We start from the raw sequence: 57671 nt of genomic DNA, 5'->3' as shown, positions 1-57671 counted from the left end.
GATCGTCGTCGTTTCCGTCGGCCCGACCACTGCCCAGGAGCAGTTGCGTACTGCCCTGGCCCTGGGCGCCGATCGTGCGATCCTGGTCGAAGCTGCTGACGAACTGAACTCCCTGGCCGTGGCCAAGGCGCTGAAGGCCGTTGTCGACAAGGAGCAGCCGCAGCTGGTCATCCTCGGCAAGCAGGCCATCGACAGTGACAACAACCAGACCGGCCAGATGCTGGCCGCGCTGACTGGCTTCGCCCAGGGCACCTTCGCTTCCAAGGTTGAAGTGGCTGGCGATACGCTCAACGTCACCCGCGAAATCGATGGTGGCCTGCAGACCGTTGCGCTCAACCTGCCGGCGATCGTCACCACCGACCTGCGTCTGAACGAGCCGCGCTATGCGTCGCTGCCGAACATCATGAAGGCCAAGAAGAAGCCGCTGGAGACTGTTACTCCGGATGCGCTGGGCATTTCCACCGCCTCCACCACCAAGACCCTGAAAGTCGAAGCGCCGGCTGCCCGCAGCGCGGGTATCAAGGTCAAGTCGGTGGCCGAACTGGTCGAGAAGCTGAAGAACGAAGCGAAGGTAATCTAAATGACTATCCTGGTTGTCGCTGACCTCCTACAAGGTCCTGAGAACGTTGCCGTAGCCCCGTCCACCCTGAACACTGTCGCCGCTGCCGCCAAGATCGGTGGTGATGTACACGTGCTGGTCGCTGGCCAGAACGTCAGTGGCGTTGCCGAATCCGCTGCCAAGATCGCTGGCGTTGCCAAGGTGCTGGTTGCCGATAACGCAGCCTATGCAAACGCTCTACCGGAAAACGTCGCGCCGCTGATCGTCGAGCTGGCTGCGGGTTATAGCCACGTGCTGGCCCCGGCCTCCACCAATGGCAAGAACATCCTGCCGCGCGTTGCCGCGCTGCTCGATGTCGACCAGATCTCCGAGATCATCGCGGTCGAGTCGGCCGACACCTTCAAGCGCCCGATCTACGCCGGTAACGCCATTGCCACCGTGCAATCGAGCGCTGCGGTCAAGGTCATCACCGTGCGTACCACCGGTTTCGACCCGGTTGCTGCTGAAGGCGGTTCGGCCTCGGTTGAAGCCGTTGGCGCGGCCCACGACGCAGGTAAATCGAAGTTCGTCGGCGAAGAACTGGCCAAGTCCGATCGTCCTGAGCTGACCGCTGCCAAGATTGTCGTTTCCGGCGGCCGCGGCATGGGCAACGGTGACAACTTCAAGCACCTGTACGCCCTGGCCGACAAGCTCGGCGCCGCTGTCGGTGCCTCGCGCGCCGCAGTCGACGCAGGCTTCGTGCCGAACGACATGCAGGTTGGCCAGACCGGCAAGATCGTCGCACCGCAGCTGTACATCGCGGTCGGCATCTCCGGTGCGATCCAGCACCTGGCCGGCATGAAAGACTCCAACGTGATCGTTGCGATCAACAAGGATGAAGAGGCGCCGATCTTCCAGGTGGCCGATTACGGCCTGGTGGCGGATCTGTTCGGCGCCGTGCCGGAACTTGCCAGCCATCTTTGATCAGACGAGGACACGCACAATGACCACACAAGACCTCAGCGCCTGGATCGGCCGCACCGAAACCAGCCACGACCGTATAACCCACAACCTGGTCAAGCGCATCGCCGCGACCCTGAGCGAGCCGGCACCTAGGCCAGGCGACGCCCTGCCCTTGCTCTGGCACTGGGCGTTCTTCCAGGACACCGTCGACGCTGTGGGCCTGGGCAGTGATGGCCACCCTGCCCGCGGCGGCTTCCTGCCACCCGCAGACAACCGCAACCGCATGTGGGCGGGCAGCCGGCTGGAGTTCATTTCGCCGTTGCTCGTGGAGGCCGAAGTGTCGCGCCGCTCGACCATTCTCAACGTACAAGAGAAACACGGCAGGACCGGTTCGTTGCTGTTCGTCACGGTCAAGCACGAGTTTGTTCAGGACGGCCGTAATGTGTTGGTGGAAGAGCAGGATATCGTTTACCGCGAGCCCTCCCCGCCCAAACTCGGCGGCACCGAGGCAGCCCCTGAAGGCGCCTGGCAGGAGACTGTCGAGCCCAATGCGACGTTGCTGTTCCGCTATTCGGCGGTCACCTTCAATGGCCACCGCATCCATTACGACTGGCCTTATGTCACCGAGACAGAAGGCTATCCGGGGTTGGTGGTGCATGGCCCGCTGATCGCTACCCTCAGCCTGCGGGCCTTCCAGCAGGCCAACCCGGATGCACGCGTACATCGCTTCAACTTCCGCGGCTTGCGCCCACTGATTTCACCTGACGCGTTCGAAGTCGGTGGACGTCTGCTGGAAACCGGCAAGGCGCAGGTGTGGGCGACCGCCGCGGCCGGTATGGCGCAATCCGGCGAAGTGGCGTTCAGCACAGGAGCCGCACAATGAGCCAGGCAGTCGTACGCAGTGCCCTGTTCGTCCCGGCGAGCCGGCCGGAACGCATCCTCAAAGCCTTGGCCAGTGGTGCCGATCGGGTGATCGTCGACCTCGAGGACGCCGTCGAAGAGGCCGCCAAGGAGCAGGCCCGGGACAACCTCGAGGCGTTTTTGCTAGCGCATCCTCAGGCCCAGGTACTGGTCCGGGTCAACGCCCCCGAGCACTGGTCGCATGAGGCAGACCTGGCCCTGTGCCAACGTCATGCGGGGGTGCGCGGCATGCTCTTGCCCAAGGCCGAGACCGTCGAACAAATCCGTTTGGCACACGCGACCGGCAAGCCCGTCTGGCCGATCATCGAAAGCGCACGCGGGCTGGTCGCATTGCCTCAACTGGCGGCGAGCGTCGGCGTCGAACGGCTGTCTTTCGGCAGCCTTGACCTTGGGCTGGACCTGAACCTGCGCAGCGGCAGCGAGGCCGCCGAGCAAGTCCTGGCGCACGCGCGTTACGCCATCTTGCTGCACAGCCGAGTGGCGAATCTTGCCGCACCGTTGGACGGTGTGTACCCGTCCATCCAGGACACCGAGGGCCTGCGCCGGCATACCGAGTTCGTGCGTGACATGGGCTTTGGCGGCGCGTTGTGTATTCATCCCAGCCAGGTCAAGGTCATTCATCAGGCGTTGCAACCATCGGAGGCCGAGGTGGACTGGGCGCGCCGAGTGGTGGCGGGCGCCGAAAGCGGCGCCGGGGTGTTCACCCTCGACGGGCAAATGGTCGATGCGCCAGTAATACTGCGTGCGCGTGCCACGCTCGAGCGCATCGCCCAAGACGACTGAGCAAAGCTGTTTACCCCAGGCAGGCTACTTCCGCGGTTCTGACGGACTCGGTTGCCTGCCTGGTTTTTTTGCCTGGAGGTAAAACAAATGAACAACAGCCCTTCACGTAACCGCTGCCGCCGCGCTGTCTGTCGGCTCCTGCGTGCCCTTTCCAGATTGCCAGCCTATGCCTGACGCCGCGGACACGCACGACTGCCCGGATTTTCTGTTGACTGCGGCGCGTGAACTGATCGCCGAGCACGGCTATGGCGCCATGAGCATGCGCCAGCTGGCCGCCCGCGTTGGGCTGCAACCCGGCAGCCTTTACCACCATATCGCGAGTAAACAGGACTTGCTCCTCGATGTCCTGTTGAACATCCTCGCGCAGCGGCTGGAAGCTTGGCAACGTGGCCCGTACACCCGCGATCTGCAGGGTTACCTGGGCTTTCTCCTGGCCCGCCAGCGCTCGCACCCCTGTGAAGAGCTGCTGCTGCGCCACGAGTCGCGGCATGTCAAAGCAAGCCAGCGAGTCTGGCTAGCGCAGGCGCTCGACAGGCTGCAGGCGCCGTTGCTTCAGGCAATAGAACACGGGCAGCGCTGCGGGCAGTTCATCGTGCAGGACATACCCAGCGCTATCGCGGCAATCTTTGCCCTGATTGAGACTGCCGATGGCATGCGCAACCGGCCAATCCCGGTCGATGAAGCCTGGATAGAGGCCTGGATTACGCGGATGAGCACCGCGCTGTTGTCATGCCCCACTTCTGCTGACCGGCACGAGCTGTAAAAAAGGCCTCGAGCCGGCGCCCCAATTGCCTTATGGCAACATGGACGCCGGTTCGAGGCCTTTAGGGATCTACTTCAATAGACGCTGTGATCCCCAGCCTGCAGTCGCTCAAGGAAGCGCGGAAACACCTGCGGATTGACCATCCGTGGCCCCGGGTGGCCGGCCATCACCTCGATGATCTGCTGCGCCGCCCACTGCCCCATGCGCTGCCTGGCTTCACGGGTGACACCCGCCGTGTGATAGAGCGCAACCACCGTTTCCAAGGCTAGCAAGGGATGCTCAAGCGGTGGCGGTTCCTGATCCCATACATCGATACCCGCGCCGCCCAGATGCCCGCTGGCCAACGCCTGGTGCAAGGCCATTTCATCGTGCAAGCCTCCGCGCGCGGTGTTGATGAAAATAGCGCCTTGGCGCATCTGCGCGAAGGTGGTGGTGTTCATCAGATTCAGCGTTTCTGCCAAGCGCGGGCAGTGCAGCGAAACCACATCGCTCTCGGCCAGCAGCGTAGTCAGGTCAACCGCCACAGCCCCTTTGTCACGTACCTGCTCACCCGTAAGCCCGGGGTCAAATGCCACTACCCGCATACCCAGCGCCTGAGCCACTCGCGCCACCCGGCCACCAATCTCGCCAATACCGACCAGCCCCAAGGTCTTTTCGTAGAGCTCTGAGCCCATCAGGTCTTCGCGCGAATACCCTCGCGACTGGCGCAGCCGGCGGTCGGACTCACTGATACGCCGCGAACAGTCGATCATCAGGCCGATCGCCGCCTCTGCCACAGATTGAGCATTGGCGCCGGACTGGTTGAGTACCAGCACCCCTGCCCTGTTGCAGGCTTCGAGGTCGACCGTGTCATATCCAGCGCCATTGGTGGAGATGCACAACAGCTGCGGCAACTGCGCCAGCAACTCGGCATCCGCCCGCCAGCCCGCGGGCAATTCGTCTCGAGCTGACGGAATCTGATAGACATGGCTGGCCCGTAGCGCCTGCAGGATGTGCGCTCTGGGAGCAGCGCGAGCTATCGTGTTCAGCTCGAATCCAGGCGTCTCGGTGAACACTTGGGCCATGACCGGGTGGTACCACACGTCGAAGCGAAATACCCTTTTGATTTGCACAGACATCATCGCTCTCTGGCCTTCAGGAATTGGAATTGAGGGACTGTACCCGGCGATTGAGCATTTTGCGCAGACCGGTGTTTTCCTCGACCTTGCCGTCACCGTCCAGGTAGCCATGCTTGCCCAGGTCAGGCATCAACAGGGCTGAAATCAGGGTTATCGCCCCGATCACAGAAACGTAGACGTAGAAATACTCTTCAATGCCCGACGCGCGGAACGTCAAGGCGACATACTCTGCTGAACCACCAAACATGGCCGCGCCTACCGCATAGGGCAGCCCTACCCCGAGTGCGCGCACCGTACCTGGATACAGGTCGGCCTTGAGCACGCCGGTCACCGGTGTGTAGAACGCGGCGATCAGCAACCCGGCGACCACCAGCGAGAACGCCACATAAGGGTCCTGCGTCGACTTGATGGCCGTGAGCAAGGGGATGACCAGGAAGGTCGCCAGCGTGCCGAAAATGATCATGTTGGTGCGCACGCCGATGCGGTCGGCGAGCAAGCCGAACAGCGGCTGTGCGATCATGAAGATCACCAGCGCACCGGCCATCAGCAGGCTCACGGTTGGCGCGGGAATACCGACACTGACCACCAGAAACTTCTGCATGTAGGCGGTGAACGTGTAGAAATACAGCGAGCAGCCGATGGTCAGCGTGAAGGTCAGGAGCACCGCGCGCTTGTGCTGCATCAGCGCCTTGATCGACCCGGATTCCTTGCGTTTCATGTCTTGCTCGGTTGCGGTTTCACGCATGGTGCGGCGCAGGTAAACCACTACCACCGATGCCAGCGCACCGATGAAGAACGGAATCCTCCAGCCCCAGGCCTTCAAATCCTGTTCGGAGAGTACTTGCTGCAGAACCGCAACGGTGAGCAGCGCCAGCAGTTGCCCGGCGATGATCGTCAGGTACTGGAACGAGCCGTAGAAAGAGCGGCGCCCAGCGCGTGAGACTTCACTGATGTAGGTAGCGCCGGTGCCATATTCGGCCCCTACCGACAAGCCCTGCATCAAGCGTGCGATCACCAGCAGGATCGGTGCCGCGACGCCGACCATTTCATAGGTCGGCATGACAGCGATCATCAGCGAGCCGCCGCACATCATGAACACCGAGATGATCATCGAGATCTTGCGCCCGCGCGTGTCGGCAATGTAGCCAAAGATCCAGCCGCCCAAGGGGCGCATGAAGAAGCCGACGGCGAAGATACCGGCGGTTGCCAGCAGCTGGCTGGTCTGATCGCCCTTGGGGAAGAACAGCGATGCGAAGTAGATGGAGGTGTAGGCGTAGATGAAGAAGTCGAACCATTCCACCAGGTTGCCTGAACAGACACCGACGATGGCGGTAGTGCGCTCTTTGCGAGTCAACGGCTGAGCCGTAGGGCTTTGTGCATGCATGTCAGTACCTTTTGTTGTTATTTTTTTAACAGTTGCGGTACTAGCGTTGCATAACATCAGAGGCGGCGGCAGGCGGCCTTACGGCCTAACAGATATGCTCGATGGATATGGCTGTTGCGCCGTCGAAGCGGCGCGTGGGTTGATCAGCTAGCGTGGTTCAAGTGCCGTGCCACGTGCTGCGCGACCTGCGCCAGGCAGCCCTTGAAGAAGTGATTACTAGCAGGGTACACCACCACCGGCCGACGCTCTGGCCGCGCCCAGTCGAGCAGGTTTGCCAAGGGCGCCATTTCGTCGTGCTCGCCATGCAGCAGCAGGCACTCGACAGGCAATGCCAGTGGCTCGTACAAGCGTCCTCCGGGCACTAAGCCCACCGGCAGCCCCAGGAGTGCCACCGCGTGCAGGGTGTCCTCGAGCGCGCACACGACCCGACCAAACACATGTGCGCCAAAGGAGAACCCGACCAGGGCGATCGGCAGGTCCGGGTACGAGCGCTGAAGGTGCTTGAGGACGATGATGCTGTCTTCGCTTTCACCGATGCCTCCGTCATGCACACCGGTCGATTTACCCACGCCACGAAAGCTCGGGCGGACCACTCGCCAGCCTTCTGCGCAAAGCTTGCGTGCCAGCGTCAGTGGCACCAGGTGATGCGGGCTACCGCCCAGCAGTGGCTGAGGGTGGCTCACGACCACCACGCCTCTAGGTGGGCCGCTCGGTTCATCGATGATCAGTTCAATCTGGCCTGCTGGCCCCTCTATCAGACGCTCGCTTCGTTTTTCATCGCTCATGCTGATGTTCCTCTACTGCTGCTCAGGCCGGCTGAGCGGGAGACCGTTGCAACGACGTTAATACCAGGCCAACCAGCACCACGTTGATCACGGCCAGGCTGCACAACGTGATGAGTACGCCGAGTGCCCCGAAGTGCTGCATCAAATAGCCACTGGCCAGGGGTGTCAGGGCCTGGCCGATCAGCGATGGGCGCGACATCCTGCCCATCAGCGCCACATACTGCGAGGCCGGCATCAACACCAGCGGCAGCAACCCACGGACGATCGCCCGTAAGCCGTTGCCAAGGCCGTACAGCAGCAAGCCGACTGCCGTGGCGCCTGGCGCGAAGGCCACCAGCAGCACCCCGACGGAGACCAGCACCGCCGACACCAGCGCCGTCCAGATCGGATGACGCTTGCCCGCGATCATTTGCAGAACCCGTGAGGCCACCTGGCTAGGGCCGAGCAGCGACGACAGCGCGATCGCCGCCGCCAGCGAGTAGCCCAGACCCTGGAGCACTGCCACCAGTTGTACCGAGATTGCCGTCATGATGATCGCGCCTAGCGCGAAGATCCAGATCAACAGCAGGTACAGACGCCGGTCAACCGGCGGGCTGCTTTGCTCGGTGCTGCCTTTGACCTGGCGCAGTTTGCCACCGCTTGGCAAGACCTTCAGATAGAGCGGGGTCGCCAGCACCAGCAGCAGCGCATAACCCACGCAGGTGGCACGCCAGCCCACGTGCTCGATGGCGAATGCAACCAGCGGCCAGGCCAGGGTCGTGGCGAAGCCTGAGATCAAGGTAATGCCGGTGATGGCTTTGCCAGCGCGCTCCGCATACAACGCGCCAAGTGTGGAAAACAGAGCTTCATAGAGCCCCGCCGCCATGCCGATACCTATCACGGCCCAGGCCAGCAGGAACACCGGCAGGGTTTCGCTGGCGGCAACGATCAACAACCCCAGCGCGACGATCAGGCCACTGCAGGCCAATTGCACGCGGCCGCCATAACGAGCCACCATACGGCTCGAGATGGGGGCCAGCAGCGCCGAGATCATCAGGCTCAACGACAATGCGCCATAGACCCACTGGCTGCCCCAGCCCGTGTCGCGCATGATCGGCTCGCCCATGACCGCCAGGAGAAAGAACGAACCGCCCCAGACCAGAATCTGCAGCATGCCCAGGCAAAAAATGCCGCGGGCCCCGGGAAGACGAACTTCAGCGTGCACGGTAAACCTTCAAGATATAGATCGATTCGCAGGAATGGCCAGCGAGGGAAACCTTAGCCGCATTGACCGCCGACAGGGTGTGTGGAGGGAAAGGCGCGTAGGACGCGCGCGCCTATAATAATAAAGGGGCTTGTGCATGGCTGCTAAACATTGTGGGCATAACAGCTATACCTCCTGCGCAGGGAGGCTTAGCACATTAACGCTGGTGTGGACGCAAAAAAGCGGCAAGTACTGCGTTCATTTCGCTGAACGCTTCACTTGCCGCTTTTTGCTTACCGTGGGTCAGTAGACCGACGCTCAGGACTTGCGTTGCAAGGTGTGATAACCCAGCTCTTCACGCGCTTGCTTGAGGGGGCGGCCCTGGCTGATCAATGCTCGGATATCCGCTTCGATCGCTTCGATCTGACGCGCCACCTGGGCAACTTCCTGCGCCCGAGCACGCGGCACCACGACGACTCCATTGGCGTCGGCGACGATGATGTCACGCGGGCACACGCGGGCCTGGCCGATGGACACCGGCTGGTTGACCGATTCGACCTGGACGCGGTCCTTGCCGGTGCGCATGAAACGCCCTTGGGTGAACAGCGGATACGCATCGCCCAGGGCCTTGTTGACATCGCGGCAGACACCGTCGATTACCGTGCCGGCGATGTTCCGAGTGCTCGCGTACTGGGTCATGATGTCGCCCCACACGGTGCAATCGGTGCGGCCATCGTTATCGATGACCACGATATCGCCCTCGGCGACGTCTTCGATGAAATCGCCAACCGTGCCCGGCGGCACGCTGGCCGACACGTACTTCACGGTGAAAGCAGGCCCCACGACGACCTGTTTGTAGTTGTCCAGCGGCATGACGCCAAAACAGTGGCCAGGCAGGCCGAGCTTGTCCAGGGCATCCGAAACGCCGGGGGTGTCCAGGCCTTCGAACAGTGCGACCAGCGCTTTATCTTCTGCGTGCATCGTTAACTCCTTTCAAACAGACTAATTGATCACAACGGGTGACGCCATACACCCTGCGGTCACGCCTTGTTGGCCTTCGGCACCGGCTCCAGAATCGTCAGCAACAGCACGAAGCTGGCGAACGAACCAATTGCAAGGTAGGTGAACACATAGTTCCAGCCGTAGCTGTCAAGCAATAGACCGGTCAGGAACGGCGTCGCGGCGGCCCCTAGCTGGCCGACCATGTTGACGATCGCGTTGGCCACAGGGAAGGTTTTCTTGGTCGCCAATGCCATTGGGTAGACCATGTATGACGAGAACCCGAAGCTCAGCACTACGCCCGTCGCCATCAGCAACAGACCGTAAGAGAGCGGGTCGGCAGGCGAATGGATCAACAGGTACATCATCACCGACGTACCCAGCGCCGAAAGCAGCATCCCCGGCTTGCGCCGGCCGCCCAACCAACGGTCCGAACAGTAGCCGCCCAACAGATTGCCCAGCACCGCCCCTACCCAAGGCGCTGCCGAGACCAGGCCCATGTTCATCAGCGAGAAGCCTTTGACGCTGATCAGGTAGGTGGGAATCCAGGATAACAGCACGCTCGAGACGCCCAACTGGAAGCAGTACGCCAGCGCGCTTCCCCAGATCAGCCAAGAGCCGAACACCTGGCGCTTGGTCTCCAACGCAGACACTTCGCGCCGACGGATAATGAAGTCCAGGCGCTTGAGGCCCAGTCCTGAAGTCTTGTGCTCGGCGGGTTTAGAGCTGGCGACCTTGTCGAGCGGCGTTTCGTCGGTAATGTAGTCAAGCTCGGCTTGATTCACGAAGCGGCTTTTCGACGGGTGATCGGCAATCATGAAATACCAGGCGATCGACAACAGGATGCCGGGTATCGCAAAGAAGTAGAACACCTCGCGCCAGCCCCAGACCGCGATGATCACGGCGCACAGCGGCGGCACGATGACCGGGCCGAACTTTACCGCAGACAGGAAGATGCCTGAAGCAATGCCCTTTTCCCTCGGCGGGAACCAGTTGTTGATAGTGGTAGTCATGCTGATCGGCAGCGGCCCTTCGGCCAGGCCCAGGCCAAACCGATAGACTTTCAACGCAAGCAGTGAGCCTGCAGTCCCCACCAAACCGGTGAGTACCGACGTCATGACCATGGCGGTCGGCAGGATCCGGCTCACGCCCAGTCGGCTGAAGGCCAAGCCCGCCGGGATTTGCGCCAACGCATAGGCGAGCAGGAACAGGCTCATCAGCCCACCCGCTTCTGCGTTGCTCATCTCGAACTCTTTACGGATGAACGGCAGTGCAACGCCGAGATTGGCCCGGTCGGCGGCAGCGATGGTATAGATCGAAAAGATCATGCCAGCCACTATCCACCGGTAAGTGCTGCGCCCTTTGGCCTGTGCAACTTCAACGGTCGACATACTTCATACCTTTGTTTTTGTATTTCGGCGGTAATCTAGGCGCGGCAAAGGTAGAAAAAAAGCGACAAATACTCACCACTTATCATCGCTTTTAGTGGACAATCGCCTCACCCCTAGCGCCTTGTAAATCTGGCCAAGGCGCTCTAATGGGGGGCTTCTTGACCAAAAGGCAAGCTATGATCACTTTGAAGCAAATCGAGGCTATCTACTGGATTGTCGAGTTGGGCAGCTTCGAAGCGGCGGCGGCCAAACTGAACATGTCCCAATCGGCGATCTCCAAGCGCGTGCAAGAGCTGGAGGACGCCTTTGGCGTCTCGATTTTCGATCGCTCCAAGCGCAGCGCCCGCCTCACCCAGAAAGGCCTGGAGCTGCATGGCTGCGCAGTCGAGATGTTGCGCCAGCGGGATACCCTGCTGGAGCGCGTCAGCTCGAAGGAAACGCTGGTCCGACGTTTCAGGCTCGGCGTCACCGAGCTCACGGCGCTCACCTGGCTACCTACCCTGGTCGAGCAGATCCACCAGACCTATCCCAAGGTCGACCTGGAACCCTCGATCGAGTTGAGCACCCACCTGTTGCGCCGGCTGGAGGCCGACGAACTCGACCTGATCATCGTGCCCGACATTGTCCGCGACCCCCGTTTCATCAGCACCCCACTGGGCGCTGTCGAAAACTCATGGATGTGCTCACCCTCCCTTTACCCAGGTAACGCGCCAATGAGCCTGCAGTCGCTGTCGTCGTTTACCGTCCTCACTCAAGGTGGCAGTTCAGGCACCGGACAAACCTACGAGCGTTGGCTGGCCGAACACGATGTGCGGTTGACCAAGACCCTCACCAGCAACTACCTGGTCGCCCAGGTTGGCTTGGCGATTTCCGGCGTAGGGCTCAGCTACCTGCCCAGGCACTGCATGAGTACGTTGATCGAGCAGGGCCGCTTGAAGGTCATTCAAACAGATTTGCCGCTGCCGCCAATCAGCTATGTCTGCGTGCATCGGGCTGACCGCTACCAGGGTCTCAGCGGTGAAGTCGCGCGTCTGGCGCAAGGCGCCTGCGATTTCACTCGCCTTATCATTACTTAAGGCGATTGTTTTTGATCAATAAATATCGCTAAAAGTAACTGCAGTTCTCTCCTACCATCGGCGCCTACCCCGCTGGTTCAAGTCATTCAGGAGATTGTCATGCTGTTACCCGGGTCTCGTATCCTGCCGTCGCCAACCCTCGCCCCTGCGCACATGGTCGAATCGTTCCAATCGGTCGTAACCCCGCACATCAGCGACAACCTCGGGCGACACATTGGCGCGCGTGGGCTTACCCGTTACAACACCTCGGGCAAAATTGTTGGTACCGCACTGACCGTGAAGACCCGCCCGGGCGACAACCTGTTCATCTACAAGGCGCTGACGCTGATCGAGCCGGGTCACGTACTGGTCATCGACGCCCAGGGTGACACCAACAACGCGGTCATCGGCGAATTGATCAAGCTCTATGCAGAGCAGCGCGGCTGCGTGGGTTTCATCGTCGACGGGGCGATTCGCGATGTCGACAGCTTCAAGTCCACCCCTTGCTATGCCCGGGCGGTGGTTCACTGCGGCCCGTACAAGAGCGGTCCGGGCGAAATCAACGTGCCGGTTTCGGTTGGCGGCATGATCGTTTCGCCCGGTGATATCATCGTGGCGGATGAAGACGGCATCGTTGCGTTCCCTCAGGAACTCGCCGAACAGGTGCTGGGCAAAGCACGCGAGCACGAGGCTCACGAAGAAGCGGTCAAGGCAGAGATCGCCACCGGTGCGCTGGACCAGTCGTGGCTCGACAAAGTCCTGGAAAAAGCAGGTCTCGCGAACTGAGGCGAACCTTCTGTCGTCTCAATAATCCTGATCGATCGTTGTTGAACGAGGGCAGATTTGGGCCGCGCACACTCTGCGCTCGGGTTTCGTCACCGAAGCCGGCCGTCAGGGTGTGCCACTCGGTGAAATCATGGCCATGACCGAACATCGCAGTGTCAGTACGGTGATGGGCTACTTACAGGCAGGATCGTTGCTAAGTAGTCGTGCCACCCAGCTATTCACAGCTCAATCTTCGCTAGAGGGCGACGCTGACGACGCCCAGAACAGCATAACAAACGCACCTGTTCTCTGACCGACTCCGGTTAGACTATCCCGCGTCACCACAACTCAGGTAGCCAGTCCGCGCACCGCAAAAGCCGCTACACCTCATGAACGACTCTGTATGGGATCAGTCGAGGCCGACGTCATTCAGGACACCGTCAGCCGTACTCAAGAGCACCTCTGTGCCGCAACGCATCAAGAGCTACAGGCAGCCTTGCCTTGCTAACAACAGCAGCTCTGCCTTTGCGCCCCACACCTCAACTAGCTTGGAGGCACGGGCCTGGATGAATTGTCTGCGCTTGACCGGTCGCATTGCCTGTCCCCCTCAGGGATGGGGCGCAACGGCAGACGAAACCGGGTCAAGGAAGATCAATTGCAAGGGCTCCGCCAACAGCTGGTCGGCCTGCTCGGCAAAACGCTGGAAGTGTGCGGTGGCCAAGTGCGTGTCCAGGGCCTGCTGGTGGTCGAACGCTTCGCGCATGTAGAACGTCCCGGGCTCGTCGCTGCGTTCGAACAGCATGTAGTCGCGGTTGCCGGGCTCCGCTCGGGTTGGCTCAATCAAGGCCAGCAAGGCCGCTTTCAGTGCCGGTGCCTGGCCTTGCCTGGCCTTGAGGATGGCAAGGGAAAATAGGGGTTGATCCTGTCGGTTCATATCGTACTCCTGCAAGTGCTCAATGGGTCGGTGCCGGCGCCGCATCAATCTTCAGACGCATCAAGGCATAGGGTTTCTGCCGCAGGTCCCGCCCACCCTGGAATAACGCCTGCCGGTGAAGTTGGTTGGCAATGAAATACAGGTAGCCGTCCGGCCCGATCGACAGGGTGTCGGGCCAGAGCAGTCGCGGATCATGTACCAAAGTCTGCCAGCGCCCGTCCGGCCAGCGCTTGCGGATGGCGTTATGCTCGTAATCGCCGGCATAGACAGCGCCCTCGGCGTCGGCCTCCATTCCGTCGGAGGCGCCCTTTTCACCGAGGTCCTTCACGGCTGCGGCGAGTTGTATCTCGCTGATGGCAGGATCGCGCAACAAGGCGGTGGAAATGGCATACAAGTGCCGGCTCGACAGCGGTGTGAAGTAGAGCGTCTGGCCATCGGCCGACAAGGCGATGCCATCGGACGCCACCGACAACGGTTTCGAGGTGCCATCTGGCTGGCCAGCCATCACTGGCGTTCCCTCGACCACTGGGATGAAGTCCGGGGCCACGGAGGTCGAGGTGGCGCCACTGAGGCGCCGCGTGGCGCGTCCGCTGGCGATGTCCATCACGATAATGGCACCTGGACCGCGGAGCGAAGAGTCAGTCACATAGACCGTTCCTTCGGCACCGTGGCGAAAGTCGAAGCGCATGTCATTGACGTAGGTACTTGGCAGCATCACGTTTTCCGGGAACACCAACCGCTTGACGATCCGGTTGTTTGCCAGATCGACGGCGATCAGCTTCGCGCCTCCTGGGCGCGGCGACTTGAACCCCGGTGCCGCAGTGTCCAGCAGCCAGACGCGGCCCCGGCCGTCGGCCACCACGCTCTGCACGCTTATCAGCCCCTTTCCGGGGTCCTTCGGGTCCTCTTGATTCACCGACAGGTCCGGAAATGGCCGGATCTCGCCGTCCCGAAGCTCGCCGACGGTGAAAGGCACCTTGTCACCCCATCGCGGATAGTTGACGAAGATGCGCCCGGTCTCGGTGACGGTAACGCCTGTCGGCATGGCGTCATAGAATGCATGGACCTGTTCGAGCGTACCGAATGCCCGCTCTGCAGGCGCATGCGGAGAAAGCGCGTCGGCATCGATAACCTGCGCAGAGGACATACCTGCCGTCAATGCTGCGCAGAGAAACACGGTTTGTTTAAGCATGCTTGCTCCTGGCGGAACGGATCGGCCGGTCCGCCGTTGTCTGTCAAATAGGCCTCAGAAGCCTTCCAAAACGATCTTGCCGCACGCCTTGCCACTCTCGATCAGCGCATGGGCACGGCGCATGTTGGCGGCATTGATGGCGCCGAAATGCTCGCCCAGGGTGGTGCGCAGGATGCCTTGGTCGATCAGCCCGGCGACGCGCTCGAGCAGTTCGTGCTGGCGCACCATGTCGTCGGTTTCGTAAAGCGAGCGGGTGAACATCAACTCCCAATGCAGCGACAGCGACTTGCGCTTGAGCGGCATGACGTCCAGGGTCTGCGGGTCGTCGATCACGCCCAGGCGACCTTGTGGTCGCAGCACTTCAACCAGTTGCGCAAAGTGCTGATCAGTATGGGTGAGGCTGGCGACATGGCTGACTGACTCGATCCCCAAGGCCTGCAGTTGCCCTTGCAGCGGCGCACGGTGATCGATGACGTGATGGGCGCCCAGTTCGCGCACCCAGTTGCCGGTCTCGGCGCGGGAGGCCGTGCCGATAACTGTCAGGCGGGTCAGTTGCCGGGCCAACTGCACCAGCATCGAACCGACGCCGCCGGCAGCGCCAACGATCAGCAGGGCATCGCCCTCCCCGCCGCCTTCCATGATGCCCAAGCGATCGAACAGCAGTTCCCAGGCGGTGATGGCCGTCAGCGGAAGCGCGGCTGCCTGTGCTGCACCCAGGCTACGTGGTTGATGCCCGACGATACGTTCGTCAACCAGGTGATATTCGCTATAGCTGCCGGGCCTGGCGATGGAACCTGCGTAGTAAACCTGGTCACCTGGCTTGAACAGGGTCACCTGCCGCCCGACCTCACGGACGATACCGGCCGCGTCCCAGCCAAGTATTTTTGGCTCACGCATGAAAGTGCCGGCGCGCACCTTGGTGTCAACGGGGTTTACCGACACGGCTTTGACCTCGACCAGAAGGTCCCTGGGCCCAGGGCTGGGTTTGGGCATGAAGATGTCTTGAAGAGACGCTGGGTGCTCAATAGGCAAGCCGTTGTGGATGAAACTGATCGCTTTCATAGGCACTCGCTACTGGATATGGTTTGATTCGTGAACCCAGTCTGGCGTGTCCGGCCCTTGGGAGAAACGGGCCCTACTCGTGAACACTTTCATTGCAGGAGTGATAATGATCCGTCTCGACGACCTGAGCATCTTCGTTCGCAGCGCCGCGCTGGGCAGCTTTACCGCGGCGGCCCACGAGGCCGACCTGCTGCCCGGCCAGGCGGCCGAGGCAGTCAAGCGCCTGGAGCGTGAGCTGGATGTGCGGTTGTTTGCCCGTACCACGCGCAGTTTGCGCCTGACAGCCGAAGGCGAGCAGTACCTGCCCTCGGCCCTGGTCGCCCTGGAAGCTCTCAGGCACGGGCGCGACAACCTGCGTCAGGAAAGCGCACAGCTCAGCGGAACGTTGCAGGTGGCCGCCCCCTCCGATCTGGGGCGCAACGTGCTGTTGCCCTGGCTCACGGCGTTTCGCCGAGAGCATCCACAATTGAACCTGCGCTTCTTTCTCTCCGACCAGATCGCCGATCTGTTCCGCGATCCGGTGGATGTCGCGATCCGCTACGGCCTGAACGCCGACGCCAACTATATAGCCCTACCACTGGCGCCTTGGAACCGTAAGGTGCTGGTGGCCTCGCCCGAATACCTGGCGCAGCAAGGCACCGTGCAAGCCCCCGAAGACCTACCCGAACACCAGTGCTTGCTGTACATGCAGCAGGGCCGGGTCTACGACAAATGGCAGCTGGGAGCGCAAACCGTCCAAGTGCGTGGCGCCCTGCTCTGCGATGACGCTGATATCGCCAGGCGCTGGGCGGTAGCCGGCGAAGGTATCACCTACAAATCCTGGCTGGATGTGAGCGACGACGTGCTGGCGGGACGACTCGTCGTACTGTTGCAGGATCACCCCGGGCCGACCATGCCGCTGAGCCTGGTGTGCCCGCACCGCAAGCAGTTGTCGCCTGCGGTGAGGCAGTTGCATGCCTGGTTGTCTTGCCGCTTCGCCGGGCTCGAGCGCGACTGATCAAATGGAAGTTGCTGAAGCGCCCCTCAGTGCGGCGCCTCGAGCAAGTCCGGTCGATATCCGCCGCTTCCGGGTGTACACCCACAAGACGGCAAAGGCGATGACCAACGAGCCCGGCAACCACGCGACCACTGGCAGTCGTCATGCCGGCGCCCCCCATCAAGTTGATCAGCAGTGCCCCGCCTCGGGGTAGCAAAGAGCAACCGTCTGACTACCCGACAATCAGATCCGACCGTGGGCGTTTGGCCGTTCAAACTGGCCACTACCACCTATACTGCCGAAGCACTGTCGGCGACGTGGCGACAAGTCGTTTCGCCCCGCCTCAGGCCTGCGCCCGCTGTCGTATGACCATGGCGCTTGTGCAGTACGTGCAACCACTCTCAAACGGAAGGAGAATGTCGCATGAATATGAACAAGTTTTTGCTGGGAGCTACCACGTTACTTGTTTGCCACCGTGGCCAGTGCTGATATTCCGCAGCTCAACTACGACTGCCCGACTAATATCGCCGTGCATGCGGATCAGGGCGGGCCGGTGTTCATCAATGGCAAGGAGGCCAAACTGAAAAAATTTAATGACAACGCCTATGAAGCTAAGGGCTCTGGCGTGGTGATTTCCCTCACGCGGAATCCAGATGAATCATGGGACTTATCCTATACCGGTAAAGGCGGGGCCAACGGGGTTTGCAAGCCAGCGACATCAGGTGCGGCGAGTGCCAGTAGCGCCAATGGCACATCTACCACCAGCAAGGCGAAGAAAGCCTGCCTGGCCGAGGTGGCGAAGATGACCGGCGTGGCCGTCAGCAAACTTTCGGTGACCGACGTCATGACCGCCGAAGCGGGAATTGGCGTGACGATCAACGTACCTGACGCGGACGCTCCTTGGTCGTGCCTGTCCGATGCCAGTGGCAAAGTCCAAGGTGCAAGTTATACCGGATCTGAAGGCAATCTCTGAATCGCACCCAACAGGGCGATCATGAAGAACGTCCAGTCATTGAGTATATGTTGGTGAAGGCAAAGTCCAAAATAGCTACCGGGTGATTGGCACACATTTCTACCAGACCCACCCCGATGGTCTCGACGAATTTACGGAGTTGACCACCCTCCTCACCTATTTCGCCCAGCTGTATAGCTTGGACAAAACATAATCCTGGGCAAGGTACTCTTGCTCCAAACGGATAATGCTTTGCGCAGATTTGATAAGCGACTCAAACAGCAGGCGCTCCTCCGACAGTAAACCCACATCAGGAAGGTTCGTTGAGCGCGGCTCCTCCACGGAAAAATCCATGTGCGCCATTAAGGTCTCGTGATCCATCATCAAGGCCGTAATCCCTGGCAGTGCCTGCCTGGCGTGAGCAAGAATAGTCAGCCCCCAGCTGTCGATGTCTCCCCAATACGCTACATCCCGCTCGGCGAGCCATGGAGCCATACGCCATTGGGTGTTCCGGCCACCGCCAAAGATGGCGACAGTGTCTGGAAGTTCGGGCAAGGCGTAGCCGGGCTTGGTGTTCTCCACGACCAACACCCTGCGACCAGGTAATGGTCGCGCCAAAAACTCTTCGAGGGGAATCTGGAATACTGAGAAGCCACCCATTTGCTGCCTAAGTTCTGGACACAAGGGTCGAATATAGAGCCAGTTGCTCGGGGTTTGCAGGCAGCCGAGCCAGGCCTCCAGCCCACCGGCTTCACACAGTGCCCCTTTGTGTATGACATCAAGCAAGGTGGTCAGCAGAGGTGTGTGCGTTTCCAGAAATTTGGTATCAACCCCTTGTACAGGCACCCCCCGCAGATAACACCCATCCCCCATACCCTGACGCAACTGTGGCAGAACATTCGCCATCTGCTGGGCAGCCCGATGGCTCATTTGCTCGACTACAAGAATCTGGCGAATGAGGGTGTCATACAGATTTCGATCCACTGCCAGAAGGGGCTCCATGAGTGCCGCCCAGATTTGAGAACGCTGGACGGCTGCCGGCCCGATGGCTTCAATCAACTCTTTAACATTCGAAAGATCAAGCCGCTCCGGTACCTCGACATCTCCCACCACTCGATACCTGCGGGTTACCCACTTAACCTGACTTGGCTTGCTCCATTGCCGCCAGGCATTGACCCAGTTGTGGAAGTGGTCAATGTCCATCAATGCATCGCCAGCCGCTGGTGGCTTAAGCGGCAAGCTGATCGGAAAGCGCCGCATGCCCTGCAGGCGCCCCCGTAGATTGGTTGCGTTATTCCACTCAAGGCGCTCGACCTCGCGCATGACCTCGGTTGGCAAACGCCCCCAACTGCGCATTAGCGTTGCTCCATCTGAATGCCCAGGCCTTCAGCGACCCCGGCCAATTGAGTTTGCTTGGCTTCCCGGCGTTCAGCGCTTTGCTGGTCGAGTTGCTCCCAAGTGATCTGGCTCAGGCGACTTTCATGGCCATCGATCTTACGCTCGGCAATGATCAGAGATCGGGCTGAATCACGAGCCAGGTTCAGGTTCTTGTAGGGTGTAATCAAGTTGACGTGAATTTTAAGCTCACGGAACACCCGCAGCACGCGGCGACTCACCTTATCGGCAGTGTTGGAGAAGGCTTCATCCAGGAAAACGGTACAGTACATCGGGTGCGGAGCACCATCCGGGGTCAACACATAGGCCAAGCTTGCCGCCACGATGATGCCGGCAAACGATTCCTTCTCCCCACCGGACTTGCCTGACGATGAGCGAAGTACATCACGCACGGCGCCGGTTTCCTTCACGATTTCGTTGGCATAGAACGTCATGCGGTAGCGCGAATCGAGGAGGCGTTGACTTTCCAGATTAATGGCGGTGGCTGAATTGGTCGCCTTTTCTAGCTTGCTGATCAGACTGCAAAGCTCTAGGAACCGAGCCTCGTGATCAACGCTTGAGGCATGTTTAAGCACCGAGCCCAACAGGGCTGTGAATTCTTTGACATGCGCGTAATGCTCATCCTCATGTTTCAGCAGCAGAAACGTGCCGTGGTTGAACTCAGTACGCTCCAGCACTTCGTTAATGGTGGCGATACGATCTTGAATGTCCTCACGCTCATCATCAATGGCCCGTTGCATGCGGCCCAGGGACTGGGTGGTATTGTTGTTTAACCGCTGCTGGAAGCGTTCAACCAGATCCGGCAGGCCCTCGTTATTAAGCTTGTCGAGGTAGTCGATGTAATCCTGGCGACCCTCGATAGTCGTCAACCAGTCATTGGCAACCAACGGCCACTTTGTCTTGAAGCTGTTGATAATCGCGATCATGCGACCGTTGTAGTGAGTCGCTCGTTTGCCAATCGAGTTCAATGCATCACTCAGGAACTCTCGCTGGGTTTTCTCCAGTTGATGGAGTTTATCCAGATGTTCCAGGGTAAGAATGCCAACACGCAGGGCCAGTGAGCTGCGCACCGTATCTACCAAACCTGCACTGGCAGCCTGGGCTGCAACTTGCCGACTTTTGTTGGCCTGCTGAATTTCCAACTCGAGCCCCCCTACCTCTCTGGCATTTTGGTTTTGCGCAGTGCGGATTTCCTGGAGCTCTTTTTTAGCCTGTTCAAGCAGCGCTTTGGCCTTACTCAGATCGCTGTCTGGAGCATTGAGGGCCGCAAGGTCGTTCTTGAGGGTGTCCAGGTGTTGCTCGGCCAAAGTAACGTCGATTTGATCCCACAGGGTTTGAGCCACACGCTTCCAGATGGCCTCAGAGGCCACCAAGTTGTCCATTTCCTGACGTCTCACAGCTTCGTCGGATCGGGCGGAATCGAGCCCATTCCGCAGGCGCTCCCCCTCTTCCTGCAATGCTGCCAGCCGGCTGAGGTTGTTGAATCCGAGGTACCAGTTCTTTTTATCGTCGACGCGTGTCCCGTCCTTCTTCTCAAAACGCCCCTTCTCCATCTGTACCAGGCCCTCGCGGGTCATTGAGTAAGGAGTATCATTGAGCACTTCTGCTGAATCCACACAGTGCAGGTCGACACGCGCCAGATGGCGCTTTAGCCATTCACGATACGGGTGTTCTTTCCATTCCAGTTTGCGCAGGAATCCGTCGCCGAGGAACTCCGGGTTACGCTCGGTTTTGCTGACAACCTGGACGCGAACATGCAGGCCGGTGTGCCGGCTGTTTACCCAGCCCGTCACCATGCGGAACTTGTCTTCGGGCACCAGCAACGTTGTCCGGTGGCCCCCAAGCGCCCGCTCAATTGCCCCGCGCCACGGGGCTTCGGTACTGCGCACATCGAGGAGCTCACCGATGAATACGACGCCATCCTTGTTGAGTTGCAGGCTCTCAACCATCTCGTCCCGCAGGCGCTGAAAGGCGGCGTCAATGTTGGAGTTGGGCCGCTTCTCAATTTCACTGATCTGGGCCTGCAGGCTCTTTATCTGTTGGGTAATGCCCGAGAGAATGCCACGCGACTCACCGAAAGCATTTTTCGCGTCGTCAATCTGAGCGGGTAAATCAACCAGGACAGCTTTGGCCGAAGCGATGTTGTCCCGCACGGCGCTCGCCGTAAGCGTTTCAGCAAGCGCAAGATCACGAGTGTCCTTCTGATAATCATGGGCCTTATTGATCGTGGTCTGATAGCCCTTCTCCGCATCCGCAACCTCACGCCGCAGGCTATCAAGGCGATCACCGCCCTGCTGTTGGTAGGCGTGTAAAAGTGAGGTTACACGCTCCTCAGTCTGCGACGCCGACACAGCCAAACGCTTACCGTCCGACGTCAGGTCATCCAGCGAGCGATCCAGATCTTCACAGCGCAGTTCCCAGAGTCGGTTGCCCTGCTCACCGAAGAATGCCGTCAACCCAGCGGCCTCTGAATTGACCTGCCCTTGCTCCTCCAACGAACGCTCATAGTTCCGGTTATGGTCTGGCAGGATGCTCAGCACCTCCTTTTGCTGCTTGGCTGTATCCAGCTCATTGTGGACGGCGATCAGATCGTCGAATTCCTTGACAACCCCAGTAGCCAGATCGCGAACTTTGCTGGGCTCCAGCACCAGTTCACGGATCAGCGCTGTGAGGTCATCAATCTTCTTCAGACCCAATGCACGCTGCAGCAGCGCCGGCGCATTGGAGTTTTCCATGCGTAGCAGCCGGGTGAAATACTCTTGGTAGGCAGAAAAACTGTTGTCAAAGTGCTTAAGCATTGGGTCGTCATCGACATACTGCTTGAGCTGGCGCACGTTGTTGGAACCAAACTGCTGCAGGAGCACTTCCAAACTGACATTCCGCTTACCCACCAGGTAGAAACGCTTGAGGTCAGTCATGGAGGCGCCGGCCTGGCGAATCCAGAACATGGACACCAACGTGATCAAGGAGCCGTCGTCGGCCCGGTACAGGGCACGCAACGCGGTCATGGTGGCGCCATCGCGCTTCATCAGGTTGAGGGTCTGGGAACCGTCGTGTGCTGTCCCGTAATTACCGCGAATATAGGACATTAGGTTGCGATCTGAACGATCACCTTGCGAGGCTGCGATGTTGAATGACGTTTGCCCAGGTCGATTGAGCAGCGCCATGTGCGCATCGATGAGCGTCGACTTACCCGCACCGTTATCACCGGTGATCAGGGTGCCTTCAGGGTCGATCACTGCCGTGTGCAACCCGTGGAAGGAACCCCAGTTGTAAACCGAGATCTCCGCTAGGCGGATTTGTCCTGTAGAGAATAGATCGCCGAAGCTGGTACTGGTCATGTCAGGCATCGTCTTCTACCTCCTGTTGATCCATCACACTCCCCTGGTCGGCCAGCCGCTGGTACTCGCTTAGGAGGGTATTCAGGAAGTCGGCATTGACCACGTACCGAATGACCGGGGTAATTTCCAATCGGTCACCGTCGCCGCGCACATTCGCCAGCAGGCGCTTATCGCGCAGCTTGGCTATAGAGCCATTGAGGGTCTTGCGCTCAAGAGCGCTGCTGTTGGTCAGCTTCAAGAAAGGGGTCATGAGTTCGGCGATGGTGTCGATATCGATCATCACCTTGTTCTCACCAATGACTTCCCGCTCTTGGTAGTACTTGCGCAACACCAGCAACACCAAGGTGTCGTAAAGCGGCATGGTGCGTTTTCCAACCAGGCTTGAGCCATCCTCGTCTGTCAGATCCCCGAACTCGGATTCACTCAAGTCCTGCTCGAGCAGGATAGCAATGCCTGCTTTCTGGTCTAACGTCATACGCAGCAACATGTTGGCCAGATGAGCGGCGATGAGTGCTTGGTGCTGGCACAGCGCTTCAAAAGCCAGGCGTTTCTTTTCCGCCCGCACAACACCCGTGTTCAACAGCAGCCTCAGGGCCCGGCGAGCCTCCGCCGGCATAATGCCTTGGACAACCTCTGATTCAGGTTGGCCGGCCACTTCGTCAAGTTCGCCGGGCTGCTCCTGCTCCGCCAGTCCATCTTCCGGGTGTTCTGTTGCGGCCAGTGTCGGTACTGCCACCTGGCGGTAAGTGTCGAAGAGCGACGGTGCCAAAGCATCGTTGTTTGGGGCTTCACGGTTCATAGGGGCAGGCTCTCTAAATTCTCCGGGAACAGGTCGGCGCTCAGGAGTAGCACCGGAATTTTGGCCCGTATGGTCTGGCCTTGTCGGTCAGCGACCACCAGATGCTCGACGCCCTCGAGGGAAACCGCTTCAATTGCTTTAGCGATGCGGACAAGGGCGACCAACTCCTCAAGCCCGCCCTGAATAGGACGCAACTCGGCGATCTGAGCCAGACTCATCGGCCCTTGGCTTTTGAGCAGTTCGCGCATGGCTTCGGCCACCTCCTGAATCTTCACCGCCTCCAGACACTCAAGAATGGTGTCACTCACAGTGGTCTGGTTACTTTGCGGAACCACCTTGCTGGTATCCAGGCTGGCTTGCGGTTGCATCAGTCGAATGCTCGATGGCGAGCTAACCGAGAATGGCCCGCTGGCGACATGTACCTTCAGTGAGGTGCGTGGGCCAATGTCTTGATCCTTAAAGGTGACGGCCAGTTTTTCCAGTTGGCGTAACACCTGCTCGACTGCCCTGCGTTCACTCTGAGCACCAGCCTCGACAAACGACCTGAGGCTTTCCTGGGTGCGGCGACGTACCGAAATTACCCGTTGACTTTCGCGACTCAGCTCACGCACCAGATGTGTGAGAAAACGGATTTCTTGTGTATTCAGGTGGGATCTGGCAATCGGACGATTCAAAATCGATCGGATTTGCTCGCGGAATTCTACGCTCCGGTTCTCGTCGCAGAGGAGTCTGAAGAAGCCGTCAAACGCCTGACCAGCGTCTGTCTGCAAAAGTGCCTCTTCATTGTCCAGAAGGTTCTGGATGACCAGGCCACGACCGCCTTCTGATTCGATCATCTGCACACGGATGCTCTGGTCAAGTTGACGGATGTCATCCTCAACACGGCGAAAATCACCGGTTAACTCGGAGGCCATCTGGTAGACACCGCGTACTCGCTCACGCTGTTCGGCACTGGGTAGCTCGCACACGATGCCTGCTTCCAGCCGCAAGACTTCTTCATTCAGTTCTGCCAACCGTTCACGCAGTACGAGCAAACGCTCTTCAGCACTCGGGTTGAGAGCGACTGCCAGGTCTCTTACAGCGTCTTGGACTCGGCGTAGGTGGGTGGCAGATGTCGTGGTATCCCTGCTCTCAAGACCCTCGACAAATCGCAGTGCCTGCTGAAAGGCGTCAGTGCGGGTCAGGTGGTCATCATGCTCACGCATCCAGCCGGCATGGATCCAGTTGCGCAGGTGCGAGTTGGCGTTGTCTTGCATGCCATACGCTTCCTGCCAGGTCGGCAATTCCGCCTCAAGGGCGGCTTTAGCCCGTGCGAACAACACCTCCTGTTCGTCAACAAACAGGCTGTCGATGAACGCCAGGATGATCGGTGCCGAATCTGCACGCAGCAAGCGCCAGGCGGACTGTTCACTCTGCAAACGACGATAACGCGCTTGCTTCTCGTACAAACTCATCGCACCTCTCTAGTCGGCAGTCTTGCAGCGAGTTTACAGGATTGATTTGGGTCGCATTTCACGGTTAGGCAGCCTACGCCATAGATCAGCCAGCAAGGTTGTCAGCATGAGCAACTGCAGATCACTGCGCCGGATCACGCCTTTGCTTCAGGGCTAACAAGCAGTGGCAGCAGCTCCGAAATTAACGCCTGCGCAGCCTGTTCGTACCCTTCGCGCCAACAATGCGGTCTGCGCCACGAAGCTCGACCAGCACATCAGATCCCGAGGCGCTTCCAGCGCCAGTACCATTCGTTCCGATACTGTCATCACGAACTTCCTCCACTGACTAAGAATAGACTGCTCGAGATTCTGCCAGAGAGCTGTCGACATGCACGTCGAATTACGCCCAACCTCTGTAAAAAGCCATCACGGCGCTACCTTTCATTTTCACCGCAGGCGACAAAGTCTTACTCCATTCAGGCTATTTCTTGACTGAATCGAAACGTCTAGCCTTAACCCACATTCAATCAGAGAGTCAAACCAATGAAGGCCGTCGTCTACACCCAACCCGGTTTGCCAATCCAAGACCCTCAATCGCTGTACGACACGCAACTGCCCACCCCAACACCCGGTGCCCGGGACCTCCTTGTCGAGGTCAAGGCTATCGCCGTCAACCCGGTTGATACGAAGATCCGTGCAAGCCGTGGCGGTGAGCAACCACAGGTGCTGGGCTGGGATGCCGTCGGCGTCGTCCGTGAGGTAGGTGCTGAAGTGACGTTGTTCCAACCGGGCGATGAGGTTTTCTACGCCGGTGCTATCGACCGCCCGGGCACCTACAGTGAGCTTCACGCAGTGGATGAACGCATCGTCGGGCACAAGCCTCGCAGCTTGGATAATGCGAGTGCCGCTGCCCTCCCCCTGACCTCGATTACCGCGTGGGAGCTGCTGTTTGACCGCTTGGGCGTTGTCGAAAATGCAGCTAAAGGCCAAAGCCTTCTGGTTATCGGCGCGGCTGGCGGGGTGGGTTCGATTTTGGTTCAGCTGGCCAGCAAGCTCACGCAGCTGACCGTCATCGGCACCGCCTCAAGGCCTGAGACCCAGGCGTGGGTCAAGGAACTGGGTGCCCATCATGTCATCGACCACTCCAAGCCGATCGCGCCTCAGTTGCAAGCGCTCGGGCTCGATACCGTCGATTATGTGATCAGCCTGACGCACACCGACACCTACCTTGCGCAGTTGGTGGAAGTGCTTCGTCCACAAGGCAAACTGGCGCTGATCGACGACCCCGCACAGCTGGATGTAGTGCCACTCAAACGCAAATCGCTGTCACTGCACTGGGAGCTGATGTTCACACGTTCGTTGTACAAAACCGAGGACATGATCAAGCAGCACCAATTGCTCGAACGTGTTTCAAAGCTGATCGATGACGGTGTACTCAAAACCACCGTGGGTGAGCACTTCGGCACGATCAACGCCGATAATCTCAAGCGCGCGCACGCCGTACTCGAAAGTGGTAAGGCACGCGGCAAGATTGTCCTGGAAGCCTTCTGATGGCTACACCGGCCTGCCCTCACGGCCATCACATTGTCCTGGACTGAGCCCCTCGTCCTTGGAGCACAAGGCCGATCAGGTTCAGGCGGAGTCTGCAGCCTCCGCCGCGCGATTGGTCGAAAAGCTTGAGTACAAGCGTCTGTGATCTGCCCGCAGACAAGCTGGCCATCACAACATGTAATAGACACTGCCTACATAGCGACATCACGACGAATCGGCCGTCACAGAACCGTAAAACACCAATTGACAACCACGAGAGAACCGAAGGATTATGCGCGCCGCCTTTATGCGAAGCATTATCATTAGCAATACGTTTCGTAATGGTAGCCTGCGTTCTATCGAACAGGAGTCAATGGATGTCCACTCGTTTTGCTTCAGCCACCAGCCTTCGCCAAGCCGCACTCGCGGTCAGCCTGTCTGGCACGCTGCTAACTACCGCCACTGTCTGGGCCGAACCTTTTGCTTACAGTATCCCGGCGGGCTCCCTCGCTAGCACCATAGATAAATTCGCGAAGGCCAGCGGAGTAGTTGTCAACTTCAGCAATGAAGCAGTTGCGGGGCTTAACAGTGAAGGGCTGCGAGGTAACTACGAGGTAGACCAGGGCTTGGCTCTACTGCTGCAAGGTACAGGCCTGCAGTTACAGCAAGCTGGAGAAAAGCGTTACGCGCTGGTTCGTCCCCGCCAGGACGGTTCGATGGAGCTTGCAGCCACCACCGTTTCCAGCGTGGGGCTCGGCGCCACCACCGAAGGCACTGGCAGCTACACCACGGGCTCGGCCAGCACCGCGACAGGCCTGCGCCTCTCGGCACGAGAGACACCGCAATCTATCAGCGTAGTGACCCGTCAGCAGATCGAAGATCAGAACCTGAACGAGGTTGCCCAGGTGCTTGAACAGACGCCTGGCGTGGTCGTGGACAGCATGGGGCCGGCTGGCAGCGACGCCAACCACGTTTACGTGCGGGGGTTCGAGGTCGGCAGCATTCAGGTCGACGGCATCAACCGACCGAATACCTATGGCTTCCGGGACGACCTTTCCGACATGGTGAGTTATGACCGGGTCGAAGTAGTGCGCGGCGCCACGGGGCTAATGTCCGGCACCGGCGATCCCGGCGCGACCGTGAACCTGATTCGCAAGAAGCCGACACTAGAAACACACCGTAAGTTGACCCTTAAAGCGGGCTCTTGGGACAACTACCGTCAGGAGTTTGATGTGTCCGGCACGTTGACGGAAAGTGGCAATGTGCGAGGTCGCTTCGTCGCATCGAACACCAACAGCCAGAGCCACATTGATCGCCAATCCCTGGAAAAGCAGGCAGCATATGGCGTATTGGAATGGGACGTCACCGACAGCACGATGCTGACAGTGGGCGCTGAATATCAAGAGATGGACAGCGACGGGGCAGGTAACCATGGTTTCCCGATGTTCAATTCAGATGGTAGTCACTTCAGCCCTTCCCGCTCATTCAACTCTGCTGCTGACTGGAGCTATCACAAGCGTCGAACTAGAACCGTATTCACCACCTTGGATCACGACCTCGCCAACGGCTGGCATCTGAAACTCAATGCCGAGCACAACCGCCGCAGCTACGATGACGCCTTTGCCACTGCGGCCAGTGGCACCGTCAACCCTGATGGCAGCGGCATCAATACTTGGACTGGCCGTTGGGCCGGCGAGCCTCGTCAAACCTCGTTCGATCTCTCGGCGTCGGGCCCATTTGAGCTTTTCTCCCGCGAGCACCAAGCTTACCTAGGCGCCAGTCACTACAAGGCCTACTACCGTAACGACGGTTATCCTCTGTGGTCGTTCCAGGACATTGACAATATCCATACCTGGGACGGGTCGCTGGCGATACCTGACGCCATCCACACCAAGTCCTCCGAAGATGCTCTAGATGAAACCCAGGATGGACTGGTGGCTTCGGTGCGTTGGAGCTTGGCGGATGACCTGTCACTGATCACCGGGGCCCGGGTCATCGACTGGAGACGAGACGAGGTTTCCACCTCCCTGTCATCCGGCGACACCAGCCGCACCTCGCGGAGCGAAACTGGGGTCGTCACCCCTTACATCGGGCTGGTTTATGACCTCAACGAGAACTGGTCGGCCTATGCCAGCTATACCTCCATCTTCAAGCCGCAAAGCAACAAAGATGTCGGAGGTACCTACCTGGATCCGCTGGAGGGCGAGAACTACGAGCTCGGTCTCAAGAGCGAATTCTGGGACAAGCGCCTGACTACGGCGTTTAGCGTATTCGAGGTGCATCAGGACAACCTGGCGGTAGCCGACGGTAGCAACCTGGCCCCGGATGGCAACCAGGCATACCGTGCCGAGTCTGGTACCAAAACGCGGGGCTTCGAGATGGAAATGGCAGGCGAGATTCTGCCGGATTGGCAGGTCTCGGCGAGCTACACCTACGCCGTCAGCAAAGACTCGGACGGCGACCGCCTGAACACTGAAGTGCCGCGAGACACCCTGAAACTCTTCACCAGCTATCGTCTTCAGTCCGTACCGCAGTTGAAGGTCGGCGGTGGAGTACGTTGGCAAGGTACCGAATACTACAAAGGCGCAGGTCCAAACGACGAAACGTTCACCCAAGACCCCTACAGCGTGGTCGATCTGATGGCGCAATACGCGTTCACGCCACAAACCAGCGTCTCGCTGAACCTGAACAACGTGTTCGACAAGACTTATTACACCGCGATTGGCTCACGTGGCTGGTATGGCTCCCCGCGCAGCGCCACGGCTACTTTGGTTTATGCGTTTTAACCGAGTACGTGGATCCTGATGGCTTTTACGCTTGGGGAGCCGCTATCAGCCACACAGTGGGCCTCTCGACGATGCGGCCATCACATCATGAGAACGTTTCTTTCACTCAATTTTCACGTGGTTTGAGAGAACCTGAAGCTATCCCTACGTGTGATAGACCTTGCCCGCCTAGCAGCGGGCTTTCTTTTGCCCGCAAAAACTCACCGGCATTTAGCCAGTACTGGCTTACTTGCGACGGGTCATAGCGCTCAGCACAGCTGCAACAAGCAAAAATACTCCGCTGGCTACGAACGTAGCTTGATAGCCCATCCCGTCGTACAGCACGCCGCCTACCGTTGCCCCTGCAGTAATAGCCAACTGAATCACCGCGACCATCAGGCCACCCCCGGCTTCTGCATCGTGCGGCAGTGCCCTGGCCAACCAGGTGAACCATCCCACGGGAGCACAGGTAGCGATCAGCCCCCAGAAACCCAGCAGAACGGCGACTGGAACGACCCAGCTACCCACCGCAATCACGGCGAATGCAATGGCGGTCATGATCAAGGGTATCCCCATCAGCACCCGATTAAGATGACGTGCAACGAGGGGGCCCACCAACACAGTGCCTACCAATCCTGCGGCGCCAATGATCAGCAGGAGCAGCGAGAGCGTAGGCACATCCACCTGCGTGACCGTTTCCAGGAAGGGCCGCAGATAAGTGAACAGTGTGAACTGCCCCATGAAGAGGAAAGCAACGGCGGCCATGCCGAGCGCGACCCTGCTGTCTCCCAGCAAGCGCAGCGAGCCGCTGGCCGATAACTTGGTCCGCTCACTCGGCATTGCCGGCAGCGTGAAGGCTTGCCAGATCAACGCCAACGCGGCCAACGGCACCACACACAAAAATGCCCCTCTCCAGCCAATAATGCCGCCCAAATAACTCCCGATCGGAGCCGCGACTGCCGTGGCCAATGCGGTACCGCCCTGCATCACGGCAATGGCCTTGGGAACGAGCGCCTCGGGTGCGATGCGCATCATCACCGCTGTGGACATCGACCAGTAACCACCGATGGCAATCCCGAGCACGGCTCGCCCCACCATCAACGTCAGGTAGTTCGGGGCGTATGCCACCATCCCTCCGGAAATCAGCATCAGCGCGGTTGTGGCCAGTAGCACAGGCTTGCGATCGATCCCCTGGGTCAGGGTGGCCAGCAACAGGCTAGTGATCACGGCAAAGAAGCCCGAGATCGAAATGGCCTGCCCGGCCTGGCCTTCAGTCAGCGACAAATCGGATGCAATGGGGGTGAGCAAGCTCACTGGCAGAAACTCAGACGCTACCAGGGCGAAGGCACAGAGTGACATCGCCAGCACAGCACTCCAGACCTGGCGGCTTGAATGCTGAAGGGGTAGTGAGTCCCGTTTGAGCGAAACCGGCTCACGCTTGTACAAATTGTTCGCTCCATGGGGCATGTCCGCGGCTCCCGCAGTGAATGAACTGCCATCTTCCTCGCGTAAACCGGCCTACCAGTAGAGCAAATGGCTAGTTTTCTTGCCTAAATCTCCAACCCGTGCTGACCGGGCATGGACATCTCAGGTAGCGCACGCGTAGTGTTTTCCCACGAGATCATCGGATGCTTCCCATGCACGCCAGCACACAACCGTCCTCTCCCTCTAACCCAATGGCCACGCTGTGCAGGGTCATCGGCGCCCATGCGCCTACCGCTGGCGATTTCGCGACGCGCATTGCAGCGCTCGGCGTCTACCGACGTCATGCACCGGCCCCGCCGATCACGTGCATCGTTGAGCCGAGCATCGTGCTGGTCGCCCAGGGCGCCAAAGAAATGGTCATTGGCAGCGACGTGTTCCCCTACGACACGAGCCGCTTCCTCGTCACCTCACTGAATATCCCCGCCAACTCGGCGGTGACGATGGCCAGCGAGGCAGCCCCCTGTCTGGGCCTGGTGTTAAGGCTCGACCTGCGCACGCTGGCGGAATTGATCGCGCAAGACGGTCGTCTTCCCTTGAGCGGTCAGGCCTTTCATACCAGCGCGGGAGTGGGTGAACTCAGCCCGAAGCTGCTGCAGAGCTTCACCCGCCTGATCGAGTTGCTGGAAGAGCCCGATGCGATCCCTACGCTCTGGCCGCTCATTCAGCGAGAAATCCACTACCGGCTATTACTCAGCGACCAGGCCCCTCTCCTGCGCTACATCGCCTCCGTGGGCAGCAAGGGGCACCGAATCGCCAAGGCCATCGACTGGATGAAGCTGAACTACGCCGCCCCGCTGCGGGTAGACGAGCTGGCCTCCCAGGTGCAGATGGGGCTCTCGACCTTCCATCATCACTTCCGCCAGCTCACCGCGATGAGCCCGCTGCAGTACCAGAAATGGTTGAGGTTGAACGAGGCGAAACGGTTGATGCTCAACGAGCATCTGGATGCCGCCACCGCTGCCTTCAAAGTCGGCTACGAAAGCCCCTCGCAGTTCAGCCGCGAGTATGGGCGGCAGTTCGGCACGCCGCCAAAGCGCGACATCGCAGGGTTGCGCCTAGGTGCGGAACGATCAGGCGCCACCACACCCAGCCTGCCCTGAACCTTGAGCACTCACCTACAAGGAGGGGAACATTTGTACTCCACTGGTAAAATGAAGATCGTCCTCCTCATACGTCATGGAGAAAGCGCGGCGAATGCCGGCGCGGCCACCCTGGATCACGCGACCATCCCACTGACTGATAAGGGCCGCGATCAAGCAGCGCGCGTAGCCAGGTCAATCAGCAAGGCGCCTGGATTGATCGTTGCGTCACCCTTCTTACGCGCACAAGCAACCGCGGACGCGACGAGCTCAATGTTCCCCAACGTTACCTGCGAGACTTGGCCCATCGAAGAATTCACCTACCTCGCGCCTGCGAATTGCGTGAACACTACGGTTGCTCAACGAAAAGCTTGGGTCGACCGGTATTGGGCTAAAGCTGATCCGTCCCACGTCGACGGAGAAGGCGCAGAGTCGTTCCTCGCATTTATTGAGCGCGCGCGGTCGTTCTTGGATCGCCTGGCCTTGCACCCAGCAGAAGACATTCTGGTGTTTTCCCATGGTCAGTTCCTCAATGCCGTGGTTTGGCTAATCGAGTGTGAACCACGCATGATCGATGGCCAGGCAATGACTCACTGGCGCGAATTTGAGATCGCGAACCACATTCAAAATGGCTGGGGACTGGAGCTGGTACTCAATGCCGAAAAACCATCCTGTACGGCCCGGCGCGCCTTTGTATGACCGAGTCGCGAAAAGCGATTAAGCTGCGGCAGTTGGTGCGTTGACCTGTCGCGCCATGACAAGCTTTTCAATATGCAATGGCGCCCGAACGACGACCTGCGCGTCGAGTCCCAGCAATTGCGCTACCGCAAGCTCATCCAGTGGCCTTGCCTGCACAGCCTCATGGCCTTCGGTTGGGACAGACAAATGCAGCAAGAATGACTGAGAACAGCTTCTTTTCATGCCCCAAGGATGACCATGGCCACACACAGTTCTACCACCACGCAAAAACACCTCGCAGTACTGATTGACGCCGACAATGCGCCAGCCGCGATCGTCGAGGGGCTTTTCGAAGAGATCGCCAAGTACGGTGTCGCCAGCGTCAAGCGGATCTACGGTGACTGGACTGGCCCGCAACTCGGTGGCTGGAAAAAAGTGCTGCTCGACCATTCGATCCAACCCATCCAGCAATTTGCCTATACCAAGGGCAAGAACGCCACCGACAGCTCGCTCATCATCGACGCCATGGATTTGCTCTACACCCGGCGCTTCAATGGCTTTTGCCTGGTGTCCAGCGACAGCGACTTCACACGCCTCGCGTCACGGCTGCGGGAGGAAGGCTTGACGGTTTACGGGTTTGGTGAGGAAAAAACGCCCAAGCCCTTTGTGGCCGCTTGCGACAAGTTCATCTACATCGAATTGCTGCGTGACGAAGCCGCTCAGTCGCCCAATGCCGAGGCGTCTGTCGAATCCTCCGTGACACCTGATGCAAAACCGGTGGCGGCAGAAAAGCCCAAGAAGCCCAAGGCGCCCATCGGGTTCATTACCAAAATTCTGGACGACATTGCTGATGAGGATGGCTGGGCACATTTAAGTGTGCTGGGTACGAACATCTCGAAGCTTCGCCCGGAGTTTGACCCGCGTACCCATGGTTTCAAGAAGCTGAGCGACCTGATCAAGGCATACCCGCAAACGTTCGAACTGCAGGCTCGTGGTGCATCTGCTGGGGGTACCGCGATGTACGCCCGGCACAAGCCACCTAGCAAGTGATTCCTTGTAATCAGGAGGTCCTGTTTCGAAGCCGGCGAGCTGGGCGCCTTCTGCACCTTGGCGAACGACGCCCGTTGTAGGAGCGGCCTTGCGTCGCGAAAGGGCTGCAAAGCAGCCCCGGCACTATCAGCGGTGACGCACCAATCTGGGGCCGCTGCGCGCCCCTTTCCGACCGGTCCGGCGCCCCGGCAAGGCCGCTCCTAAAGGGACCGCAGAGGGTCACAGGGCGATGCCTTGTTCGCCGAAGAAGGGCTTGAAGGGGCGTTCGATGACAAAGGTAAGGCTCCGCAGAACCCACCCTTCACCAACGCAAGATCGCGTCACTTCCATCGCCAATCGGCTGCTCGGCTTTACCGTTAATAGTCACCCAGACTACGGTGCGAAACCCTTTACGCAGTGCCAGTGGATAGACTATGCCAATGCCTTGCGCAGTGGCACCCGAGCACACGATGGTATCCCGAGGGTCGAAGGTCGCGAGCTCTGCCAGCAATACCTCCCGGGCTCGAGCTTCATCCTCATAGCCCGCGTCGGAAAAACCCAGAAAGGTCACCACTCGCTTCTCGCCGAGGGAACGAATGCCGTCGACCGCTGCTTGTGCGTCCATGGAGTGGATCTCTTGGCGAAAACCCCGTGCGCTGGGGCAAGGCCTGCCGGTTTCAATTTGATCGTTATGAAAACCGGCATGGGTCAATTACTTGACGAAAGCACTAAACCGAAAGTTCTGCAACTTACCAAGCTGGTTAAGGCCTTCGCAATGAAGGCCCAATGCAGAACACACTAACGCGCCACGTTTGAGGTATTAATCCAGGCCACCCTGGCACACATACTTGATGTGCATGTATTCCGCCAGGCCGTGGACGGAGCCTTCGCGGCCATAACCCGAATCCTTCACCCCGCCGAATGGCGCAGCTTCGGCAGCCAGCGCACCTTCGTTCACTCCGACAATGCCGCACTCCAGCGCATCGGTAACGCGGTGCACACGGCGCATGTCGTTGGTATAGAAGTAGGCTGCCAGCCCGAATGGCGAGTCGTTGGCCATCTTGATGACTTCCTCCTCGGTGTCGAATTGAGTGATCGGCGCGACGGGCCCGAAGGTTTCCTCATGGAAGCACTTGGCAGCGCGGTCTACGTCGGCCAGAACGGTTGGCGCGTAGTATGTGGACTCGGCGCGCTGTTCGGTGAGCAGGCGCTTGCCGCCGGTCAGCACTCGGGCGCCCCGGGCAACGGCATCGTTAACATGCTCTTCGATTTTGGCGATGGCTTTGGCGTTGATCATTGGGCCGATCTGGGACGCCGGATCGCTCGCCGGGCCGACGACCAAGGCTGCTACGCGGGCTGCCAGTTTTTCCAGGAACCTGCCGTAGATCTTCGACTGAACGTAGACACGGTTGGGGCACACGCAGGTTTGGCCGCCGTTACGGAACTTGGCAACCATCAAGCCTTCTACCGCAGCATCGACATCGGCATCTTCGAACACGATGAACGGAGCGTTACCACCCAACTCCAACGCCAGCTTTTTCAGGGTACGGGAGGATTCGTGGGCAAGGTGCTTACCCACGGGGGTCGAGCCGGTGAAGGTGATTTTACGAACACGGGCATCGTCCAGCCACACATCGGCAACTGTCTTTGACGAGAGGGTGTTGACGATATTCAGAACACCTGCCGGCACGCCCGCCTCTTGCGCAAGCTTGACCAAGGCCAACGCAGTGAGTGGGGTTTCTGCTGCGGGCTTGCACACAACGGTACAACCGGCAGCCAGTGCAGGCGCGATTTTCCGGGCAATCATCGCGGCGGGGAAGTTCCAGGGCGTGATGGCAGCAACGATACCCACAGGCTCCCAGTGGGCTGTCATTTTACGGCCACGCACCGCCTGAGGGATGATGTCGCCGTTCGCGCGGGTCGCCTCTTCTGCAAACCACTCGACATAACTGGCGGCGTAAGCGATTTCACCAATGGCTTCAGCAAGGGGTTTGCCTTGCTCAGAGGAAATGATTTTGCCCAGATCCTCGGCGTTCGCCATGATCAGGTCATTCCAGCGTTTCAAAATGACAGCGCGTTGTTTGGCGGGCGTGGCGCGCCAAGCTTCAAAAGCGGCGGCTGCCGCGTCAATGGCAGCTTCCGCATCTTTTTCATCGCTATTTGCAACCCAGGCAACAGGCTCCCCAGTCGCCGGGTTATTGACCGGCAGGGTGGCGCCCGATACTGCATCCTGCCACTCACCCGCAATGTAATTCTTGGTAACCATCAACGCGTCGCGCTGCAGTTTAAAGCTCATAAAACCCCCAATTTGAGTAGCAGTCTTGGCAACTAAGCCGACAGGCCGCGACACCGCGCGTGCCCTGTAACTATCGCTTTAAGCGATTGCATCGAATCTGATGCACGATTCCGATTAGCACCAACGCGAGTCCTGCACTGCCCGTAGACACCACCAGCACCTGGTAGTCAGGCATGAACGACATCACCCCCAGGCAAACCACGATGAACACGATCACCGCCCAGGTCAGCCAAGGGAACAGCCACATCTTCAACGGGATGTCACTGCCTTTGAGTTCCAGTTTGCGTCGCATCTTCAGTTGAGAGCAGGCGATGACCAGGTAAACCAGCAGTGCAATAGTGCCGGTCATGTTCATCAGCGTATCCAGTACATCCTTGGGCCGCAGCGCCTCACTAAAGTTGATCAGTGCCAGAATCACAGCCACCAGGCACGAGCCAATAATCGCGTAGACCGGGATGCCCGTTCCGGCCTTGGTGAACTTGAAGAACGCAGGTGCGTCACCGCGGGTGGCCAAGGAGAAGAGCATGCGCGAGGCGGTGTAGTGCGCAGAAATCAGGCAACTGCTCACCGAGGTCAGCACCACGAAGTTCATCAGCACTTCTGCGCCAGGCACCCCAAGCAGCTCCAGTGTCCGGCGGTACGAGCCATAGCCTGACACGCCCAGCATGGGGTCATTCCACGGCACCAGGCACACAATCAGGAAAATCGACCCCACGTAAAACAGCCCTACGCGCCAGACAACCGACTTCGTCGTCTTGATGATCTGCTGCGAGGGGTTTGCAGACTCTGACGCTGCAATCGTCGCAATCTCGGCCCCCAGGAATGCAAACATCACCCCGAGCATTGCGCCGACGACGGGGTCTATGCCGTTTGGCATAAAGCCATGCGCGGTCAGATTACTGATGCCGCTCACCTCCCCCAGCGTCCAGAGGTTGGTCACGGCCAGGCCGCACACAATCAGGAAGCAGAAGATCGCCACCACTTTGATCAAGGCGAACCAGAACTCGAATTCACCGTAGTTCTTCACATTGAAGAAGTTGATACTGAGCAAAACCAGGGTCGTTGCCAGCACAAAGACATTGATGCTGATCGATGGAAACCAGCCGTTGAGGATTTTTCCGGCAACGTATGCTTCCCACGCCATCAGGCTGACCCAGTAACCCCAGTACAGCCACCCAATGGTAAAACCGGCCCAGCGACCAATGGCGCGGTCGGCGTAGGTCGAGAATGACCCAGTGTCTGGCGATGACGTTGCCATTTCCCCCAGCATTCGCATGATCAGCATCATCAGAATGCCGCCAACCAGAAAGGCCAGAACGGCGGCTGGCCCCGCGCTGTGAATGATACTCCCCGACCCTACGAACAAGGAGCCACCAATGACCCCTGCGATCGACATCATTGTCAGATGCCGAGACTTCAAGCCCGCCTTGAGTTGGCTGTCATGGGTGTTCGGTTTATCGATACTTATACTTGTATTCATCATCGAGGCACCTCTATTAATTGACGGGAAACATAGACGCGCGAGAAACCGCCAACCCCCTTCCCGGCACGCTGTTTGATTAACTTGCGGTGTGATAGCCCCCTGCAGGGAGGGGGCAAGTTCAAGTCGGTGAACGTGAACAAAATGATCCGTTCAATCCCTGCACCGGCAAGCAGTCGGACTCAGGCTTGTGCGGCAACCAATGCACGCTCGAACATGCCAAGTGCCTTGGCAACATCCTGCTCAGTGATCACCAACGGGCAGATAAAGCGAACCACGTTGCGGTACACACCACATTTGATGAGCAGCAGGCCCTCTTCACGGGCAGCGTCAATCACGCGCTGCGCCATCGCCGCATCCGGCTCTTTGCTGTCGCGATTGGAAACGAACTCGACCGCTGCCATGGCACCAATGGCGCGTACGTGGCCGATGCTGTTGAAACGGCCCTCAAGTTGCTTGAAGCCTTCCAGCAGTTGCGCACCAATAGCGCGGCTACGCTCGGTCAGGTTCTCGGACTCGAAGATCTTGATCACTTCCAGGGCAGCGGCGCAGCCCAGTGGGTTGCCACCGTAGGTGCCGCCCAGGCCGCCTGGCTGCGGGGCATCCATGATTCGGGCACGGCCGACAACGCCCGAGATCGGCAAGCCGCCGGCCAGGCTCTTGGCAACGGTTACCAGGTCAGGCTGGATGCCGGCGTGCTCGAAGCCGAACATTTTGCCGGTACGGCCAAAGCCGGTCTGGATTTCATCGCAGATCAGCACGATGCCCAGTTCTTCGGTTTTCTTGCGCAGTGCACGCATGAACTCGACGGGCGCTGCGATAAAGCCACCGTCACCCTGTACTGGCTCGATGATGATTGCCGCAACACGATCAGCAGCGATCTGCGTGTCGAACACCTCCTGCAGGGCCACCAGCGCTTTCTCGGTGGTGATGCCTCGGTATTCGTTCGGGTACGGGGTGTGGTAGATGTCCGGCGCGTAAGGGCCGAAGTTCTGGCGGTACGGCTGGCTCATGCCGGTCAGGGTCATGCCCATCAAGGTACGGCCGTGGAAACCGCCGCGGAATGCGATCACACCTGGGCGGTTGGTGTAGCCCCGCGCGATCTTGATGGCGTTCTCGACCGCTTCGGCACCGGTGGTCAGGAACACCGACTTGTAGTGCTCTGGGCCGCCAACCAGGTTATTCAGCTTGGCAGCCAGATCGGTGTATTGGTCGTAAGCCGCAACCTGGAAGCAGATATGCGAGAAGGTGTCCAACTGCTTGCGTACCGCTTCGACCACACGCGGGTGATTGTGCCCCACGTTCAACACGCCTATGCCACCCACGAAATCCAGGTATTTCTTACCTTGATCATCCCATAGGTAGGCACCCGCAGCGCGGCTCACCGTAATGGGGTGAGCAACTGCAACACCGTTGGAAACATGCTGGGCACGCGCCGATACAGACAATTTTTGTTGAGAGGACATAGCATTCACCTTTATGTGTCAGTGTTTTAATGCTAACCACTGCCCTTCCCTCCAACTACAACCAGGAAGTAGGAAGCGAGCGCAAACTAATCCTGCTTAAAGCAGGAAAAGCCAATTCAACGCTTTTACTTATCATCCGTTGCCAACACGTACATCTGAGCCGCTACCTGCAATTTGAACTTATCGTCTGGATTGTCGAGCGAGATATTCAGCATCGACTCGATCCGCTCGACCCGGTACCGCAGCGTACTGATATGAATATCCAGTGCCTTGGCCGTATTGAGTAGTTGAAAGCCTTCTCTGGCCAAGGTCAGTACGGTGTCTATCAGGGCATTGCCGCGCTTGGGGTTGCCGAGCGGCTCGATCAGCTTTTCCATCAGCAAGCGACGGGCGTCCGAGTCCCCCATCAAGGCGCGAGGGAATAGCACCTCGTCGAAGTCATGCAGCTTTCCGGGCTTGAGCAGAGGCAGCAGCGCCAGCACGTCCTCTGCCCCTTGAGCCATGCCCGTCACCCCCTTGTGCACGCGGCTGACGGCCATCGCACTACCTTCTGTGCGTACCGACCTCCAGATGGCGTCTGGGGCGTTTTCTGCCGGGAGCAAGAAGCTGACCTGGTTCAGCGAGACGGACATGAGCGGCGCGATGCCCATGCCCTGCATCGACTGGGCAATACGCTCGGCAATTCGCGAGCGTCGGTTGAAGCCTTCCACCGACAACGGGATCGGTTCATTCAACAACACCAGACAAACCCGGTAGTCCCTGTTTTCGCCCCATCCCGACACTTGCGCCCGCTCTATGGCACTTGGTGTGGCAGAGAACTTGCCCTCCAGCAACCCCGCGACGAATGCATAACCTAAGCGGGTTTCCTGGTCGGACAACTGACGCTGGTAGGCAAGGTGCAACGCCGCAATCACCGAGGCGTGTTCGAGCGCTCGAGACTCCAGCTCCTCAAACGCCCCTTCTTCGCCGTGCAGCCAGACAATGCCCACCACTTCTCCACGTAGCCTGATGGCACCGCCCAGCCTGGGGCGCTGCACGCCCTGCGTCACGACTTTTGCCGTGGTGGCATCGAAACAGCCCGTGAGCGAGTCCAGTTCGGTGATTTTCTTAATCAGTGCGCGCTCGGCCAGCGCGTCGACCGCGGGGTCGGAGGCCCCCAGAACAGTACCATCCGCAGAGACCACGGTTGCATGCTTGTCCAGGGCGGATTTCAGCGCCTTGGCCAAGCCTTCCAGGTTGTTGCCCTCCAAGGCAGCCTGGGTCAACGTGCGATGGATATGGTCTGAGCGGCGAATGGTCTCGGCCTGGATGTTGATGATCCGGGCCAGTACATCGTGCATGATCTCGCTGAACTGGATCTCCCACGGCAACTCGAGCAGTGGCAAGTCGCAGCGGTTCGCTTCGTCAATCGCGGCCTGGGTGAAATGCTCGCGAAAATGGGGAACAGCCAGTACCACCCCCGCCAAACCGATTTCACTCAACCGGCGCACCATCACACGGCACTCTTCGTCGTCTACTGGCCAGTTGTAGCCGGTGGTCAACAGAAGCTCGCCAGGCTTCAACCAATTGGTGATCTCGGGGTGATCGACGATGTGAACCCAGGTGATTTCGCGATCCATGGCTGTTTCACCGGCCACCACAGTGGCCTCGCGAAGCACAGTGCTACCTATCGCTGCGTCGAGCTTCATGACCTATCAATCCCACTTAGAAATAACCACTCGACAGCACTCGATGGCTGCCAGGTTTGCAACGACCTTAGCAGCCAGATACTGGAGAATGCTGCGCTGCGTGCAACTAACCCAGAATTTTCGCAAGGTACTCGGCCAGGTGCATGGCTTCTCTGCCACTCACGTTGCGGATCTGCCCGCGGCAACTGAAGCCATCGGCAACGACCGCCGCCTGCTGCGGGATCTTGTCGATGTGAGGTTTGAACTCATTCTCACCGATGATCTTCGCAATCGGAGCCGTCTTGCTATGGTAAGCGTATGCACCCGCCACGCCGCAGCACCCCGCAGCAATCACCTGGCCCTGGCCGCCCAGCTTTTCAAGAATGCCCTGCTCCCCAGCCATCCCGCCGCAGGACTTCTGGTGGCAATGCCCATGTATGCGCACGTCTTCGTTGATCGAAGGCAACTGCAAACCACGCTGCTCGATGAACTCACTCAAGGTCATGATCGACTTCTCGAGCTTTTGGGCGCGCGGGTCCGTCGGGAACAGGCCCGGCATTTCGTCGCGGAACACCGACAAGCAACTGGGCTCAAGGACGATGACTGGAAGCCCCTCTTCGAGCACTGGCGCCAACTGGGCAAGGATCTGCTCAAGGTTCGACTTGGCCTGATCGATCATGCCCACGTCGTAATAAGGCCGGCCGCAGCACACATGGCGCTTCATCAGTTTTACGCTAAACCCAAGCGCCTCGAGTACGGTTACACCCGCTTCGAGCACGTGGGGCGTGAAGCCATTATTGAAGCTGTCCACCCACAACAGCACCTCTGTACCGACACGCACACGCTCATTTTTCAGGATGCGCCTGGCCGTAGCGCTGCTACGGAAACTCTGCGAGGCGACCTTTGGGAACTTGGCTTCACGCGCCAGCCCGAAATAAGCACCCGCCTTACGCACCAGCGGGTTACCCATGGCGTAGTTGAGTACGGGTGACAGCTTGGTGGCATGAGGCAGCCATGCGCCGATGCGCCCGATCATGGCGTCCATCACCGGGCGCGGCTTGTGGCTGTAATAGCGGCTAAGGAACTCGGTCTTGTAGCGGGCGATGTTCACATTGGTCGGGCAGTCCGTCTTGCAGCCCTTGCAGCTCAGGCACAGATCCAGAGAGTCCTTGACCTCCTCGTTCTGCCAGGCACCTTCGATCACCTCGCCCTTCAACAGCTCGAAAAACAAACGTGCACGGCCGCGGGTGGAGTACTTCTCTTCGCGGGTCGCCCTGAAGCTTGGGCACATGGTGCCGCCATCGAGCGAGCGGCATTTACCCATCCCGATGCAGCGCTCGGCCTCACGCGCCAGGCCCTTGTCACCGAGGCGTGCATCGTAGGTGAACTGGCTGGGGATTTCGCGGCGCTCATAGTCCGGGCCCAACCGCAGGTTGGCATCGACCGGCATGGCATGGATCAGCTTGCCTGGGTTCATCTTGTTCAGCGGGTCCCAGATCGCTTTGAATTCGGCAAAGGCGTTCATGATCTCGGTGGAGTACATGATCCGCAGGTATTCCCCCTTGGCCTGGCCATCACCATGCTCGCCCGACAACGAACCGCCGTAGCGCACGACCAGGTGAGCCGCCTCCTCCAGGAATGCTCGCCAGTTATCCAGGCCGTCCTGGGATTTCAGGTCGAAGGTAATGCGCGAGTGGATACAGCCATCACCAAAGTGCCCGTAGAGGTTGGTCTTGTAGCCGTAGCTGCTGACCAGGCGCTTGAACTCGCGAAGGTACTGGCCAAGGTGCGCGGGCTCGACCGCTGCGTCCTCCCACCCTACGACAGGATCAGGCGCGTTCGGGTCCAGCCCCAGCGAGGTCGCCGAGGCGCCCGTCTCGCGGATCGTCCAGATTCGATTCATCAAACCTGCATCGGTCACCAGCCGCACACTTGGGCTACCCGGCAATTCAGGCGCGATGTCCACGGCCTTCTGGGCGAAGGCAATCGCTTGCTCAGTCGACAGAGCACCAAACTCGATCATCAACCAGGCGTTGCCAGCCGGAAGCTCAGCGATATCGGCAAGCTTCATGCCGCGTTCTTTGAGCCCATCGATGATGCCATCATCCAACCCTTCCATTGCGATTGGGTTGAGCGGCAGCAACTGCGGTACGGAGTCGGCTGCGTAATAGATCTCGTCATAGCCCAGCACCACCAGCACGCGGTGAGTCGGGTTCTTCACCAGAATCGTCTCAGCCTGCAGGACGGTGACGCAGGTGCCTTCGACGCCCACCAGCGCGCGTGCAATGTTGAAGCCGTTTTCAGGCAACAACTGATCGAGGTTGTAGCCCGACACGCGACGTTTGAGTTTGGGGAACCCCTCGCGAATGTGCGCCTCGTTGCGATCGACCAGCGCCTTCAATGCCTGCACGATCTCGGCACGTCGCCCACCGGCCCTGATGTGTTGCTGGTAGGCGGCCTCGTCGGTAGGCCCTACCCAGAAACGCTCACCGTCATAGGTCAGAATTTCCAGGCGCTCGACGTTTTCGACTGTCTTGCCCGCCATCACCGAGTGAGCGCCACAGGAGTTGTTGCCGATCATGCCGCCCAGCGTGCAGCGGCTATGAGTTGCAGGGTCCGGGCCGAAGGTCAGCCCCACCTTGGCCGCCTCGCTTTTGAGCTGATCGCAGATCACACCCGGCTGCACCCTGGCCAGGCGCCTTGCAGGGTCAATCTCATGAACAGCATGAAGGTATTTGGAGGCATCGATCACAACCGCCGCGTTCACCGCCTGGCCGCACATGGAGGTACCCGCGCCACGCGGCAAGATCGGCATGCCGGCCTCTTTGCAGAGGCGTACCGTGGTCACGATATCGTCGACGGTTTTGGGAATGACAATGCCTATCGGCAGCTGACGATAGTTTGAGGCCTCGGAGGCGTAGATAGCGCGGGTGGCGGCGTCGAATCGAACCTCCGCCGAGGTTTGCGCCTCAAGCTTGGCGCGCAGGGTCATCAGGAGGTTGAGGTCGAAAGGGATAGGGTTGTTTTTTGTCATTAGGAGAAGCCTGGTCTCGATCATCAGCACGGAAACGCAACGGCCCTACGGGGACTCCCCAGGGTAGAGCAGTGGGCGTTAACTACTGTAAGCCGAGCGCGGATGAGGCTCTACCAACTCGGAATAGGAAGAAACAGGCTTTTCATGCTTCTTCAGGTAGGATCAAATCGCGACGCCTCAGTAGCCCTTGCCGCGATGCACCGTGTTCAGCAAGGGCAGGCCGCTGCGCGCGCGGTGAAGGTTTCGCACGATGACATCAACAGCGCCCTTGACCTGAACATTACTGGCGATATGCGGGGTCAGCAATACCCGCGGGTGCCGCCAGAACGCGTGGTCGGCCAAGGGAGGCTCCTGATCAAGCACGTCCAGCACCGCGCCTGCGACCTTGCCGGTATCAAGCGCCGCCAACAGATCCTGCTCGACAACATGAGCACCCCGCCCCACGTTCACCACACCTGCCCCTGTGGGCAGCGCACCGAGCGTGGTCGCGTTCAATATGCCCGCCGTTTCGGGTGTCAGAGGCAACAGGTTGATCAGGATGTCGCATTGGCCTAGAAATGCATGCAATTGCTCATTACCCACGTAGCAACGCGTACCCGCGACCACTTTCGGCGAGCGGCTCCACGCATTCAGCTGGAAGCCCAGTGGCTGCAACCGCTGCAGGGCTACCTGCCCGAGGTTCCCCAGCCCCATCACACCCACACGCCGCTCGCACGCAGGGGTGATCGGCAAAGGCGCCCAGCGGCGCTCGCGCTGACTGTTCTTGTAAGTGAGGATGTCACGGTGCAAGGCCAGTACGGCAAAGGTCACGTACTCGGCCATGATGTCGGCCATGGCGCCATCCACCAGCCTGACCAGCGAAACGTGCTCGGGTAGCTCAGACAGGTCGAACTGATCGACGCCGGCGCCTGCCGAGTACAGCACGCTGAGGTTTGGGAACTGCGCCATCAGCCTGGGCATCGGTTTCCAGGCAATCAGATACTCGATGTCGCGCGCATCGCCCACCTCGGGCCATTCGCGAAACTCAAGTTCGGGGGCACTTTCATGAAAAGCCTGACGCCATTGAGCAGCACTGCCGGGCTCGGCCATGTAGAGAATAGCCATGTCTGGCTCCTGTTATTCAGTACATACATGATGCCCACCCCAACGACATGATGCCTTCACATGGGCGCACTAAAAGAACAGCCGTTCCTCCTGCCTCGAGTAGGTAGTTTCACCACCGGTACTGAAAGCCCTGAAGCGCCAAGTCACAGCTGTTCGGAAATCTCGATCAGATTGAGATCAGGGTCGCGCACATAGACCGAGAGGATAGGCCCGGTCGCCCCGGTCCGCTGAACAGGCCCTTCGACAATGGGCCAGTTCTGAGCTTCGAGGTGTGCGACCACCTGCTCGAGCCCGACACTGGCGATCAAGCACACGTCCAATGCCCCCGGCACCGGCAGGTGGGCCTTTGGCTCGAACTCATGCCCGCGAACATGGACGTTGATCTTTTGATTGCCGAAACAGAACGCAAGGCGGCCTGCCCCAAAGGTCTGCAAACGCATCCCCAGAACACGGACGTAGAAATCTTTGCAAGCGTCGACATCAGTGGTGGTCAGTACCAGATGATCCAAGTGATCAATCATAGCGATAGAAGCTCCCTTGCCTGCGTTGGCGGGTTTTCATCATGCCTGCAGTAACCCTGCAGGTGGGCGTTTGTTATGCGCCTGCTCACAAGCCGGCTGGGGTTACCTCAACCTGCGAGATATCAAGCGAATCTGCCTGTTGCAGGATCTCGGTTGGGGTGGCATTCGCAGCAGGCATGACGAGACTGTTTTCACCATCTCCATAATGCAACACGATCAAGTGCATGGCTGCCTCGTGAAGGGGAAGCTCACGCTGCTTGAGCTGAAGCTGATGGGTACGCGGCTGGCCCTGGAAAACATACTTGAGGTTGAAGGTTTGCATTTGCTGTGCTCCATAGAGTTGGCATGACAAATATCCTGACTCGGCAGACAGCATTTGGTTCGACTTGCTCGACGTGCATGACCTTTGCCCTGCGCTGCCCCTATTGGCCTCGCAACACCCTGTATATCTCGGCAACCACCTGCATCGTCGCCTCCTCGACCGTGCCCTCATTGCGGCACAACACCCACCCCTGCTCCGCAACCGCTCGCTCGAACGCCTGGGTACTGGCAACCTGCTCTTGCAGGTTGAACATCACGGTACTGCCCAGCCCGCGCGACCGCGCCGCTGCCCTGGCCCATGAGATTTCAGGGTCGGTGACCACCCCGACATGCAGGTCTGGCACGCGCACATTGCGCTCGATATTCAGGCGCAGAATGTCTGCAAACGGGACTATCCGGCGAAACGCAGCATCCGACGGGTACCAGCGGTCGATCAGGATGATGCTGCCCTGGGGCTGTCTGGGCAGCACATGCTGTGAAATCCAGCTACGGCTATCGGCCAGGCGCTCGCAAACCCCCATTTCCAGCTCCCGGCTGGGGTTTCTGACCAGTTGGTTGACCATGGCCATTGTTGCCCCTCTGTTGGGGTCGTTATTGCGCTCGCAAAGCCGGACCACCTTGTTGTTGCCTGCCCTCAGTACTTTTGTAATGGCCTCAAGCAGTGTGGTCTTGCCAGTGCCCTTGGGCCCATCCAGAGAAACGAACAGCGGACGATTCATTGTTTGAACATCACTCACATAAGGCAATAATACGCGCTGACCTCGGCAACGATCGCCCCCTTGGCATCGTACAGCCGCGCCTCAGGCGTCAAAGCCATGGAACGCGCCTCCAGCACATAGCGCTGGCCGGCTTTGAAATGCGGGTAGTTGAGCGTCAGGTAGCACTCGCGCACGGTGGAGCCCCCCATCATGCTCATGCCCGAACCCCCGCTTGCTTCGTAGTCGAACCTGACGATCAGCTCATGGCTGCCGGGGCTGACCTGAAAAAACCGGCCGTCGCGTAGGCGTTGCTGGTCCAGGCGTTCAGCCATCAACAACCTGTCGTTGGGAAACGGCACCGAGAAGTCGACCCACGCCATCTGCGGATCGGCAGCCGGCATTGGCGCCTGACAACCCGCAATCGCCGTGATCGCGAGCAACACCATCAACCTGCGCATGATAGATGCCCCAAGGGTTCAGGCATTCAGGATAGCGCCCACTGGGCCTGCGTGGTCAAGCCAAACAGCTCACGCAAACCGTTGACACCCAGTTTGCGGTATAGCCGTTTCACATACGTCGCGGCGCTGACGGGGCGAACCCCCAGATGCTCGGCAATGTCTTCCACTGCAAGGCCGCTCAGCATCAGGCGCAACAGCGTTTGTTCACGCAAGGTCAGCGCCACATGCTGCTGCTTGATTACCCGCTCGGCCAACAGCAAGGGCAGTTCATTGGCTTGCAGGTGCGCATGGTAATGCAGGCGCACGGCCTGGATCAGCAACGGCGCCAGGGCTTCCAGGTAGTTCATTTCCTGCGCCGAGAAGCGCCCGTGCTCGCGGCCGCGGTAGACGTTCACCGACAACCAGCGGTTGCTTTCACAGTGGGTCAGCAAGGCTACCCGCTCGGCAATCTGTGGCTGCTCATAGCAGATGCGCCGGTACTCGGGGTGCGTGATGTCGTCAGCTGACTGGCGTTGCACGATGGTGTTGGCGACGCAGTTGCTTTGGCTCATCACCTGCTGGTTGCCATCCAGGCCGAAGAAGCGTTGCACATATTTGTGGGAGATCGCCGGCAGCGAGACTTCGCGCGCCCGGTCCGCAAACGAGAACACCTCGGCGTTGCGCCGCTGCGGATAAGCGAAGATCGTGCATTTGGCCAACGGCACGCCCGAGCCGATCACCTGCAGCAAATCCGCTGCGAGGAACTTGCTGCGGTTCTGGCCCACCCTGGCGAACAGATTGGCCAGAAACGACAGTACGAAGCAGGCAAACAAAAAGCCGATCAGCCTTTTCGAGATCTTTTTACACACGTGCTGATAGCAGTCGTCAACACTGGCCACCGTCGGGGTGGTCGCGCTGGCGATAGGACTGCGCGTCATGGGGAACTTCCTGATTATTGTTATAGGAAGGCTCGCCGGCTCGAACAGATAAACCGGCGGCAAATGCACGAAAGCCAGGGGCTGATTACAGGTCCAGCAACGCCGTGCGCGTCAGCGCCAGAAACTGCTCTGCGTCGCCAAGCGCCTGAGCGCTGAGCAGCGCCAGTTTCACCAGAAACAGCTCGCGTTTGCCCTCTTCGATGTGGTCAAGGGCATCCGCTAGCTGGTCGTAGAGGGTCTCAATGTCGCTGATGGTCAGTTGCTTGTGTTCCATAGGGTTCTCACTCATTGCCCAAAGCGGTTTCGACGGCATCACGCAAAGCCTGCCCATTGAGGTGATGCCAGCGGGCGCAAACGTGCTGGTCCGGGCGCATCAGGTAAGCACCGCCCGCCGACGCACCATATTTGTTGCGCAGGTGGCCGCCAGGGTCGTCGATCACCCCGTCTGCGCCCCGGACCTCGCCTTGCCGATGACCCACGACAGCCAGCAACTGCAACGGCACGCCTTGGTCACGCAGGCTTTGCGCCTGCGCTTGAATATCGCTCGGCACTTCAACGGCATCAGTGAAATACAGCAGGCAGAACGACGCCTCTAACCTGTCGAACAGGAACTGGTCATCGCCGAGCCGCACGTTCAGCAGCGGCGCGCCCTGGTGAGGCCCGCAGCTGAAGCGTGCATTGTCGTCATGCTTGCAGTTGAGTGCAGAGTCCACATAGTCATGTGGCCGCGAAGTGCGCCAGTGGTACAGCGGGCGGACGAACGCCTGGGTCAGTGACAACGACAGTACGGCATCGCGCAACAGACGATAACCCGCACTGGGCGGCGTCATGAAACGGGTGCTCTTCCCCGCTTCGGCAATGATCTCGCGCGCGGCCCCTACCCGCTCCGCGCTATACGAGGCCAGCAGCCCCGGGCCAGCAACGCCCTTGAGGGTCAGCGCCAGCTTCCAGCCCAGGCCGTGACAGTCCTGGAAACCGGTGTTGGCACCGCGCACGCCAAAAATGGGCATCTCCGGATTGTTATGCTTTTTTTTGGCCTGAGCCATTTCGGATATGCAGCGGACTGTAAGCGGTGTGAGAAACAGACATGTCCCCTTGAAGGGACAACATTGCAAAGCAAAAAGCACGCCCTCAGGAAAAAAACGCAGGATGTTGTGCGCAGAATTCGCTTGAGATAGACGGCCGCATTGCCCAAGGTGGCCAGCCTGACAGCTATTGCCTGAATAAAAGGCTGCAGGGCGTGGACGCAGGCGCACGACGACGCCTGTGTGTGGGGGGTGACTATTTTTGCGGTGGCAAGCCTTGCGCTGCACGAACGTTGCCAATTCCTCCCCGATAATAAGAGAGGACAAGGAAATGCAATCCAACAGTCTGAAGCAAAGCCTGAAACAACGGCACATCACCATGATTGCGCTAGGCGGGGTGATAGGCGCGGGGCTGTTCATGGGGTCGGGCAAGTTGATTGCCTCGGCGGGGCCGGCCGCGATCCTGTCATATTTCATCGGCGGCATCGTGGTCACCTTGGTGATGTTCATGCTCGGCGAGATGGCCTGTCGCAACCCGGACGCCGGCTCGTTCTCGACCTATGCCAATACCTACCTCGGCGAATGGGCGGGTTTTGCCGTCGGCTGGCTGTACTGGCTCAAATCGATGCTGACCATCACCCTGGAGGCGGTGCTGCTAGGCGCCATCCTCAACGACTTTCTGCCGTGGCTACCGATCTGGGCGGGCGCCTTCATCATGCTGGTGACGTTGATGGCCAGCAACGCCTACTCGGTCAAATCGTTCGCTGAAGTGGAGTACTGGCTGGCCGCGATGAAGGTCGCCACCATTCTCATCTTCATGGTGCTGGGTGTCTCGATACTGCTCGGCCTGCACAGCAACATCCCCTCCCCTGGCTGGGTCAACCTGACGGCGCACGATGGCTTCATGCCCAATGGCCTGTCGCCGGTGATGGCGGGCGTGGTGGTGGTGATCTTCTCGCTGGGCGGCAGTGAAATTGCAGCCGTTGCGGCCGGCGAATCGGAAAACCCGCGGCAGAACGTCATCAGGGCAATCAAGAGCGTGATTTTGCGGGTGATGCTGTTCTATGTCGGTTCGGTGTCGATTCTGATCCTGTGCCTGCCCTGGACAGACACTGAAAACCTGGCTTCGCCGTATGTGTCATTGTTCAGCCTGGCCGGGTTCAGTGGCGCGGCGGTGGCCATGAAGATCGTGTTGTTCATCTCGTTCATGTCGGTGATGAACTCGTTCATGTTTTCCAACTCGCGCATGCTGTTCTCGTTGAGCCAGCGTGGCCACGCGCCGAAGCTGTTCTCCCGCACCACCTCCAAAGGGGTGCCGCTCAACGCCCTGCTGCTGAGCCTGAGCATCTGCCTGTTGATCCTGACGGTGCACTTTGTCAGCGGCGGCGACCTGTTCATGACCCTGGCCAAAAGCAGCGGCACGTTCGTGATGATCGTGTGGATCTTCATCATCATCGCCCACTTTGCCATGCGCTGGAAAACCCGGCATGAAGCGGTCGACCCCACGGCGTTCCGGGCGTGGTTCTTCCCTTACGCCAATATCGTTGCGCTGTTCGCGCTGCTGGCCGTGATTGTCACCCAGGCCTTCGACCCAGGGTCGCGCTTTCAGTTCTGGTTTACCACGGTGACCTCACTGGTGGTGGTGGCGGCCTACTTCGTGAAACGTAATCGGATGGCGGCGAAGTCGGTTGGTTACGCAGGGAGCTGACCCGTGCAGGAGCGGGTTTACCCGCTCCCGCCCATGGCGGCACGCTAACCCCCTGTGTTTGCCACCTGTTGCCCTTGATGACGAAGCGTGCCCTGCAAGCTAGACTCCCATGCTGAATTTGACTGTAAACACTTCGTTTGCCTGAAAATGTTCGGCGGTCATGCAGGCAGCCGGCCTCTGGTAAACCGGCAGGGGCCGCCCATGACTTTGCAACCTCCCGTCAACTTGACCAACTGCGATCGCGAACCTATCCAGATCCCCGGCAGCATCCAGCCGCACGGTTGCCTGCTGGCCTGCAACGCGTCGGCAAGCGTCGTGCTGCGGCACTCCGCCAATACCGCCGGCATGCTGGGCGTGGCGGGTGAAATCAACGGGCAACGGCTCGAAACCATCATCGGCAGCGAGGCTGCCCATACGCTGCGCAACGCGCTGGCACGCGTCAGAGAGGCGTCCCGACCGGCGCTGAGCTTTGCCGTGAGTCTGCCGTCCGGGCAGGTGTTCGATGTGGCCGCGCATATTTTCAAAGGCACTGCCATCCTGGAGTTCGAGCCCTCCGGTGCGGGCATTGCCGAACCAATCGAACTGGTGCGCACCGTCATCGCCCAGTTGCGCGAGATCGACCGCTCCGACAAGCTGTTCCCCGATACTGCCCGGCGTGTTCGCGCACTACTGGGTTATGACCGGGTGATGATCTACCAACTTGGCGTCGACGGCGCCGGCAAGGTCATTGCCGAGGCCAAGCGCAGCGGCCTCGAAAGCTTTCTGGGGCAGTACTTCCCCGCCTCGGACATTCCTCAGCAGGCACGCGCCCTGTACCTGCGCAACCCGGTGCGGATCATTGCCGATGCCCAGTTCAAAACCGTGCCGATCGAGCCAGTACTGGACCTTTCCGGCGAGCCACTGGACCTGTCCTACGCGCACCTGCGCAGCGTCTCGCCCATTCACTGCGAGTACCTGAGCAACATGGGCGTGGGCGCGTCCATGTCCATTTCGATCATCGTCGACGGCGCGCTGTGGGGGCTGATTGCCTGCCACCATTACGCACCCCGCACGCTGACCATGGGCCAGCGGGTCGCAGCGGAGATGTTCGGCGAGTTCTTCTCGCTGCATATCCAGACCCTTCGGGCCAAGCAAACCCTGGAAGCCGCCGCATACGCCCGCCAGGTGTTGGACAACCTGCTGCGCGATGCCCACCGCACGGCGGATATCGAAGAACTGCTGCGTGCCCGCATGACAGACTTCAAGGCGCTCATCCCTTGCGACGGCATCGCCATGTCGCTGCAAGGGCGCTGGTCGGCAGACGCGCTGACACCGCCCAAGGCGGCGGTACCGAACCTGCTGCGCTTTGCCGAGGGGGTCGCCGAGGGGCGTACATGGGCGTCGAACTGCCTGTCGATGGCGCACCCTGCCGCCCAGGATTATGCCGTCGACGTTTCGGGCGTACTGGTGATTCCGATGTCGCAGCAACCGAGGGACTACCTCATGCTGTTTCGCAAGGAGGTGATCGAAACCCTGGATTGGGCCGGTGACCCCAACAAGACCTACGAAAGCGGCCCGCTCGGTGAGCGCCTGACCCCACGCAAAAGCTTTGCTGTGTGGAAGCAGACCGTACATCAGCACTCGCAGCCCTGGTCCGAACAGGACCGCCAGTTCGGTGAGGCCATCCGCGCCGCGATCGTCGAGGTTGCCCTGCACAACAGTGAGCTGATGGCCGATGAGCGCTCCAAGGCCGAAGTGCGCCAGCGGATGCTCAACGAAGAGCTCAACCACCGGGTGAAGAACATTCTTTCACTGATCGGTGCACTGGTGGCCCACCCCACCACTGAAAACCAGACCCTCAACAGCTACGTGGCAACGCTGAAGGGCCGTATCCAGGCATTGTCGCTGGCGCACGATCAGGTCGTGAGGGGGGATGGCGGCGGCCGTTTCGCAACGCTGCTGGAAGCGGAACTATCGCCGTACCGCACTGCAGCCGATGCCATCACCCTGAGCGGCCCGAACCTGCTGCTCGATGCCCGCGCCTACTCGGTAATGGCGCTGATGCTTCACGAGCTGGCGACCAACGCCGCGAAGTATGGCGCGTTGTCTCGGGCAGGCGGCAAATTGGCGGTCAGCTGGACGATTGATTCGGGTGGCGCTTGCGACATCGCCTGGTGCGAAAGCGGTGGGCCGACGGTGCGCCCGCCAAGCCGAAGCGGTTTTGGCTCGGTACTGATTGAACGCAGCATCCCCTTCGACCTGGGCGGCAGCAGCACGCTCGAGTTCAGACCAGAAGGCCTGCATGGGTATTTCAAAATTCCTGGCAAACACCTGACTCAGCTTGAAACAGCCGACACCCCAGCGCCGCAGGTCGCGCCGGCTGCGCCGCCGGTAAGCTACACGGCCCTGGTCAATGCATGCGTGCTGATTCTTGAAGACCAACTGGTGATTGCCGTGGGCATTGAACAGATTCTGGCCGATGCGCTGGTCGAGGATGTGATCACCGCAAGCTCAGAAGCCGAGGCAATGAAACTGCTGGCCAGCCACAGGCCTGATGTCGCCGTGCTGGACATCAACCTGGGGACGGGAACCTCCATTGCCGTTGCCGAAGCGCTCTCGCGCCAGCACATCCCATTCCTGTTTGCCACGGGTTACGGCGACAGTGTCAGCATTCCCGCGCACTTGAAGCACGTTCCCGTGGTGCGCAAGCCCTATGACGCCTTGTCGATATTGTCGAACCTGGAAAGCCTGATCGACATTCGGAAAGCTACGGACCAAGCACAATAGCCAGCCGGGCTGGCATTAAAAACCCGCGCACAGGCGCGGGTCGCATTCGTTCAACACCCGGTCACTTGTCCAACTCATCCTTGGTAATGGCGCCAGTGTGCGGATCGACATGGAATTCGTACTGCTTGCCATCTGCCTTGATACCCTCGCCCTCCCAATGGCCATCATCGGCCTCGATCTTGGTGATCTGGGTGTAGCCGGCACTCTTCAACGCAGCTTCGGCCTGGTCTTTGTTGACCTTCCAGTCGGCGCCTGGCTGATCCGCCCAGGCAACATTAGCCCCCAGTGCCCCCACCAGTGCCAAACCCGTGAACAGTCGTGTCATCGCTTTCATCGTCAACATCCTTTTTGCCAGAGTTAAACACTGCGACCCAAGCACTGTCGCTTCGGTTCAATTAGAGTGGCAAGACGGCTATTCATGACATAAGGGTTGATGTGCACTCATCAGAGCGCCTGAAAGGCATCGATGTATTTGTCTGCGTTGCAGACCTCGGCAGTTTTGCGGCGGCAGCGCAGCGCCTGAACCTGACAAGTTCGGCGGTCAGTAAAGGTATCGCGCGGCTGGAAGCGCGCCTGGGGCTGCGCCTGTTCGAACGCACCACCCGCCGGCTTGCCCTGACTGACGCGGGGCAGACCTTCTACAAGACCTGCTCACGGGTGCTGGCCGACCTCGAAGAATCGGAGCTGTCGCTGCACGAGGACTACTTCGAGCCGCGAGGCAGAGTGCGTATCGACCTGCCTGCGGCCTACGGGCGGCTGCACGTATTGCCGGTTATCCTCGACTACATCAAGCGCCATCATCAGCTGCAGCCACACGTGTCCTTTACCGACAGCTTCGTCAACCCGACCGAACAGGGCATCGATATCGTGGTACGTATTGGCGGCCCGGACGTTTGGCCGGACGAGCTGGGCCACCAGTTCATCGGCGCTCAGCGGGTCATCTTTTGCGCGTCACCGGCCTACTTGCAAGCACGCGGCACGCCCGTCGATGAGCGTGACCTGCACGCCCATGACTGTGTGGTTTACGGGCAAGCCGACGGTTTGGGCAGCCCTTGGCACATGACCGGTACCCAGCCTGGCGAAATGGAACGGCGCTTCATGCCGGCACGGCTTGCCATTGGCGATGGCGAAGGTGTGGTACAAGCCGTGCTGCAAGGCTTGGGCATCACCCAGGTGCCTACCTGGCTGGTCAACCAGCAACTGGCCTGTGGCGAGTTGGTTGAAGTATTGCCGCACCTGGCAACAGAGGGCTTGCCGATGAACGTGGTATGGCTCAGGAAGCGCGAGGCCCTGCCGCGCGTCAGGGCGTTACTGGACGTATTGTTGCAATCACTGCGCATGGACGGCCACGTTCTGCAGTCCGGTGATTAGTGAATAATATTCGCCAAGCCAGTGAATTTTTGCCAGCGATAAGCTTTTTTTGAATCAATACAATGGCAGCACCTTTGATTTCAGGAACTGCCTGCATGACTGCTGTTGAACGCCCTCCCCTGGGCTTGGCGACCAATCGACGCGCCACCTTGGGGACGTTGATCCTCGCCACCTCGGCCTTTCTGATCGTAACCACCGAGTTTTTGATGGTTGGCCTGCTGCCGGGGCTGGCAAGAGACCTTGATGTGTCGATTTCCAGTGCCGGGCAGCTGATCACGCTGTTCGCCTTCACCGTCATGCTCGCCGGCCCGCCGCTGACAGCAGCACTTGCCCACCTGGACAGGCGCAAGCTGTTCGCAGCCATCCTGGCCTTGTTCGCTGCGGCCAATGCGCTTGCTGCCATTGCGCCGAACATCTGGGTGCTAGCAGTAGCGCGATTCTTGCCCGCCCTGGCACTGCCGGTTTTCTGGGGGACGGCCAGCGAGATGGCGGCCAGGATGGTCAGCGCAGATCGCCAGGGGCAGGCCGTCGCGCAGGTGTACCTGGGCATTTCAGCGGCCCTGCTGCTCGGTATCCCGCTGGGTACCTTGGCGGCCAATGCCATCGGCTGGCGCGGCGCCTTCTGGGTATTGGCCGCCGCATCAGCGCTGATGGCCTTTGCCGTGCTGGCCTGGATGCCAGCGGTTGCCCGCCAGCCTAAAGTCGACCTCAGCCAGCAGGCGCGAATTTTCCGTGAACCGATCTTCTTGGCCAACGTAGCCCTCTCGGTCCTGGTGTTCACCGCCATGTTCATTGCCTACACCTACCTCGCAGACATGCTTGAGCGCACCGCAGGTGTGGCAACAGCGGATGTCGGCTGGTGGCTGATGGGCTTCGGTGCCATCGGTTTGCTGGGCAACTGGCTGGGTGGTCGCGCGGTCAGGCAATCGCCGATCAAGGCCACTGCGCTGTTCCTGGCTTTGCTAGGGGTGGGCATGGCGGCATTCAGCCCGCTGGCTTTGGCACCGATTACGCTCTGGGCGGCGCTGGCCCTGTGGGGCATCGCCAACACGGCGCTGTACCCCATCTGCCAGGTGCGGGTGATGAACGCGGTGTCGCATTCCCAGGCGTTGGCCGGCACTACCAACGTATCCGCCGCCAATGCCGGGATCGGCCTGGGCGCGCTGCTGGGTGGGTTGGTCATCCCCGCGTTCGGTGTATCGTCGCTCGGTTATGTGGCGGCGGGCGTAGCCCTGCTGGCCATGCTGTGCGTGCCCGGCGTGGCCCGCCTGCAGGCACGGGCTGAGCATATGGCGGTACAGCCCGGCTGACGGGCACCGCTTGAATCCGCGTATCATCAGGCCTCACAGCCGAGGCCTGTCATGTTCGATTGGGAAGACCTGCGTCACTTTTCTGCTTTCATCAGCGCCGGCTCGCTCTCGGCCGCCGCCAAGCGCCTGGGCGTTGACCACGCCACCGTGGCCCGGCGCATCAGCTCGCTCGAAGCGTCCTTGCAGCTCAAACTGGTGGACCGCCGGCCACGGGCCTACGCCCTCACCGAGCAAGGCTTGCGGGTCGGCGAGTTCGCCGAGCAGATGCTGGCCTCTTCGTTTGCACTGGAGCACTTTGCCAGTGCCGACCAGCATACCGTTGAAGGCGAAGTGGTGATTGCTGCCCCCCCTGCGCTGCTGGGCAGCATGGTGGCGCGCAGGCTGGGGGTACTGTATCAACGCTACCCCCATTTGCAGTTAAAACTGGTCGGCAGCAAGTCACGCGCCTCGTTGGCGCGTCGCGAAGCAGACGTGGCCATTGCCTTGGCCAGGCCCACCGAACCCACCTTGGTGGCCAGCTTGCTCGGCCATCTGGAATACACGCTGTACGCCTCGGCGGCCTACCTGCGCCAACGCGAACCGCAGGTGTATATCGGCTACGACGAATCCCAGGCCAAATCCCCACAGCAACTGTGGCTGCTCAAGCACGCCACAGGCCGCCCTTTCGCCCTGCAAAGCAACGACTTGCGCATCCAGGCCCAGGCAGCAGCCGGGGGCGTGGGCATTGCCTGCCTGCCCGCCTTCATGGCTGAGGAATACGGGCTCAAGCCAGCCAACGACAACAGTTCGATGAGCATCGAAATCTGGCTGGCGGTTCATGAAGACGTGCGCAATACACCCCGCATCAAAGCCGTGACCGACTTTTTGATCGAACAGGTGAAGCCCCTGCTTCGCTTGTGAATTTTTGCAAACATCGCCTGCACATTCCGGGAATTTGCGCAGTGCCGCATCGCCGTTAACCTTGTGCCATCGCTCGGCAACCTGCGCCGGGCAATGCCGCCAGAGAGGGCACGCAGATGCAGTACGTCAAACTCGGAAACACCGGCCTGGATGTCTCCCGGCTGTGCCTGGGGTGCATGACATTCGGTGACCCCGATGCCGGTACCCATCCCTGGACCCTGGATGTGGACCAGAGCCGCCCGATCATCCGCCACGCGGTGGAACAGGGCATCAACTTCTTCGACACGGCCAACAGCTATTCGGCCGGCACCTCGGAGGTCATCCTGGGCCAACTGCTCAAGGCGTTTACGCGCCGTGAGGACACGGTGATCGCGACCAAGGTCTTCTACCCCGCGAACATGTGGGAAGGCGCCAGCAAGCCCAATGAGCAAGGCCTTTCGCGCAAAGCCATCTTCAGCAGTATCGACGCGAGCCTGAGCCGCCTGGGGGTGGATTACGTCGACCTGTACCAGGTGCATCGCTGGGACTATCACACCCCCATCGAAGAAACCATGGAAGCGCTGCACGATGTGGTCAAGGCCGGCAAGGCCCGCTACATCGGTGCCTCGTCGATGTACGCCTGGCAGTTCGCCAAAGCCCAGCACGTTGCCGCGGCCAATGGCTGGAGCCGGTTCGTCTCGATGCAGAACTACCTCAACCTGGTGTATCGGGAAGAAGAGCGGGAAATGATCCCCTTGTGCCAGGACCAAGGCGTCGGGCTGATGCCCTGGAGCCCGCTGGCACGCGGACGGCTGACCCGGCCCAAGGGGCAGGAAACGGCGCGCACGCTGAGCGATGTTTCCGGCAAGTCGTTCTATGAGCGGACCGAAGCCGAGGATGGGCGGGTGATTGATGTGGTCGAGCAGATTGCCGCTGAACGTGGCGTACCCATGGCGCAGGTGGCGTTGGCCTGGGTGCTCGGGCAACGCGGCGTGTCTGCACCGATTATTGGTGCATCGAAGCCTGCGCACCTTGACGATGCCATTGCGGCGTTGGGGCTTGAGTTGAGTGATGAAGAGGTCATGCGGCTGGAAGCGCCTTATGTGCCGCATGCGGTTACCGGGTTCAAGTAGGCCTTGGTGTAGGGCTTGGGAGGTTCAGCGCCTATGAGATCGAGCGCCGCCCACGCGGCGCTCGATCTCATAGGCGCCAAAGAACTTGCGACAAGCACATCGCAAGCCCCCTGCAGCCTCGACGTGCCTCTCCCGGATTGACTATGATTCCGCCTTGAACGTTTCAGCATGTTTCAATAAGGATTCAAATGTCTGTCCAAGAACCACCACCGCTCCCCC

50 protein-coding genes and 2 pseudogenes (2 of these 52 cut by a window edge) are annotated in these 57671 nt (G+C 59.7%); 23 read left to right on the top strand and 29 right to left on the bottom strand.

The window, feature by feature from the left end; genetic code table 11:
- From HU766_RS02925 to HU766_RS02905, 5 genes are all read left to right on the top strand, one after another.
- A protein-coding gene (locus HU766_RS02925; protein WP_186653189.1) for an electron transfer flavoprotein subunit beta/FixA family protein crosses the window boundary here: on the top strand, nucleotides 1-580 show its 3' portion. The gene continues 170 nt to the left of window position 1, outside the view; only the last 580 of its 750 coding nucleotides appear in the window; the start codon falls outside the window, past its left edge; its stop codon occupies nucleotides 578-580.
- Nucleotides 581-1522, top strand: a complete 942-nt coding sequence (locus tag HU766_RS02920; RefSeq protein WP_186653187.1) for an FAD-binding protein — start codon at nucleotides 581-583, stop codon at nucleotides 1520-1522.
- Nucleotides 1523-1541: 19 nt separating this feature from the next.
- On the top strand, nucleotides 1542-2384 hold the full coding sequence (locus tag HU766_RS02915; protein WP_186653184.1) for a MaoC family dehydratase N-terminal domain-containing protein: 843 nt from the start codon (nucleotides 1542-1544) through the stop codon (nucleotides 2382-2384).
- Nucleotides 2381-3205, top strand: a complete 825-nt coding sequence (locus HU766_RS02910) for a CoA ester lyase (RefSeq protein ID WP_186653181.1) — start codon at nucleotides 2381-2383, stop codon at nucleotides 3203-3205. The genes HU766_RS02915 and HU766_RS02910 overlap by 4 nt, the downstream gene beginning before the upstream one ends.
- A 166-nt stretch (nucleotides 3206-3371) precedes the next feature.
- Nucleotides 3372-3968, top strand: coding sequence for a TetR/AcrR family transcriptional regulator (locus tag HU766_RS02905; RefSeq protein ID WP_186653178.1), 597 nt, complete (start codon nucleotides 3372-3374; stop codon nucleotides 3966-3968).
- Nucleotides 3969-4042: 74 nt separating this feature from the next.
- Here the strand turns inward: HU766_RS02905 and HU766_RS02900 are convergent, their stop codons facing one another.
- The 6 genes from HU766_RS02900 to HU766_RS02875 all read right to left on the bottom strand — a co-directional run bounded on the left by HU766_RS02900 (nucleotide 4043) and on the right by HU766_RS02875 (nucleotide 10828).
- On the bottom strand, nucleotides 4043-5086 hold the full coding sequence (locus tag HU766_RS02900; protein WP_186653175.1) for a hydroxyacid dehydrogenase: 1044 nt from the start codon (nucleotides 5084-5086) through the stop codon (nucleotides 4043-4045).
- Between the two features lie 16 nt (nucleotides 5087-5102).
- The gene (locus tag HU766_RS02895; protein ID WP_186653172.1) at nucleotides 5103-6470 is read right to left on the bottom strand and encodes an MFS family transporter; all 1368 of its coding nucleotides are present in this window, start codon (nucleotides 6468-6470) and stop codon (nucleotides 5103-5105) included.
- A 143-nt stretch (nucleotides 6471-6613) separates the two neighbouring features.
- The gene (locus HU766_RS02890; protein WP_186653170.1) at nucleotides 6614-7255 is read right to left on the bottom strand and encodes an alpha/beta hydrolase; all 642 of its coding nucleotides are present in this window, start codon (nucleotides 7253-7255) and stop codon (nucleotides 6614-6616) included.
- A 22-nt stretch (nucleotides 7256-7277) separates the two neighbouring features.
- Entirely contained in the window at nucleotides 7278-8408 is a 1131-nt protein-coding gene (locus tag HU766_RS02885; protein ID WP_186653664.1) for an MFS transporter, read from the bottom strand.
- 348 nt (nucleotides 8409-8756) lie between these two features.
- Nucleotides 8757-9419, bottom strand: coding sequence for an RraA family protein (locus HU766_RS02880; protein ID WP_186653167.1), 663 nt, complete (start codon nucleotides 9417-9419; stop codon nucleotides 8757-8759).
- A 59-nt stretch (nucleotides 9420-9478) separates the two neighbouring features.
- Nucleotides 9479-10828: an MFS transporter gene (locus HU766_RS02875; protein WP_186653165.1), complete on the bottom strand. Its 1350-nt coding sequence runs from the start codon at nucleotides 10826-10828 to the stop codon at nucleotides 9479-9481.
- A gap of 176 nt (nucleotides 10829-11004) precedes the next feature.
- Here HU766_RS02875 and HU766_RS02870 point away from each other — a divergent pair, with 176 nt between their 5' ends.
- From HU766_RS02870 to HU766_RS26120, 3 genes and pseudogenes are all read left to right on the top strand, one after another.
- Complete coding sequence (locus HU766_RS02870) at nucleotides 11005-11904, top strand: LysR family transcriptional regulator (RefSeq protein ID WP_186653163.1); 900 nt, start codon at nucleotides 11005-11007, stop codon at nucleotides 11902-11904.
- A 99-nt stretch (nucleotides 11905-12003) separates the two neighbouring features.
- On the top strand, nucleotides 12004-12669 hold the full coding sequence (locus HU766_RS02865; RefSeq protein WP_186653161.1) for an RraA family protein: 666 nt from the start codon (nucleotides 12004-12006) through the stop codon (nucleotides 12667-12669).
- Between the two features lie 58 nt (nucleotides 12670-12727).
- Nucleotides 12728-12961: pseudogene (locus HU766_RS26120) on the top strand (integrase); the annotation flags it as partial.
- A gap of 294 nt (nucleotides 12962-13255) precedes the next feature.
- Here HU766_RS26120 and HU766_RS02860 read toward each other — a convergent pair.
- From HU766_RS02860 to HU766_RS02850, 3 genes are read right to left on the bottom strand one after another with little or no spacing between them, the layout of a single operon-like run.
- Nucleotides 13256-13582 carry a putative quinol monooxygenase gene (locus tag HU766_RS02860; protein WP_186653159.1) on the bottom strand — a complete coding sequence of 109 codons (327 nt, stop codon included), beginning with the start codon at nucleotides 13580-13582 and terminating at the stop codon, nucleotides 13256-13258.
- A 19-nt stretch (nucleotides 13583-13601) separates the two neighbouring features.
- Nucleotides 13602-14774, bottom strand: coding sequence for an L-dopachrome tautomerase-related protein (locus tag HU766_RS02855; RefSeq protein ID WP_186653157.1), 1173 nt, complete (start codon nucleotides 14772-14774; stop codon nucleotides 13602-13604).
- 54 nt (nucleotides 14775-14828) lie between these two features.
- Complete coding sequence (locus HU766_RS02850; RefSeq protein WP_186653154.1) at nucleotides 14829-15836, bottom strand: zinc-binding alcohol dehydrogenase family protein; 1008 nt, start codon at nucleotides 15834-15836, stop codon at nucleotides 14829-14831.
- Between the two features lie 106 nt (nucleotides 15837-15942).
- Between HU766_RS02850 and HU766_RS02845 the strand changes: the two genes are divergently transcribed.
- Together HU766_RS02845 and HU766_RS26095 are read left to right on the top strand one after the other, a co-directional pair.
- Complete coding sequence (locus tag HU766_RS02845) at nucleotides 15943-16833, top strand: LysR family transcriptional regulator (protein ID WP_186653151.1); 891 nt, start codon at nucleotides 15943-15945, stop codon at nucleotides 16831-16833.
- A 442-nt stretch (nucleotides 16834-17275) separates the two neighbouring features.
- A pseudogene (locus tag HU766_RS26095) lies at nucleotides 17276-17521 on the top strand (hypothetical protein); the annotation flags it as partial.
- A 420-nt stretch (nucleotides 17522-17941) separates the two neighbouring features.
- Here HU766_RS26095 and HU766_RS02835 read toward each other — a convergent pair.
- The 4 genes from HU766_RS02835 to HU766_RS02820 are packed head-to-tail and all read right to left on the bottom strand — an operon-like array spanning nucleotide 17942 to nucleotide 24753.
- On the bottom strand, nucleotides 17942-19120 hold the full coding sequence (locus tag HU766_RS02835; protein ID WP_186653146.1) for a DUF3322 and DUF2220 domain-containing protein: 1179 nt from the start codon (nucleotides 19118-19120) through the stop codon (nucleotides 17942-17944).
- Nucleotides 19120-22509: an ATP-binding protein gene (locus tag HU766_RS02830; RefSeq protein ID WP_186653143.1), complete on the bottom strand. Its 3390-nt coding sequence runs from the start codon at nucleotides 22507-22509 to the stop codon at nucleotides 19120-19122. Before HU766_RS02830 ends, HU766_RS02835 begins: the two co-directional genes overlap by 1 nt.
- A complete protein-coding gene (locus HU766_RS02825) occupies nucleotides 22502-23299 on the bottom strand; it encodes a DUF4194 domain-containing protein (protein WP_186653140.1) in 798 nt (265 codons plus the stop codon). Before HU766_RS02825 ends, HU766_RS02830 begins: the two co-directional genes overlap by 8 nt.
- Nucleotides 23296-24753 (bottom strand): DUF3375 domain-containing protein, encoded by a 1458-nt coding sequence (locus HU766_RS02820; RefSeq protein WP_186653138.1) that lies wholly within the window; start codon nucleotides 24751-24753, stop codon nucleotides 23296-23298. Before HU766_RS02820 ends, HU766_RS02825 begins: the two co-directional genes overlap by 4 nt.
- 522 nt (nucleotides 24754-25275) lie before the next feature.
- On the opposite strand from HU766_RS02820, the gene HU766_RS02815 reads away from it, so the two are divergent.
- Entirely contained in the window at nucleotides 25276-26283 is a 1008-nt protein-coding gene (locus HU766_RS02815) for a zinc-binding alcohol dehydrogenase family protein (protein WP_186653135.1), read from the top strand.
- A 356-nt stretch (nucleotides 26284-26639) separates the two neighbouring features.
- Nucleotides 26640-29048, top strand: a complete 2409-nt coding sequence (locus tag HU766_RS02810) for a TonB-dependent siderophore receptor (protein ID WP_186653130.1) — start codon at nucleotides 26640-26642, stop codon at nucleotides 29046-29048.
- A gap of 225 nt (nucleotides 29049-29273) precedes the next feature.
- On the opposite strand, the gene HU766_RS02805 is transcribed toward HU766_RS02810, so the two are convergent.
- Entirely contained in the window at nucleotides 29274-30494 is a 1221-nt protein-coding gene (locus HU766_RS02805) for an MFS transporter (protein ID WP_186653124.1), read from the bottom strand.
- 170 nt (nucleotides 30495-30664) lie between these two features.
- Here HU766_RS02805 and HU766_RS02800 point away from each other — a divergent pair, with 170 nt between their 5' ends.
- The 4 genes from HU766_RS02800 to HU766_RS02790 all read left to right on the top strand — a co-directional run bounded on the left by HU766_RS02800 (nucleotide 30665) and on the right by HU766_RS02790 (nucleotide 33319).
- Nucleotides 30665-31612, top strand: a complete 948-nt coding sequence (locus HU766_RS02800) for an AraC family transcriptional regulator (protein WP_186653118.1) — start codon at nucleotides 30665-30667, stop codon at nucleotides 31610-31612.
- Between the two features lie 51 nt (nucleotides 31613-31663).
- Nucleotides 31664-32290: a histidine phosphatase family protein gene (locus HU766_RS02795; protein WP_186653661.1), complete on the top strand. Its 627-nt coding sequence runs from the start codon at nucleotides 31664-31666 to the stop codon at nucleotides 32288-32290.
- Nucleotides 32291-32362: 72 nt separating this feature from the next.
- Nucleotides 32363-32491: a hypothetical protein gene (locus HU766_RS26395; RefSeq protein ID WP_258714849.1), complete on the top strand. Its 129-nt coding sequence runs from the start codon at nucleotides 32363-32365 to the stop codon at nucleotides 32489-32491.
- Between the two features lie 36 nt (nucleotides 32492-32527).
- The gene (locus HU766_RS02790; RefSeq protein ID WP_033697820.1) at nucleotides 32528-33319 is read left to right on the top strand and encodes an NYN domain-containing protein; all 792 of its coding nucleotides are present in this window, start codon (nucleotides 32528-32530) and stop codon (nucleotides 33317-33319) included.
- A 301-nt stretch (nucleotides 33320-33620) separates the two neighbouring features.
- Here the strand turns inward: HU766_RS02790 and HU766_RS02785 are convergent, their stop codons facing one another.
- The 14 genes from HU766_RS02785 to HU766_RS02720 all read right to left on the bottom strand — a co-directional run bounded on the left by HU766_RS02785 (nucleotide 33621) and on the right by HU766_RS02720 (nucleotide 48270).
- Complete coding sequence (locus HU766_RS02785; protein ID WP_186653113.1) at nucleotides 33621-33923, bottom strand: hypothetical protein; 303 nt, start codon at nucleotides 33921-33923, stop codon at nucleotides 33621-33623.
- 195 nt (nucleotides 33924-34118) lie between these two features.
- Complete coding sequence (locus tag HU766_RS02780; protein WP_186653110.1) at nucleotides 34119-35594, bottom strand: NAD-dependent succinate-semialdehyde dehydrogenase; 1476 nt, start codon at nucleotides 35592-35594, stop codon at nucleotides 34119-34121.
- Nucleotides 35595-35664: 70 nt separating this feature from the next.
- On the bottom strand, nucleotides 35665-37077 hold the full coding sequence (locus HU766_RS02775; RefSeq protein WP_033697810.1) for an amino acid permease: 1413 nt from the start codon (nucleotides 37075-37077) through the stop codon (nucleotides 35665-35667).
- 179 nt (nucleotides 37078-37256) lie between these two features.
- Nucleotides 37257-38540 carry a 4-aminobutyrate--2-oxoglutarate transaminase gene (gene gabT / locus HU766_RS02770; RefSeq protein WP_033697808.1) on the bottom strand — a complete coding sequence of 428 codons (1284 nt, stop codon included), beginning with the start codon at nucleotides 38538-38540 and terminating at the stop codon, nucleotides 37257-37259.
- A gap of 125 nt (nucleotides 38541-38665) precedes the next feature.
- Nucleotides 38666-40228 (bottom strand): PucR family transcriptional regulator, encoded by a 1563-nt coding sequence (locus HU766_RS02765; RefSeq protein ID WP_186653106.1) that lies wholly within the window; start codon nucleotides 40226-40228, stop codon nucleotides 38666-38668.
- A 106-nt stretch (nucleotides 40229-40334) separates the two neighbouring features.
- Nucleotides 40335-43241 (bottom strand): FAD-binding oxidoreductase, encoded by a 2907-nt coding sequence (locus HU766_RS02760; RefSeq protein ID WP_186653103.1) that lies wholly within the window; start codon nucleotides 43239-43241, stop codon nucleotides 40335-40337.
- A 177-nt stretch (nucleotides 43242-43418) separates the two neighbouring features.
- Nucleotides 43419-44345 carry a glyoxylate/hydroxypyruvate reductase A gene (locus tag HU766_RS02755; RefSeq protein ID WP_186653098.1) on the bottom strand — a complete coding sequence of 309 codons (927 nt, stop codon included), beginning with the start codon at nucleotides 44343-44345 and terminating at the stop codon, nucleotides 43419-43421.
- A gap of 143 nt (nucleotides 44346-44488) precedes the next feature.
- Complete coding sequence (locus tag HU766_RS02750; protein WP_033697802.1) at nucleotides 44489-44866, bottom strand: VOC family protein; 378 nt, start codon at nucleotides 44864-44866, stop codon at nucleotides 44489-44491.
- 85 nt (nucleotides 44867-44951) lie between these two features.
- Nucleotides 44952-45188, bottom strand: coding sequence for a hypothetical protein (locus HU766_RS02745; RefSeq protein WP_186653095.1), 237 nt, complete (start codon nucleotides 45186-45188; stop codon nucleotides 44952-44954).
- A gap of 100 nt (nucleotides 45189-45288) precedes the next feature.
- The gene (locus HU766_RS02740; RefSeq protein ID WP_186653658.1) at nucleotides 45289-45906 is read right to left on the bottom strand and encodes a dTMP kinase; all 618 of its coding nucleotides are present in this window, start codon (nucleotides 45904-45906) and stop codon (nucleotides 45289-45291) included.
- Nucleotides 45907-45920: 14 nt separating this feature from the next.
- A complete protein-coding gene (locus tag HU766_RS02735) occupies nucleotides 45921-46343 on the bottom strand; it encodes a hypothetical protein (protein WP_186653092.1) in 423 nt (140 codons plus the stop codon).
- Nucleotides 46344-46369: 26 nt separating this feature from the next.
- Nucleotides 46370-47260 carry a helix-turn-helix transcriptional regulator gene (locus HU766_RS02730; RefSeq protein WP_186653089.1) on the bottom strand — a complete coding sequence of 297 codons (891 nt, stop codon included), beginning with the start codon at nucleotides 47258-47260 and terminating at the stop codon, nucleotides 46370-46372.
- 85 nt (nucleotides 47261-47345) lie between these two features.
- Nucleotides 47346-47534, bottom strand: coding sequence for a hypothetical protein (locus HU766_RS02725; protein WP_033697795.1), 189 nt, complete (start codon nucleotides 47532-47534; stop codon nucleotides 47346-47348).
- A 7-nt stretch (nucleotides 47535-47541) separates the two neighbouring features.
- Nucleotides 47542-48270: an FAD-dependent monooxygenase gene (locus HU766_RS02720; RefSeq protein ID WP_238338549.1), complete on the bottom strand. Its 729-nt coding sequence runs from the start codon at nucleotides 48268-48270 to the stop codon at nucleotides 47542-47544.
- A gap of 346 nt (nucleotides 48271-48616) precedes the next feature.
- Here HU766_RS02720 and HU766_RS02715 point away from each other — a divergent pair, with 346 nt between their 5' ends.
- Nucleotides 48617-49993, top strand: coding sequence for an amino acid permease (locus tag HU766_RS02715; protein WP_033697791.1), 1377 nt, complete (start codon nucleotides 48617-48619; stop codon nucleotides 49991-49993).
- Nucleotides 49994-50194: 201 nt separating this feature from the next.
- Nucleotides 50195-52759 carry an HWE histidine kinase domain-containing protein gene (locus HU766_RS02710; RefSeq protein ID WP_186653086.1) on the top strand — a complete coding sequence of 855 codons (2565 nt, stop codon included), beginning with the start codon at nucleotides 50195-50197 and terminating at the stop codon, nucleotides 52757-52759.
- A 61-nt stretch (nucleotides 52760-52820) separates the two neighbouring features.
- Here HU766_RS02710 and HU766_RS02705 read toward each other — a convergent pair whose 3' ends face one another.
- Nucleotides 52821-53093: a PepSY domain-containing protein gene (locus HU766_RS02705; protein WP_186653075.1), complete on the bottom strand. Its 273-nt coding sequence runs from the start codon at nucleotides 53091-53093 to the stop codon at nucleotides 52821-52823.
- Nucleotides 53094-53194: 101 nt separating this feature from the next.
- Here HU766_RS02705 and HU766_RS02700 point away from each other — a divergent pair, with 101 nt between their 5' ends.
- From HU766_RS02700 to HU766_RS02680, 5 genes are all read left to right on the top strand, one after another.
- Nucleotides 53195-54130, top strand: coding sequence for a LysR substrate-binding domain-containing protein (locus tag HU766_RS02700; RefSeq protein ID WP_186653072.1), 936 nt, complete (start codon nucleotides 53195-53197; stop codon nucleotides 54128-54130).
- Nucleotides 54131-54225: 95 nt separating this feature from the next.
- On the top strand, nucleotides 54226-55440 hold the full coding sequence (locus tag HU766_RS02695; protein ID WP_186653069.1) for an MFS transporter: 1215 nt from the start codon (nucleotides 54226-54228) through the stop codon (nucleotides 55438-55440).
- Nucleotides 55441-55491: 51 nt separating this feature from the next.
- Complete coding sequence (locus HU766_RS02690) at nucleotides 55492-56340, top strand: LysR family transcriptional regulator (RefSeq protein ID WP_186653066.1); 849 nt, start codon at nucleotides 55492-55494, stop codon at nucleotides 56338-56340.
- Between the two features lie 116 nt (nucleotides 56341-56456).
- Nucleotides 56457-57452 carry an aldo/keto reductase gene (locus HU766_RS02685; protein ID WP_186653063.1) on the top strand — a complete coding sequence of 332 codons (996 nt, stop codon included), beginning with the start codon at nucleotides 56457-56459 and terminating at the stop codon, nucleotides 57450-57452.
- 188 nt (nucleotides 57453-57640) lie between these two features.
- Nucleotides 57641-57671: the 5' end (the start) of an MFS transporter gene (locus HU766_RS02680; protein WP_186653060.1), read on the top strand. The gene runs 1157 nt beyond the window's last position; only the first 31 of its 1188 coding nucleotides appear in the window; it begins with the start codon at nucleotides 57641-57643; the stop codon falls past the right edge of the window.

The organism is Pseudomonas sp. SWRI77 (assembly GCF_014269105.1).
In the GTDB taxonomy this organism is placed as follows: Bacteria; Pseudomonadota; Gammaproteobacteria; order Pseudomonadales; family Pseudomonadaceae; genus Aquipseudomonas; species Aquipseudomonas capeferrum.
This window is presented reverse-complemented; position numbering and strand designations above follow the sequence as displayed.

Excerpts from the sequence above, each read along its gene's own strand:
- HU766_RS02785 (WP_186653113.1), bottom strand. The coding sequence starts at position 33,923 with ATGGACGCACAAGCAGCGGTCGACGGCATTCGTTCCCTCGGCGAGAAG.
- HU766_RS02835 (WP_186653146.1), bottom strand. The coding sequence starts at position 19,120 with ATGCGCAGTTGGGGGCGTTTGCCAACCGAGGTCATGCGCGAGGTCGAG.
- HU766_RS02875 (WP_186653165.1), bottom strand. The coding sequence starts at position 10,828 with ATGTCGACCGTTGAAGTTGCACAGGCCAAAGGGCGCAGCACTTACCGG.
- HU766_RS02745 (WP_186653095.1), bottom strand. The coding sequence starts at position 45,188 with ATGCAAACCTTCAACCTCAAGTATGTTTTCCAGGGCCAGCCGCGTACC.
- HU766_RS02800 (WP_186653118.1), top strand. The coding sequence starts at position 30,665 with ATGCACGCCAGCACACAACCGTCCTCTCCCTCTAACCCAATGGCCACG.
- HU766_RS02810 (WP_186653130.1), top strand. The coding sequence starts at position 26,640 with ATGTCCACTCGTTTTGCTTCAGCCACCAGCCTTCGCCAAGCCGCACTC.
- HU766_RS02710 (WP_186653086.1), top strand. The coding sequence starts at position 50,195 with ATGACTTTGCAACCTCCCGTCAACTTGACCAACTGCGATCGCGAACCT.
- HU766_RS02900 (WP_186653175.1), bottom strand. The coding sequence starts at position 5,086 with ATGTCTGTGCAAATCAAAAGGGTATTTCGCTTCGACGTGTGGTACCAC.
- HU766_RS02905 (WP_186653178.1), top strand. The coding sequence starts at position 3,372 with ATGCCTGACGCCGCGGACACGCACGACTGCCCGGATTTTCTGTTGACT.
- HU766_RS02775 (WP_033697810.1), bottom strand. The coding sequence starts at position 37,077 with ATGATGAATACAAGTATAAGTATCGATAAACCGAACACCCATGACAGC.
- HU766_RS02885 (WP_186653664.1), bottom strand. The coding sequence starts at position 8,408 with ATGCTGCAGATTCTGGTCTGGGGCGGTTCGTTCTTTCTCCTGGCGGTC.
- HU766_RS02735 (WP_186653092.1), bottom strand. The coding sequence starts at position 46,343 with ATGCGCAGGTTGATGGTGTTGCTCGCGATCACGGCGATTGCGGGTTGT.
- HU766_RS02780 (WP_186653110.1), bottom strand. The coding sequence starts at position 35,594 with ATGAGCTTTAAACTGCAGCGCGACGCGTTGATGGTTACCAAGAATTAC.
- HU766_RS02815 (WP_186653135.1), top strand. The coding sequence starts at position 25,276 with ATGAAGGCCGTCGTCTACACCCAACCCGGTTTGCCAATCCAAGACCCT.
- HU766_RS02795 (WP_186653661.1), top strand. The coding sequence starts at position 31,664 with ATGAAGATCGTCCTCCTCATACGTCATGGAGAAAGCGCGGCGAATGCC.
- gabT (WP_033697808.1), bottom strand. The coding sequence starts at position 38,540 with ATGTCCTCTCAACAAAAATTGTCTGTATCGGCGCGTGCCCAGCATGTT.
- HU766_RS02725 (WP_033697795.1), bottom strand. The coding sequence starts at position 47,534 with ATGGAACACAAGCAACTGACCATCAGCGACATTGAGACCCTCTACGAC.
- HU766_RS02755 (WP_186653098.1), bottom strand. The coding sequence starts at position 44,345 with ATGGCTATTCTCTACATGGCCGAGCCCGGCAGTGCTGCTCAATGGCGT.
- HU766_RS02715 (WP_033697791.1), top strand. The coding sequence starts at position 48,617 with ATGCAATCCAACAGTCTGAAGCAAAGCCTGAAACAACGGCACATCACC.
- HU766_RS02705 (WP_186653075.1), bottom strand. The coding sequence starts at position 53,093 with ATGAAAGCGATGACACGACTGTTCACGGGTTTGGCACTGGTGGGGGCA.
- HU766_RS02870 (WP_186653163.1), top strand. The coding sequence starts at position 11,005 with ATGATCACTTTGAAGCAAATCGAGGCTATCTACTGGATTGTCGAGTTG.
- HU766_RS26395 (WP_258714849.1), top strand. The coding sequence starts at position 32,363 with ATGCAATGGCGCCCGAACGACGACCTGCGCGTCGAGTCCCAGCAATTG.
- HU766_RS02910 (WP_186653181.1), top strand. The coding sequence starts at position 2,381 with ATGAGCCAGGCAGTCGTACGCAGTGCCCTGTTCGTCCCGGCGAGCCGG.
- HU766_RS02850 (WP_186653154.1), bottom strand. The coding sequence starts at position 15,836 with ATGAAAGCGATCAGTTTCATCCACAACGGCTTGCCTATTGAGCACCCA.
- HU766_RS02920 (WP_186653187.1), top strand. The coding sequence starts at position 581 with ATGACTATCCTGGTTGTCGCTGACCTCCTACAAGGTCCTGAGAACGTT.
- HU766_RS02765 (WP_186653106.1), bottom strand. The coding sequence starts at position 40,228 with ATGAAGCTCGACGCAGCGATAGGTAGCACTGTGCTTCGCGAGGCCACT.
- HU766_RS02750 (WP_033697802.1), bottom strand. The coding sequence starts at position 44,866 with ATGATTGATCACTTGGATCATCTGGTACTGACCACCACTGATGTCGAC.
- HU766_RS02730 (WP_186653089.1), bottom strand. The coding sequence starts at position 47,260 with ATGACGCGCAGTCCTATCGCCAGCGCGACCACCCCGACGGTGGCCAGT.
- HU766_RS02760 (WP_186653103.1), bottom strand. The coding sequence starts at position 43,241 with ATGACAAAAAACAACCCTATCCCTTTCGACCTCAACCTCCTGATGACC.
- HU766_RS02695 (WP_186653069.1), top strand. The coding sequence starts at position 54,226 with ATGACTGCTGTTGAACGCCCTCCCCTGGGCTTGGCGACCAATCGACGC.
- HU766_RS02915 (WP_186653184.1), top strand. The coding sequence starts at position 1,542 with ATGACCACACAAGACCTCAGCGCCTGGATCGGCCGCACCGAAACCAGC.
- HU766_RS02830 (WP_186653143.1), bottom strand. The coding sequence starts at position 22,509 with ATGCCTGACATGACCAGTACCAGCTTCGGCGATCTATTCTCTACAGGA.
- HU766_RS02740 (WP_186653658.1), bottom strand. The coding sequence starts at position 45,906 with ATGAATCGTCCGCTGTTCGTTTCTCTGGATGGGCCCAAGGGCACTGGC.
- HU766_RS02720 (WP_238338549.1), bottom strand. The coding sequence starts at position 48,270 with ATGCCCATTTTTGGCGTGCGCGGTGCCAACACCGGTTTCCAGGACTGT.
- HU766_RS02690 (WP_186653066.1), top strand. The coding sequence starts at position 55,492 with ATGTTCGATTGGGAAGACCTGCGTCACTTTTCTGCTTTCATCAGCGCC.
- HU766_RS02805 (WP_186653124.1), bottom strand. The coding sequence starts at position 30,494 with ATGCCCCATGGAGCGAACAATTTGTACAAGCGTGAGCCGGTTTCGCTC.
- HU766_RS02845 (WP_186653151.1), top strand. The coding sequence starts at position 15,943 with ATGATCCGTCTCGACGACCTGAGCATCTTCGTTCGCAGCGCCGCGCTG.
- HU766_RS02825 (WP_186653140.1), bottom strand. The coding sequence starts at position 23,299 with ATGAACCGTGAAGCCCCAAACAACGATGCTTTGGCACCGTCGCTCTTC.
- HU766_RS02790 (WP_033697820.1), top strand. The coding sequence starts at position 32,528 with ATGGCCACACACAGTTCTACCACCACGCAAAAACACCTCGCAGTACTG.
- HU766_RS02820 (WP_186653138.1), bottom strand. The coding sequence starts at position 24,753 with ATGAGTTTGTACGAGAAGCAAGCGCGTTATCGTCGTTTGCAGAGTGAA.
- HU766_RS02865 (WP_186653161.1), top strand. The coding sequence starts at position 12,004 with ATGCTGTTACCCGGGTCTCGTATCCTGCCGTCGCCAACCCTCGCCCCT.
- HU766_RS02855 (WP_186653157.1), bottom strand. The coding sequence starts at position 14,774 with ATGCTTAAACAAACCGTGTTTCTCTGCGCAGCATTGACGGCAGGTATG.
- HU766_RS02895 (WP_186653172.1), bottom strand. The coding sequence starts at position 6,470 with ATGCATGCACAAAGCCCTACGGCTCAGCCGTTGACTCGCAAAGAGCGC.
- HU766_RS02685 (WP_186653063.1), top strand. The coding sequence starts at position 56,457 with ATGCAGTACGTCAAACTCGGAAACACCGGCCTGGATGTCTCCCGGCTG.
- HU766_RS02860 (WP_186653159.1), bottom strand. The coding sequence starts at position 13,582 with ATGAACCGACAGGATCAACCCCTATTTTCCCTTGCCATCCTCAAGGCC.
- HU766_RS02890 (WP_186653170.1), bottom strand. The coding sequence starts at position 7,255 with ATGAGCGATGAAAAACGAAGCGAGCGTCTGATAGAGGGGCCAGCAGGC.
- HU766_RS02880 (WP_186653167.1), bottom strand. The coding sequence starts at position 9,419 with ATGCACGCAGAAGATAAAGCGCTGGTCGCACTGTTCGAAGGCCTGGAC.